The sequence below is a fragment of the Azospira sp. MPR-LB4 genome, from assembly GCF_058809525.1.
Genome location: NZ_CM179521.1, coordinates 2,676,388 through 2,733,346, shown reverse-complemented (window position 1 = coordinate 2,733,346; position 56,959 = coordinate 2,676,388). Strand labels below are relative to the sequence as shown.

Annotated in this window: 54 protein-coding genes (2 of these 54 running past the window's edge); 27 read left to right on the top strand and 27 right to left on the bottom strand. The window is 63.5% G+C overall.

Going from position 1 to position 56,959, the window contains the following annotated elements; genetic code table 11:
- From AC3QLZ_RS12840 to AC3QLZ_RS12810, 7 genes are all read right to left on the bottom strand, one after another.
- A protein-coding gene (locus AC3QLZ_RS12840) for a heme lyase CcmF/NrfE family subunit (RefSeq protein WP_014236275.1) crosses the window boundary here: on the bottom strand, positions 1-129 show its 5' end (the start). Its footprint begins 1,863 nt before the window's first position; the window shows 129 of its 1,992 coding nt (coding positions 1-129); its start codon is at positions 127-129; the stop codon falls past the left edge of the window.
- A gap of 10 nt (positions 130-139) precedes the next feature.
- Complete coding sequence (gene ccmE / locus AC3QLZ_RS12835; RefSeq protein ID WP_014236274.1) at positions 140-658, bottom strand: cytochrome c maturation protein CcmE; 519 nt, start codon at positions 656-658, stop codon at positions 140-142.
- Positions 655-849 carry a heme exporter protein CcmD gene (gene ccmD, locus AC3QLZ_RS12830; RefSeq protein WP_014236273.1) on the bottom strand — a complete coding sequence of 65 codons (195 nt, stop codon included), beginning with the start codon at positions 847-849 and terminating at the stop codon, positions 655-657. The genes ccmE and ccmD overlap by 4 nt, the downstream gene beginning before the upstream one ends.
- Before the next feature lies 1 nt (position 850).
- A complete protein-coding gene (gene ccmC / locus AC3QLZ_RS12825) occupies positions 851-1,603 on the bottom strand; it encodes a heme ABC transporter permease CcmC (RefSeq protein WP_014236272.1) in 753 nt (250 codons plus the stop codon).
- Positions 1,600-2,268, bottom strand: coding sequence for a heme exporter protein CcmB (ccmB, locus tag AC3QLZ_RS12820; RefSeq protein ID WP_014236271.1), 669 nt, complete (start codon positions 2,266-2,268; stop codon positions 1,600-1,602). Before ccmB ends, ccmC begins: the two co-directional genes overlap by 4 nt.
- Positions 2,268-2,885: a cytochrome c biogenesis heme-transporting ATPase CcmA gene (ccmA, locus tag AC3QLZ_RS12815; RefSeq protein WP_014236270.1), complete on the bottom strand. Its 618-nt coding sequence runs from the start codon at positions 2,883-2,885 to the stop codon at positions 2,268-2,270. Before ccmA ends, ccmB begins: the two co-directional genes overlap by 1 nt.
- Before the next feature lie 200 nt (positions 2,886-3,085).
- Positions 3,086-4,096: a cytochrome-c peroxidase gene (locus AC3QLZ_RS12810; RefSeq protein WP_014236269.1), complete on the bottom strand. Its 1,011-nt coding sequence runs from the start codon at positions 4,094-4,096 to the stop codon at positions 3,086-3,088.
- Between the two features lie 369 nt (positions 4,097-4,465).
- Here AC3QLZ_RS12810 and AC3QLZ_RS12805 point away from each other — a divergent pair, with 369 nt between their 5' ends.
- The 8 genes from AC3QLZ_RS12805 to hypE all read left to right on the top strand — a co-directional run bounded on the left by AC3QLZ_RS12805 (position 4,466) and on the right by hypE (position 12,590).
- Complete coding sequence (locus AC3QLZ_RS12805) at positions 4,466-5,455, top strand: nickel-dependent hydrogenase large subunit (RefSeq protein WP_014236268.1); 990 nt, start codon at positions 4,466-4,468, stop codon at positions 5,453-5,455.
- Positions 5,448-5,792 carry a hydrogenase maturation nickel metallochaperone HypA gene (hypA, locus tag AC3QLZ_RS12800; protein WP_014236267.1) on the top strand — a complete coding sequence of 115 codons (345 nt, stop codon included), beginning with the start codon at positions 5,448-5,450 and terminating at the stop codon, positions 5,790-5,792. The genes AC3QLZ_RS12805 and hypA overlap by 8 nt, the downstream gene beginning before the upstream one ends.
- 49 nt (positions 5,793-5,841) lie before the next feature.
- Positions 5,842-7,038, top strand: coding sequence for a hydrogenase nickel incorporation protein HypB (gene hypB / locus AC3QLZ_RS12795; RefSeq protein ID WP_014236266.1), 1,197 nt, complete (start codon positions 5,842-5,844; stop codon positions 7,036-7,038).
- Positions 7,039-7,077: 39 nt separating this feature from the next.
- Positions 7,078-9,417: a carbamoyltransferase HypF gene (gene hypF / locus AC3QLZ_RS12790; protein WP_014236265.1), complete on the top strand. Its 2,340-nt coding sequence runs from the start codon at positions 7,078-7,080 to the stop codon at positions 9,415-9,417.
- Positions 9,418-9,426: 9 nt separating this feature from the next.
- Positions 9,427-10,071 (top strand): transglutaminase-like domain-containing protein, encoded by a 645-nt coding sequence (locus tag AC3QLZ_RS12785; RefSeq protein ID WP_014236264.1) that lies wholly within the window; start codon positions 9,427-9,429, stop codon positions 10,069-10,071.
- 2 nt (positions 10,072-10,073) lie between these two features.
- Positions 10,074-10,319 (top strand): HypC/HybG/HupF family hydrogenase formation chaperone, encoded by a 246-nt coding sequence (locus AC3QLZ_RS12780; protein WP_014236263.1) that lies wholly within the window; start codon positions 10,074-10,076, stop codon positions 10,317-10,319.
- 79 nt (positions 10,320-10,398) lie between these two features.
- Positions 10,399-11,529 (top strand): hydrogenase formation protein HypD, encoded by a 1,131-nt coding sequence (gene hypD / locus AC3QLZ_RS12775; protein WP_492783255.1) that lies wholly within the window; start codon positions 10,399-10,401, stop codon positions 11,527-11,529.
- A 14-nt stretch (positions 11,530-11,543) separates the two neighbouring features.
- Positions 11,544-12,590, top strand: coding sequence for a hydrogenase expression/formation protein HypE (hypE, locus tag AC3QLZ_RS12770; protein WP_014236261.1), 1,047 nt, complete (start codon positions 11,544-11,546; stop codon positions 12,588-12,590).
- Between the two features lie 86 nt (positions 12,591-12,676).
- Here the strand turns inward: hypE and AC3QLZ_RS12765 are convergent, their stop codons facing one another.
- Positions 12,677-12,805 carry a hypothetical protein gene (locus AC3QLZ_RS12765; RefSeq protein WP_268907597.1) on the bottom strand — a complete coding sequence of 43 codons (129 nt, stop codon included), beginning with the start codon at positions 12,803-12,805 and terminating at the stop codon, positions 12,677-12,679.
- A gap of 444 nt (positions 12,806-13,249) precedes the next feature.
- On the opposite strand from AC3QLZ_RS12765, the gene AC3QLZ_RS12760 reads away from it, so the two are divergent.
- From AC3QLZ_RS12760 to AC3QLZ_RS12740, 5 genes are all read left to right on the top strand, one after another.
- Entirely contained in the window at positions 13,250-14,155 is a 906-nt protein-coding gene (locus tag AC3QLZ_RS12760; protein WP_014236259.1) for a ZIP family metal transporter, read from the top strand.
- A 51-nt stretch (positions 14,156-14,206) separates the two neighbouring features.
- Positions 14,207-15,940, top strand: coding sequence for an enoyl-CoA hydratase-related protein (locus tag AC3QLZ_RS12755; RefSeq protein WP_014236258.1), 1,734 nt, complete (start codon positions 14,207-14,209; stop codon positions 15,938-15,940).
- Positions 15,941-15,946: 6 nt separating this feature from the next.
- A complete protein-coding gene (locus AC3QLZ_RS12750; protein ID WP_014236257.1) occupies positions 15,947-17,422 on the top strand; it encodes a sigma-54-dependent transcriptional regulator in 1,476 nt (491 codons plus the stop codon).
- Between the two features lie 139 nt (positions 17,423-17,561).
- Positions 17,562-18,557 carry an NADH-quinone oxidoreductase subunit B family protein gene (locus AC3QLZ_RS12745; protein WP_014236256.1) on the top strand — a complete coding sequence of 332 codons (996 nt, stop codon included), beginning with the start codon at positions 17,562-17,564 and terminating at the stop codon, positions 18,555-18,557.
- Positions 18,554-20,014 carry a nickel-dependent hydrogenase large subunit gene (locus AC3QLZ_RS12740; protein ID WP_014236255.1) on the top strand — a complete coding sequence of 487 codons (1,461 nt, stop codon included), beginning with the start codon at positions 18,554-18,556 and terminating at the stop codon, positions 20,012-20,014. The genes AC3QLZ_RS12745 and AC3QLZ_RS12740 overlap by 4 nt, the downstream gene beginning before the upstream one ends.
- A gap of 79 nt (positions 20,015-20,093) precedes the next feature.
- On the opposite strand, the gene nhaR is transcribed toward AC3QLZ_RS12740, so the two are convergent.
- Positions 20,094-21,014 (bottom strand): transcriptional activator NhaR, encoded by a 921-nt coding sequence (gene nhaR, locus AC3QLZ_RS12735; protein WP_014236254.1) that lies wholly within the window; start codon positions 21,012-21,014, stop codon positions 20,094-20,096.
- A gap of 104 nt (positions 21,015-21,118) precedes the next feature.
- Between nhaR and AC3QLZ_RS12730 the strand changes: the two genes are divergently transcribed.
- From AC3QLZ_RS12730 to AC3QLZ_RS12675, 12 genes are all read left to right on the top strand, one after another.
- The gene (locus AC3QLZ_RS12730; RefSeq protein WP_014236253.1) at positions 21,119-21,502 is read left to right on the top strand and encodes an HPF/RaiA family ribosome-associated protein; all 384 of its coding nucleotides are present in this window, start codon (positions 21,119-21,121) and stop codon (positions 21,500-21,502) included.
- 24 nt (positions 21,503-21,526) lie between these two features.
- The gene (htpX, locus tag AC3QLZ_RS12725; protein WP_014236252.1) at positions 21,527-22,408 is read left to right on the top strand and encodes a protease HtpX; all 882 of its coding nucleotides are present in this window, start codon (positions 21,527-21,529) and stop codon (positions 22,406-22,408) included.
- A 178-nt stretch (positions 22,409-22,586) separates the two neighbouring features.
- A complete protein-coding gene (nikR, locus tag AC3QLZ_RS12720) occupies positions 22,587-23,075 on the top strand; it encodes a nickel-responsive transcriptional regulator NikR (RefSeq protein ID WP_014236251.1) in 489 nt (162 codons plus the stop codon).
- Positions 23,076-23,085: 10 nt separating this feature from the next.
- Complete coding sequence (locus AC3QLZ_RS12715) at positions 23,086-24,459, top strand: sensor histidine kinase (RefSeq protein ID WP_014236250.1); 1,374 nt, start codon at positions 23,086-23,088, stop codon at positions 24,457-24,459.
- Positions 24,460-24,653: 194 nt separating this feature from the next.
- On the top strand, positions 24,654-25,463 hold the full coding sequence (locus AC3QLZ_RS12710; RefSeq protein ID WP_014236249.1) for a HoxN/HupN/NixA family nickel/cobalt transporter: 810 nt from the start codon (positions 24,654-24,656) through the stop codon (positions 25,461-25,463).
- A 312-nt stretch (positions 25,464-25,775) separates the two neighbouring features.
- Positions 25,776-26,900 (top strand): tyrosine-type recombinase/integrase, encoded by a 1,125-nt coding sequence (locus tag AC3QLZ_RS12705; RefSeq protein WP_014236248.1) that lies wholly within the window; start codon positions 25,776-25,778, stop codon positions 26,898-26,900.
- On the top strand, positions 26,900-28,570 hold the full coding sequence (locus AC3QLZ_RS12700) for a site-specific integrase (protein WP_014236247.1): 1,671 nt from the start codon (positions 26,900-26,902) through the stop codon (positions 28,568-28,570). Before AC3QLZ_RS12705 ends, AC3QLZ_RS12700 begins: the two co-directional genes overlap by 1 nt.
- Positions 28,571-28,641: 71 nt before the next feature.
- Positions 28,642-30,477 carry a site-specific integrase gene (locus tag AC3QLZ_RS12695; protein WP_197739017.1) on the top strand — a complete coding sequence of 612 codons (1,836 nt, stop codon included), beginning with the start codon at positions 28,642-28,644 and terminating at the stop codon, positions 30,475-30,477.
- Positions 30,474-30,962: a hypothetical protein gene (locus AC3QLZ_RS12690; RefSeq protein WP_014236245.1), complete on the top strand. Its 489-nt coding sequence runs from the start codon at positions 30,474-30,476 to the stop codon at positions 30,960-30,962. The genes AC3QLZ_RS12695 and AC3QLZ_RS12690 overlap by 4 nt, the downstream gene beginning before the upstream one ends.
- Before the next feature lie 228 nt (positions 30,963-31,190).
- Entirely contained in the window at positions 31,191-31,619 is a 429-nt protein-coding gene (locus AC3QLZ_RS12685; RefSeq protein WP_043797807.1) for a hypothetical protein, read from the top strand.
- 81 nt (positions 31,620-31,700) lie between these two features.
- The gene (locus AC3QLZ_RS12680) at positions 31,701-32,063 is read left to right on the top strand and encodes a hypothetical protein (RefSeq protein ID WP_043797805.1); all 363 of its coding nucleotides are present in this window, start codon (positions 31,701-31,703) and stop codon (positions 32,061-32,063) included.
- A 108-nt stretch (positions 32,064-32,171) separates the two neighbouring features.
- A complete protein-coding gene (locus tag AC3QLZ_RS12675) occupies positions 32,172-32,786 on the top strand; it encodes a hypothetical protein (RefSeq protein WP_014236244.1) in 615 nt (204 codons plus the stop codon).
- 97 nt (positions 32,787-32,883) lie between these two features.
- On the opposite strand, the gene AC3QLZ_RS12670 is transcribed toward AC3QLZ_RS12675, so the two are convergent.
- From AC3QLZ_RS12670 to AC3QLZ_RS12600, 15 genes are all read right to left on the bottom strand, one after another.
- A complete protein-coding gene (locus AC3QLZ_RS12670; protein WP_232058802.1) occupies positions 32,884-34,053 on the bottom strand; it encodes an MFS transporter in 1,170 nt (389 codons plus the stop codon).
- Between the two features lie 38 nt (positions 34,054-34,091).
- Complete coding sequence (locus AC3QLZ_RS12665) at positions 34,092-34,547, bottom strand: chromate resistance protein ChrB domain-containing protein (RefSeq protein ID WP_014236242.1); 456 nt, start codon at positions 34,545-34,547, stop codon at positions 34,092-34,094.
- On the bottom strand, positions 34,544-34,939 hold the full coding sequence (locus AC3QLZ_RS12660) for a hypothetical protein (protein ID WP_014236241.1): 396 nt from the start codon (positions 34,937-34,939) through the stop codon (positions 34,544-34,546). The genes AC3QLZ_RS12665 and AC3QLZ_RS12660 overlap by 4 nt, the downstream gene beginning before the upstream one ends.
- Positions 34,936-36,300 carry a chromate efflux transporter gene (gene chrA / locus AC3QLZ_RS12655; RefSeq protein ID WP_014236240.1) on the bottom strand — a complete coding sequence of 455 codons (1,365 nt, stop codon included), beginning with the start codon at positions 36,298-36,300 and terminating at the stop codon, positions 34,936-34,938. Before chrA ends, AC3QLZ_RS12660 begins: the two co-directional genes overlap by 4 nt.
- Positions 36,297-37,235, bottom strand: a complete 939-nt coding sequence (locus AC3QLZ_RS12650; protein ID WP_014236239.1) for a chromate resistance protein ChrB domain-containing protein — start codon at positions 37,233-37,235, stop codon at positions 36,297-36,299. The genes chrA and AC3QLZ_RS12650 overlap by 4 nt, the downstream gene beginning before the upstream one ends.
- Positions 37,236-37,330: 95 nt before the next feature.
- Complete coding sequence (gene flgB / locus AC3QLZ_RS12645; RefSeq protein ID WP_232058801.1) at positions 37,331-37,888, bottom strand: flagellar basal body rod protein FlgB; 558 nt, start codon at positions 37,886-37,888, stop codon at positions 37,331-37,333.
- A 271-nt stretch (positions 37,889-38,159) separates the two neighbouring features.
- Positions 38,160-39,497 carry an MFS transporter gene (locus AC3QLZ_RS12640; protein WP_014236237.1) on the bottom strand — a complete coding sequence of 446 codons (1,338 nt, stop codon included), beginning with the start codon at positions 39,495-39,497 and terminating at the stop codon, positions 38,160-38,162.
- Positions 39,498-39,544: 47 nt separating this feature from the next.
- Positions 39,545-39,811, bottom strand: coding sequence for a hypothetical protein (locus AC3QLZ_RS12635; protein ID WP_043797801.1), 267 nt, complete (start codon positions 39,809-39,811; stop codon positions 39,545-39,547).
- Between the two features lie 70 nt (positions 39,812-39,881).
- Positions 39,882-40,523 (bottom strand): hypothetical protein, encoded by a 642-nt coding sequence (locus AC3QLZ_RS12630; RefSeq protein ID WP_014236235.1) that lies wholly within the window; start codon positions 40,521-40,523, stop codon positions 39,882-39,884.
- A 13-nt stretch (positions 40,524-40,536) separates the two neighbouring features.
- Positions 40,537-41,280, bottom strand: coding sequence for a HupE/UreJ family protein (locus AC3QLZ_RS12625; RefSeq protein ID WP_014236234.1), 744 nt, complete (start codon positions 41,278-41,280; stop codon positions 40,537-40,539).
- On the bottom strand, positions 41,277-44,435 hold the full coding sequence (locus AC3QLZ_RS12620) for an efflux RND transporter permease subunit (RefSeq protein WP_014236233.1): 3,159 nt from the start codon (positions 44,433-44,435) through the stop codon (positions 41,277-41,279). Before AC3QLZ_RS12620 ends, AC3QLZ_RS12625 begins: the two co-directional genes overlap by 4 nt.
- A 10-nt stretch (positions 44,436-44,445) precedes the next feature.
- Positions 44,446-45,678: an efflux RND transporter periplasmic adaptor subunit gene (locus tag AC3QLZ_RS12615; protein WP_014236232.1), complete on the bottom strand. Its 1,233-nt coding sequence runs from the start codon at positions 45,676-45,678 to the stop codon at positions 44,446-44,448.
- Entirely contained in the window at positions 45,675-46,925 is a 1,251-nt protein-coding gene (locus AC3QLZ_RS12610) for a TolC family protein (protein ID WP_014236231.1), read from the bottom strand. The genes AC3QLZ_RS12615 and AC3QLZ_RS12610 overlap by 4 nt, the downstream gene beginning before the upstream one ends.
- Before the next feature lie 60 nt (positions 46,926-46,985).
- A complete protein-coding gene (locus tag AC3QLZ_RS12605) occupies positions 46,986-47,387 on the bottom strand; it encodes a hypothetical protein (protein WP_133247329.1) in 402 nt (133 codons plus the stop codon).
- A gap of 168 nt (positions 47,388-47,555) precedes the next feature.
- Positions 47,556-48,725 carry a tyrosine-type recombinase/integrase gene (locus tag AC3QLZ_RS12600; RefSeq protein ID WP_014236230.1) on the bottom strand — a complete coding sequence of 390 codons (1,170 nt, stop codon included), beginning with the start codon at positions 48,723-48,725 and terminating at the stop codon, positions 47,556-47,558.
- A 192-nt stretch (positions 48,726-48,917) separates the two neighbouring features.
- Between AC3QLZ_RS12600 and AC3QLZ_RS12595 the strand changes: the two genes are divergently transcribed.
- A complete protein-coding gene (locus tag AC3QLZ_RS12595; RefSeq protein WP_492783254.1) occupies positions 48,918-50,885 on the top strand; it encodes a TonB-dependent receptor in 1,968 nt (655 codons plus the stop codon).
- A gap of 608 nt (positions 50,886-51,493) precedes the next feature.
- Here the strand turns inward: AC3QLZ_RS12595 and AC3QLZ_RS12590 are convergent.
- From AC3QLZ_RS12590 to AC3QLZ_RS12580, 3 genes are all read right to left on the bottom strand, one after another.
- Positions 51,494-52,822, bottom strand: coding sequence for a malonyl-CoA decarboxylase (locus AC3QLZ_RS12590; RefSeq protein WP_014236228.1), 1,329 nt, complete (start codon positions 52,820-52,822; stop codon positions 51,494-51,496).
- A gap of 61 nt (positions 52,823-52,883) precedes the next feature.
- Positions 52,884-53,669 carry a prolipoprotein diacylglyceryl transferase gene (lgt, locus tag AC3QLZ_RS12585; RefSeq protein ID WP_014236227.1) on the bottom strand — a complete coding sequence of 262 codons (786 nt, stop codon included), beginning with the start codon at positions 53,667-53,669 and terminating at the stop codon, positions 52,884-52,886.
- Positions 53,670-53,718: 49 nt separating this feature from the next.
- The gene (locus tag AC3QLZ_RS12580) at positions 53,719-55,332 is read right to left on the bottom strand and encodes a methyl-accepting chemotaxis protein (protein ID WP_014236226.1); all 1,614 of its coding nucleotides are present in this window, start codon (positions 55,330-55,332) and stop codon (positions 53,719-53,721) included.
- Positions 55,333-55,482: 150 nt separating this feature from the next.
- Between AC3QLZ_RS12580 and ilvD the strand changes: the two genes are divergently transcribed.
- On the top strand, positions 55,483-56,959 hold the 5' portion of the coding sequence (gene ilvD, locus AC3QLZ_RS12575; protein ID WP_014236225.1) for a dihydroxy-acid dehydratase. It continues 383 nt past the right edge of the window; 1,477 of the gene's 1,860 nt are visible here — the first part of the coding sequence; it begins with the start codon at positions 55,483-55,485; the stop codon falls past the right edge of the window.

Here is a 56,959-nt window from a genome sequence, read left to right as displayed (position 1 = left end):
GGCCGCCGGGCGGGCGACGAGGACCCAGGGGGTACGGCCCTGATGGGCGCCCACCAGGGGCAGCACGCCCTGCACCAGGGCGACGCAGAAGGCCAGGATGAGGGCGAAGTGCCCGAGTTCGGGGATCATGGGGTCGCTCTCAATACTTCAGGGTTTTGGCCGCAGCCTTTTCGGCTGCCTCAACGGCCGCCTTCTTCTCGCCGGCTTCCGCCGCGGCCTTGTTCTCGCCGGCCTTGGCATGGGCATCGGCAACGGCCTTCTGGGCTTCCGGCGGCATGTAGTTCTCGTCGTGCTTGGCCAGCACCTCGGTGGCGACGAAGAGGCCGGCATCATCCAGCTTGCCCTGGGCCACGACGCCCTTACCTTCCTTGAACAGGTCCGGCAGGATGCCCTTGTACTGCACCGGCAGGGTCTGGTCGGTGTCGGTCACGGCAAAGCGGACGCTGACGCCGTCGGCCAGGCGCTCGACGCTGCCTTCCTTGACCAGGCCACCGATGCGGAAGGTCTTGCCCTTGGGCGCCTCACCGGCCAGGACCTGGGTGGGGGAGAAGAAGAACACCAGGTTGCTGTTGAAGGCGTTCAGCACCAGGGCCGTGCCGATGCCAAGAACCGCCAGACCGGCGACGATGAGGGCGATGCGCTTGTGACGGGCTTTCAACTTTCTTCACTCCTTTGGGCCAGATTCTCGGCAGTGATCTGCCGCTTCAGGCGGGACAACAGGTTCTTACGACGCCGGGCGACGATGATCGGTTCCACCGCCATGATGAGGGCGGTGACGCCGAAGGAACCCCAGACGTAAAAGGCGTAACCGCCCATGGCGAAAAACTCGGAGGCGCTGTTCCAGTGCATCTCAGGACTCCTTGCCGGCCAGCAGCTGGCGCACCCATTCGGTGTGCCGCTCCCGCTCCAGCATGATGTTGCGGGCCCGCCCCAGGGCCACGGCGATGGAATACATCCAGAAGCACAGGGCCACCAGCAGCATGGCCCAGAGCATGGTGGCGGCCATGGAGGGGGACTTGGTGAGGGAGACGGAAGCGCCCTGGTGCAGGGTATTCCACCACTTCACGGAGAAATAGATGATGGGAATGTTCACCACGCCCACCAGGGCCAGCACGGCGCCGGCCTTGTCGGCCCGGCGCGGGTCGTCGATGGCGGACTGCAGGGCGATGAAGCCGATGTAGAGGAAGAGCAGGATCAGCTCGGAGGTCAGCCGCGCATCCCACACCCACCAGGTGCCCCACATGGGCTTGCCCCAGAGGGCGCCGGTCCACAGGGAGAGGAAGGCCATCAGCGCCCCGGTGGGAGCCAGGGCGGTGGCCATCATGCCCGACAGGCGGGTGTTGAAGGCCAGGCCCAGGGCGGCCCAGAAGGCCATCACCAGGTAGATGAACATGCTCATCCAGGAGGCGGGCACGTGGATGAAGATGATGCGGTAGCCCTCGCCCTGCTGGAAGTCCGTGGGGGCCACGAACATGCCCAGGTAGAGGCCGGCCACGCCGAAGACGACGGAGAGGGCGACGAACCAGGGGATCATCTTGCCCGCCAGGGGGTAGAAGGTCGCCGGGGAGGCGAACTTGAACCAGTTGATCAGTCGATTGTTCATTCGAGAGATATCTTCAAGGCCGCCGCGGTCGCCCACGGCGCGAAAAACAGGCTGCCGGCCAGCAAGGCGCCGAGCAGGGACAGATGGGCTTCGAAGCCCAGGCCGGAAACGGCCGCATCGACGGCGCCGGCACCGAAAATCAGCACCGGAATATACAGGGGCAGCACCAGCAGGGAAACCAGCACGCCGCCGCCCCGCAGGCCCAGGGTCAGGGCGGCGCCGATGGCGCCGATGGCCGAGAGGGAGGGGGTGCCCACCAGCAGGGCCAGGGTCAGCACCAGGAGGCCGTCGGCGGACAGGTCGAACTGTAGGCCGAGAACCGGCGCCAGCAAAGTCAGGGGCAGCCCGGAGGTGAGCCAGTGGGCGGCCATCTTGCCGAGCACGGTGACCGGCAGGGGCTGGGGCGCCAGCACCAGCTGTTCCAGGGTGCCGTCCCGGTAGTCGTCGCCGAAGAGGCGCGGCAGGGTCAGCATGGTGGCCAGCAGGGCCGCCACCCACAGCACGCCGGGGGCCATCTTGCGCAGCATGTCCATCTCGGGGCCGACCCCCAGGGGAAAGAGGCTGACGACGATGATGAAGAAAAACAGGGCGGAAACCAGATCGGCCTGGCGGCGCAGGGCCAGCTTCAGGTCCCGGGCGATGACGGCGAAGAGCAGGTCGAGCATCAGGCCCCCAGCCGGTATTCGCGGACGGCGCCGGCGGGAATGGTCACCGCCTGGTGCGTCGTCATCACCGCCAAGCCGCCCCGCTGCAGGTGGGCGCCGATGAGGCCGGCCACCATGTCCACGGCGGCCACGTCGAGGGCCACGAAGGGCTCGTCCAGCACCCACAGGGCGCGGCGCTCGTGGATCAGGCGGGCCAGGGCGACGCGGCGCTTCTGGCCCTGGGACAGGTATTTGGCCTGCAGGTCTTCCCGCCCGGCCAGGCCGACGGCGTAAAGGGCCTCCAGGGCCTGCTCCTCGGAGAGGGGCTCGCCGGACAGACGGGCCGAGGCCAGCAGGTTCTCCAGGGGCGTCAGTTCTTCCTTGATGGCGTTGTGGTGGCCCATGTAGCACAGCTCGGCCCGGTAATCCTCGGCCAGCTTGCGAATCGGTTCGCCGCGCCAGGTGATCTCGCCCGCCACGGGCTGGGCTAGGCCCACCAGCATGCGCAGCAGGCTGGTCTTGCCGGCGCCGTTCTTGCCCTGCAGGTTGAGCAGCTCGCCGCCTTCCAGGCGAAAGCTCACCCCGGCGAACAGGCGACGGTCACCGCGTACGCATTCCAGTTGGGAGGCTTCCAGCATTGATGAGGGCGTCCAGGCAATCTGGGCGGGATTATGGAGGCGAGAGTGTAGCGGCTCTTTGATGGGAAACAAAACCGGTGCAAATTATTCACGGCAGCCCGGATTATGGGCTATCCGGCACCTGTTCCCAATAGCCGGAAGCATTTAGGTGCAGAAAAAAACGGGGGCCACGGCCCCCGTTCCAAGTCGAGAGGCGCTGCTTACTTCTTGCCGAACGGCTGGGGACGCGGGGTGGCGTCGGCAGACGGCGGCAGGATCGGCAGCTTGAAGCTGGGCTGGTCGCCGGTCAGGGTCTTCAGGAAGGCCACGATCTTGGCGTTTTCCTCGTCCGTGAACTTCTTGCCCAGCTGGATGCGGCCCATGGTGTCCACCGCTTCCTTCAGGGTGTTGGCGGCGCCGTCGTGGAAGTAGGGGTAGGTCATTTCCACGTTGCGCAGGGTCGGCACCTTGAAGTTGAAGCGGTCCGCATCTTTGCCGGTCACGGCGACCCGGCCTTCGGCGGCGCTGGAAGCCTTGTACGGTTCCACCACGCCCATCTTCTGGAAGGAGTTGCCGCCCACGGCCGGGCCGTTGTGGCAGGCGACGCAGCCGCTGTCCTTGAACAGCTTGTAGCCTTCCAGTTCGTTCTTGCTCAGGGCCTTCTGGTCGCCCTTCAGCCACTTGTCGAAGCGGGAATTGGGGGTCACCAGGGTTTCCTCGAAGGCAGCGATGGCCTTGGTGATGCCGTCGATATCCACCTTGTCGGAGCCGAAGGCCTTCTTGAACTCGGCCACGTAGCCGGGAATGGACTTCACCACGTCCACCGCCAGGGTGTGGTTGGAGGCCATTTCACCCGGGTTGGCGATGGGGCCGCCGGCCTGGGCCTTGAGGTCGGCCGCACGGCCGTCCCAGAACTGGGCCACGTTGAGGCTGGAATTAAGCACGGTGGGCGCGTTGATGGGACCTTCGTTCCAGTTGTGGCCGATGGAGGTCTTGATGTTGTCCGTGCCGCCCATGGACAGGTTGTGGCAGGAATTGCAGGAAATGAAGCCGGACATGGACAGCCGGGGGTCGAAATACAGCTTCTTGCCCAGTTCCACCAGGGCGGGGTTGGCCACCTTGGCGGGCTTGATCGGCTGGATGGGCTCGTTGCCGGCGGCTTGCGCCAGGCCGGCAAGGCCCAGGGTGGCCGCCAGGACGATGGCGGTCGGCGTGATCTTGAGTTGGAACATGTGTCACTCCCTTCGGGTTATGGAAATATTGTGCCGCCATTGTCCATCCCACGAGTAGGGTCTTGTTGACGTAAGTCAATGTTTTTCAATGGTTTTTGGCTATACATCCTATAGCTTTCGCCTATACACCCTTACGGCGGCAGTCCCCGGACAACATCCGCCGCCGGCCTTCAACGCCTGTATTGGCCGGGGATTCCGGAGCAATCGGCGGCCCCGCCGCCGTCCCCCCGGGAAGCAGGCCCTCATCGCCACACCGGACGGACCGTACGGCCCTCGCCCGCCCCTATCTCCCGCCCCCTTGACGGTAATCAAGGCGACGGCGGCCCCGATCCCCTAGGGTAGCGGCTTTTTTGCGGGAGGCAGGCCGGCATGGGCCAGCACGAGGGAAACGACGGCGCGCTGCAACTGGCCCTGGAATGGGACGGCCAGGGCATTGCCGCGGCCCGCGTCGCCAGCCCCCGCCCCCTGGCCGCCCGCCTGCTGCAGGGCCGTCCCGCCGCCGAGGCCGGCGAACTGGCGCCGCGCCTGTTCACCCTCTGTGCCGCCGCCCAGGGCAGCGCCGCCCGCCGGGCCCTGGCCGCTGCCGCCGGCACCCCGATGGCCGAGCCGGATGGGGCCGAACGGCAGCGCCTGAGCCGGGAGATGATCGGCGAACACCTGTGGCGCCTGGGCCTGGACTGGCCGCCCCTGCTGGGCCTGCCGCCGCGCAAGGAGGCTCTGGTGGCCTGGCGCAAGGGCCTGCCCGCCGCCGATCGGCCCCAATGGCGCAGCTTCGCCGCCCATGCCCTGGAACTGCCGCTGTGCGCGGCTCCCGGCACGGACCTGCTGGAACACCTGGATGCATCCGCCTGGTGGCAATCCCTCCCCGGAGAGCGGGACTGGGACTGCCTCGCCGCCCATGCCCTGGCCCCGACCCTGGCCGGCCGGCCCCGGGAAACCGGCGCCGCCGCCCGCTGCCGCCGTCAGCCCGAGGTGACCGCCCTGTGGCAGGCCGGTCGCCGTGCCGCCGCCCGCCTCCAGGCCCGCTGCCTGGAGCTGGAAGCCCTGCTCGACGGCCACTGGGACCCGGCCTGGGTGGACGCCTGCAGCCCGGCCCCCGGCATCGGCCTGGCGCGGGTGGAAACGGCCCGGGGGCCCTTGCTGCATCTGGTGGCGCTGGCTGCCGGCACGGTGCAGCGCTATGTTATTGTTGCCCCCACGGAATGGAACTTTCACCCGGCCGGCGCCTTCGTCCAAGACACCACCGGCCTGCCCGCCCCGACCCCGGAAGCCGCCCGGCACATGGCCCGCTGCATCGCCCTGTCCCTGGACCCCTGCGTCGCCGTGGGCATCACCCTGGATACGCATCACCATGCATGAGATGTCCCTGGCAGAGGGCGTGCTGCAAATCGTCGAAGACGCCGCCCAAGGCCCCCAGGGCTTTGCCCGGGTAAAGACCGTCTTCCTCGAAATCGGCCAGCTCTCCTCGGTGGAACCGGAGGCCATGGCCTTCTGTTTCGAGGCGGTGAGCAAGGGCACGGTGGCCGACGGCGCCAAGCTGGAAATTGTCAGCGTCCCCGGCGAGGGGCTGTGCCTCTCCTGCCAGAAGACCGTGCCCCTGGCCCAGGTGTACGACCCCTGCCCGGAATGCGGCGGCTACCCGGTACAGCCCACGGCCGGCACGGAAATGCGGGTGCGGGAACTGGAAGTCGATTGAGGGCCAGCCCTCACCACAGAATTCAGGAAATCGAAGGAGCATCGAGCAAATGTGTACCACCTGCGGCTGCGGCGCCGGCGAAACCCGCATCGAGGGCGACGCCCTCCACGATCACGAGCATGGACACGAACACTGGCATGTGCATGAGGACGGCACCGCCCACAGCCATGGCCACGAGCACGGTCACGGCCACAGCCATGCCCACGACGAGCACCAGCACGAACATGTGCACGCCGACGGCACCCGTCACAGCCACCCGCACCATCACGACGGCGAACATCATCACGATCACCAGGGCGTCACGCCCCAGCCAGCCGCCCCGGCCCACGGCCACGTGCATACCCACGCCGACGGCACCAGCCACAGCCATCCCCATACCCACGAGGGCGAGCACCACCACGCCCACGCCGAGGGGGACCAAGGCGACCACGGGCACGGCCATCACCACCATCACGGCGATGGCAGCATCGACTACGGCAGCGGTCCCGCCGGCGCCCACGCCCCGGGCATGAGCCAGAAGCGCATGGTGCAGATCGAGCGGGACATCCTCTCCAAGAACGACGCCTACGCCGCCAAGAACCGCCAGGCCCTGGCCGAGAAGGGCGTGTTCGCCCTCAATCTCGTTTCCAGCCCCGGCTCCGGCAAGACCACCCTGCTCTGCCGCAGCATCGAGGAACTGAAGGCCAAGTATCGGGTGGCCGTGATCGAGGGCGACCAGCAAACCAGCTTCGACGCCGAGCGCATCCGCGCCACCGGCGCCCCCGCCCTGCAGATCAACACCGGCAAGGGCTGCCACCTGGACGCCCACATGGTGGGCCACGCCCTGGAAAAGCTGGAGGTGCAGGACGACTCCCTGCTGCTGATCGAGAACGTCGGGAATCTGGTGTGCCCCGCCGCCTTTGACCTGGGCGAGGCCGGCAAGGTGGTGATCCTCTCCGTCACCGAAGGCGAGGACAAGCCCCTGAAGTACCCGGACATGTTCCGCGCCGCCCGCCTGATGCTGCTCTCCAAGGTGGACCTGCTGCCCCACCTGACTTTCGATGCGGATAAGGCGGTGGAATACGCGCGCCGGGTCAATCCGGCCCTGGAAGTGATCCGGGTTTCCACCACCAGCGGCGAAGGCTTCGCCGAGTGGCTGGCCTGGGTGGAAAAGGGCCTGGCCGCTGCCAAGGCGGCCCGCCAGGAAAACGTCGCCGCCCTGAAAGCCCGCATCGCCGAACTGGAAGGCCTGCTGGCCCGCCGCTGATCCCCTGGGCGGCTCTGCCGCCCCGGTTGCACCACTGCCATGAACGACCTCACCCTTCCCCTGCTCTGCCGCCGGGTCCGCGTCCGCGGCCTGGTGCAGGGCGTCGGCTATCGTCCCTTCGTCTATCGCCTGGCCTTTGAGCTGGGCCTTGGCGGCTGGGTGCGCAACGACGCCGAAGGGGTGGATATCGAAGCCCGGGGCCCGGCCCCGCTGGTGGAGCGCTTCATCGCCCGGCTGCGGGCCGAGGCGCCGGAACTGGCCCGGGTGGAAGCGGTGGAAGTGCGGGAGGCCGAGCCCGAGCGCAGCCTGCCCGGCTTTCTCATCGTCGAGAGCCGGGGCGGCCACGCCAGCACCTCCATCGGCCCCGACAGCGCCCTCTGCCACGACTGCCTGGAAGAACTGTTCGCGCCCCAGGACCGGCGCCACCGCTACGCCTTCACCCACTGCACCCACTGCGGCCCCCGCTATTCCATCACCCGGGAGCTGCCCTACGACCGGGCCCGCACCAGCCTGGCCCCCTTCCCCCAGTGCCCGGCCTGCACCGCGGAATACGCCGATCCCCACAACCGGCGCTTCCACGCCGAGGCCAACTGCTGCCCTGACTGCGGGCCCCGATTGCGCCTGCTCGACGCCGCCGGCCAGCCCATTGCCGGTGACCCGGTGCGGAAGGCGGTGGGCCTGCTGCAGGCAGGCAAGATCGTCGCCCTCAAGGGCTACGGCGGCTTCCACCTGGCCTGCGACGCCCGCAATGGGGCCGCCGTGGCCGAACTGAGAAAACGCAAGCACCGGGAGGAAAAGCCCTTCGCCGTGATGGCCGCCAACGTGGCCTCAGCCAATGCCCTCTGCGCCCTGGGCGGCGACGAGGCGGGCCTGCTGGAACTGCCCGAGCGCAGCATCGTCCTGCTGCGCAAGCAGGACAACACCGACACCCAATTGCCCGGCGTCGCCCCCGGCCTGCAATGGCTGGGCCTGATGCTGCCCTACGCGCCCCTGCACTACCTGCTCTTCCATGCCGCCGCCGGCGAACCGGCGGGCCTGGCCTGGCTGGCCCAAGCCCAGGATCTGGTACTGGTAATGACCAGCGCCAACCCGGGGGGCGAGCCCCTGGTCACCGACAACGCCGAGGCGGTGGGACGCCTGGCCGGCATGGCCGACGCCTTCCTCTGCCACGACCGGGACATCGTCATCCGCAGCGACGACTCGGTGATCCGTTGCGACGAAGGCGGGGTCCAGTTCCTGCGCCGGGGCCGGGGCCAGACGCCGCGCCCCATCAAGCTCAAGGACGAGGGCCCGGCCGTCCTGGCCTTCGGCCCCTACCTGAAGAACACCCTGTGCGTGGTCAAGGGCCGGGAGGCCTATCTCTCCCAGCACATCGGCGACCTGGACAACGTGCCCACGGTGAATTTCCTGGAAGAGACGGCGGCCCACCTGCTGCACATCCTGGACGTGGAACCCCAGGTCATCGCCCACGATCTGCACCCGGATTTCCCCTCCACCCGGCTGGCCGCCGCCTTCGCCGCCGAGCGGGGCATTCCGGCCATCGCCGTGGCCCACCACCACGCCCACATCGCCGCCGTGCTGGCGGAAACCCGCTACCCCAAGCCGGTCATCGGCCTGGCCCTGGACGGCATCGGTCTGGGTGAAGACGGCGGCCTGTGGGGCGGCGAACTGCTGCGGGTGGACGGGGCCGACTGCCAGCGCCTCGGCGGCCTCTTGTCTCTGCAATTGCCCGGCGGCGACAGGGCCGCCCGGGAGCCCTGGCGCCTGGCCGCCGCCGCCCTCCACGCCTTGGGCCGCAACGGCGACATCGAAGCTTTCGTCGCCCATCGCTACCCGGATCAGCAGGGCGCGGCCATGATCGCCGAGATGCTGCGCAAGCAGCTCAACTGCCCGCCCACCTCCAGCCTGGGCCGGCTGTTCGACGCCGCCGCCGGCCTGCTGGGCCTGCGCGCCAGCCAGCGCTTCGAGGCCCAGGCCGCCATGGAATTGGAAGGCCGGGCCCACGCCTGGGAAGAGCGCCACGGCCCCGCCGCGTCCCTGACCGATGGCTGGAACATCAACAATGACGGCCATCTCGACCTGCTGCCCCTGCTCGCCTGGCTGGGCGAATGCGATGACGCCGACCTGGGCGCCGCCCGCTTCCACGCCACCCTGGCCGCCGGCCTGGTGCATTGGGCGGCCGCGGCGGCCGAACGGGCCAACCTGTCCACCGTCGCCCTGGGCGGCGGCTGCCTGCTCAACCACCTGCTTTCCCGGGACCTGCGCATGGGATTGCAGGCCAGAGGGCTGGCCGTGCTGGAAGCCCGCCAGGCCCCGCCCAACGACGGCGGCATCGCCCTGGGCCAGGCCTGGGTGGCGCGGCAGTCCCTGGGCCGTTAGGAGCGCGACGTGACCACCTATCCGCCCGAGTTCGCCCCCTACCTGGCCGCCAGCCCCATCGTCGCTGCCGCCCATCCCGAGATTCGCCGCCTGGCCGCCGAACTGCAGGCCACCGGCGACGGCAGCCCCACCGATACCGCCCGCCTCTGCTTCGAGTACGTGCGGGACCAGATCCGCCATAGCTGGGACTACCGGGCCGACGCCCACAACCCCCTCACCTGTGCCGCCCCCCAGGTGCTGGCCGAACGCACCGGCTACTGCTACGCCAAGAGCCACCTGCTGGCGGCCCTGCTGCGGGCCAACGGCATTCCCGCCGCCCTCTGCTACCAGCGCCTGACCCTGGAACCCGGCGGCGAGCGTTACTGCCTGCACGGCCTCAACGCCGTGTACCTGCCCGGGCACGGCTGGTACCGCCTCGACCCCCGGGGCAACAAGCCCGGTGTGGAGGCCCGCTTCACTCCGCCCAACGAGCAATTGGCCTTCGCCCTGGACTACCCGGGCGAACTGGATTTCCCCGGCCTCTACCCGGAGCCGGTGGCGGCCATTCAGGACCTGCTGCAACGCTGCGCCAGCGTCCAGGAAGCCATGGACCAGCTGCCCGACGCCACCGCCCTGCCTCCCGCCCCCCTGAATCTGCCCTTGAAGGAGCGCTGACCATGTGTCTCGCCATCCCCGCGAAAATCGTTGAACTCCTGCCCGACGACCAGGCCCGCATCGACCTGGGGGGCGTGCGCAAGGAAGTCTCCCTGGCCCTGGTGGAAGACGTGGCCGTGGGCGACTACGTCATCATCCACGTGGGCTACGCCCTGACCAAGCTGGACCCGGAAGAGGCGGCCAAGACCCTGGCCCTCTTTGCCGAGCTGGACGACGAAGCCCGCGCCGCTGCCATGGCCCAGGCATGACCCCCACGCTCCGCCGGATTGGGCCGATGCGCCCCTCTCTCTGTGATCTCTGTGCCCGCTGTGGCAAAAGGTTTTACCCATGAAGTACGTCGACGAATACCGGGACGGCGAACTGGCCCAGGGCCTGGCCGCCGCCATCGCCAAGGAGGCCCGGCCGGAGCGCCGCTATCACTTCATGGAATTCTGCGGCGGCCATACCCACGCCATTTCCCGCTACGGCGTCACCGACCTGCTGCCGGCCAATGTGCGCATGATCCACGGCCCCGGCTGCCCGGTCTGCGTGCTGCCCATCGGCCGGGTGGACCAGGCCATCCGCCTGGCCCTCAAGCACAACGTGATCCTGTGCACCTACGGCGACTGCCTGCGGGTGCCGGCCTCCGACGGGCTCTCCCTGCTCAAGGCCAAGGCCCGGGGGGCGGACATCCGCATGGTCTATTCCAGCGCCGACGCCCTCAAGCTGGCTCAGGAGAACCCCGAAAAGCAGGTGGTGTTCTTCGCCATCGGCTTCGAGACCACCACCCCGCCCACCGCCGTGGCCATCAAGCAGGCCAAGGTGATGGGCCTGAAGAATTTCTCCGTGCTGTGCTGCCACGTGCTGACCCCTTCGGCCATCAGCAACATCCTGGAATCGCCGGAGGTGAGGAAGCTGGGCACCGTGCCCCTGGACGGCTTCATCGGCCCGGCCCACGTCTCCACCATCATCGGCAGCCGGCCCTACGAGTTTTTCGCCGAGGAATACCGCAAGCCCGTGGTCATCGCCGGCTTCGAGCCTCTGGACGTGATGCAGGCCATCCGCATGCTGGTGCGCCAGGTCAATGAAGGCCGGGCCGAGGTGGAAAACGAGTTTTCCCGGGCCGTCAGCCGGGAGGGCAACCTCAAGGCCCAGAATCTGGTGGCCGAGGTCTTCGAGTTGCGCCGGGCCTTCGAGTGGCGCGGCCTGCACACCGTGCCCTATTCCGCCCTGCGCATCCGCGGCGGCTTTGCCGAGTTCGATGCGGAACAGCGCTTCGGCGAGGACTACGTCAGCGTGCCCGACCACAAGGCCTGCGAGTGCGGCGCCATCCTGCGCGGCGCCAAACGTCCCCAGGACTGCAAGCTGTTCGGCACCGTATGCACCCCGGAAAACCCGGTCGGCTCCTGCATGGTCAGTTCCGAAGGCGCCTGCGCCGCCCATTACACCTACGGCCGTTTCCGCGAACTGCCGGCCTGAGCGAAAGTCCCGCCATGAAACAGAACTACATCCGCCCCCTGGACCTCAAGCACGGCCGCGTGGACATGAGCCACGGCAGCGGCGGCCGGGCCATGGCCCAGCTCATCGACGAACTGTTCGCCCCCCTGCTGGGCAACGACTACCTGGCCCAGGGCAACGACGGCTCGGTCATGCCCCTGCCGGACGGCCCGGGCCGGCTGGTGATGGCCACCGACGCCCACGTGGTGTCGCCCCTCTTCTTCCCCGGCGGCGACATCGGCTGTCTCTCGGTGCACGGCACCATCAACGACGTGGCGGTGATGGGCGCCAAGCCCCTCTATCTCTCGGCCAGCTTCATCCTGGAAGAGGGCTTCGCCCTGGCGGACCTCAAGCGCATCGTCGAATCCATGGCGGCGGCGGCCAGGGAGGCCGGCGTGCCGGTGGTCACCGGCGACACCAAGGTGGTGGAGCAGGGCAAGGGCGACGGGGTTTTCATCAGCACCACCGGCGTCGGCTGGCTGCCCGCCGGCATCGAGCTTTCCGGCAACCGGGCAGCGGCGGGCGACGCCATCCTGGTCTCCGGCCCCATCGGCGACCACGGCATGGCCATCATGAGCCAGCGGGAAAGCCTGGCCTTCGAATCCCCCATCGTTTCCGACACCGCCGCCCTGCACGGCCTGGTGGCCGACCTGCTGGCCAGCGGCGTCCAGGTCAAGGTGCTGCGGGACCCCACCCGGGGCGGCCTGGGCACCACCCTCAATGAAATCGCCCGCCAGTCGGGCGTCGGCATGATGCTGCAGGAAGCCCGCATCCCGGTGCAGCCGGCGGTGGCCGCCGCCTGCGAATTCCTCGGCCTCGATCCCCTCTACTGCGCCTGCGAGGGCCGCCTCATCGCCATCGTCGCCGGTGAAGACAAGGACAAGGCCCTGGCCGCCCTGCAGGCCCATCCCCAGGGCACCGGCGCCGCCATCGTCGGCAGCGTGCATGAGGACCCCCACCACTTCGTGCAGATGACCACCGGCTTCGGCGGCAAGCGCATCGTGGACTGGCTCACCGGGGAACAGCTGCCGCGCATCTGCTGACGGCGGAACGACAGTAAGACGGACGCAAAAAAGCCGGCCGAGCCTTGTGGGCCCGGCCGGCTTTTTCTTTACCAGGCGGGAAGGGGTCAGTCCCGCACGACGATCATGGCGGCGGCCACGTTGCTCAATTCCTCGAGAATCATGCGACGGGCGTCGGCCACATCCTTGGCGTTGGAAACCTCGTAAACATTGCGGCTGCCGTCGAGAAAACGCACGGAGGCGAGAAACGGCGCGGCACGGCGCCTGGGGCGACGCGGTGACGCAGGGGCAGCAGGGGCGGCGGGCGAGCCGGATGAAGCAGAACGACTGTGGCGTTGCATACAGCGAACCTCCCAGGTGGCGGTCAATTTTTTGACAGTAACCGCTCGTTCCCGGCCGGGGCGGCGGGAATCTGGAGCCATGCTAACCAAAGCTAACTCATTGAAAAATAATACGAAGGTGATACCGACATGCTTATCGCCTGAATTCCGCCGCTAAGCCCCTAAAAATGCTGGAAATTACTTTTTCGGGAACGACGAAAAAATCCTCATGGACTAAGGGGGGAGGATGACGATTTACCAAATCGTAATTGCCAATGACTATCGCGATCTTTCAATCAATTCATTGGATCAATCTTTCCCGCTTTGCTTAAATGGCAGCAACAACACCGGGAGTCCACCATGTCCGCTTTCATCCATCAGCTTGACGATCATGTCCTGCACAGCCGCCATCCCTGGCGCCGCGGCGCCGGCCTGGCCATCGCCGTGGCCGGCACGGTGATCCTGGCGGCCCACGGTGTCGCCGCCCTGCTCGATGCCCTGGAAAGCAGCGGCATGACCGGCGCCCTCCTGGGGGGCATGGCCGGTGCGGCCGCCACCGCCGCCGGCGCCGTGGCCATGCTTTTCCTCGGCAAGCTCAACGGCCGCCGGGAAGACCAGCTGATGGCCTTCGCCGCCGGGGTGATGCTGGCCGCCGCCATCGTCTCCCTCTTCATTCCCGCCATCGAAGCCGCCGCGCCGGTCTTCGGCAATGCCTCGCCCCTGGCCGTGCTGCTGGCCCTGGGGGCCGGTGTCGGCCTGATGCTGGGCCTGGACAAGGCCCTGCCCCACGCCCACGCCGTCAGCGGTGTCCATGGCCCGGCCACCCATGCCTCCCGGGGCCTGCTGCTGGCCCTGGCCCTGTTCCTGCACAACTTCCCCGAAGGCATGGCGGTGGGCATCGCCGCCAGCGGCGGTGCAGGGGCCGTAGTGCCGGTGGCCCTGGCCATCGCCGTGCAGGATGTGCCCGAGGGCCTGCTGGTAGCCCTGGCCCTGGGCGCTGCCGGCATGAACCTGCAACGGGCCGTGCTGCTGGGCGCCGCCACCGGCCTGGCCGAGCCCGTGGGGGCCTGGATCGCCGCCACGGTCCTGGGCGACAACCCGGCCCTCTACCCGGTGGGCCTGGCCTTCGCCGCCGGCGCCATGGGTTTCGTAGTCTTCCACGAAATGCTGCCGGAACTGAAGAGCCGGGGCGGCCTGCCCCAGGTCTCCGGCGCCCTGGCCGGCGGCATCGCCCTGATGCTGGGGGTGGACCTCTTCCTCGGCTGATTGCGTTACATCAAGTCAAAAAAGCCCCGGGGCCGCTAGAATTGCGGCCCTATGGCTTCCCTGCGCATCCTCCTCCTCACCCACACCTTCAACAGCCTGACCCAGCGCCTCCACGCCGAACTGACGGCCCGGGGCCATGAGGTGTCGGTGGAGTTCGACATTGCCGATTCGGTCACCGCCGAGGCCGTCGCCCTCTTCCGCCCCGACCTGATCCTGGCCCCCTTCCTGAAGCGGGCCATCGCCGAGGAACTGTGGTCCAAGCACCTGTGCCTGATCGTGCATCCGGGCATCGTCGGCGACCGGGGCCCCTCGGCCCTGGACTGGGCCATCCAGAACGGGGAGGAGACCTGGGGCGTCACCGTGCTGCAGGCCGAGGCGGAGATGGATGCCGGCCCGGTCTGGGCCAGCGCCGAATTCCCCCTGGGCGGCGGCAAGAAGGCCAGCGTGTACCGCCAGGAAGTGACCGAGGCTGCCTGCCGCGCCTCCCTGGAAGCCATCGCGCGTTTCCAGGCCGGTGGCTTCACGCCCCGCCGCCCCGACCCGGCCAATCCTGCGGTCCGAGGCCGGGAGCGCCCCCTGATGAGGCAGACGGACCGGGCCATCGACTGGACCCGGGACGACACCGCCACCGTGCTGCGCAAGCTCAACGCGGCCGACGGCTTTCCCGGCGTGCTCGACGAACTCTTCGGCGAGCCCTGCCATCTCTACGACGCCTGGCCGGAAGCCAAGCTGCGGGGCACGCCCGGCGCCATCATCGCCCGTCGCGAAACCGCCCTGTGCCGGGCCACGGCGGACGGCGCCCTGTGGCTGGGCCATGTGAAGCGGGGCGGCACCTACCCCCACGCCTTCAAGCTGCCGGCCACCAAGGCCTTCGCCGAGCGGCTGGCCGAGATCCCGGAAGCGCCCCTGGACGGCTGGTTCGCCGCCGACCACGCCACCTGGCAGGACATCCGCTATGAGGAGGCCGGCGCCGTCGGCTTCCTCCATTTCGACTTCTACAACGGCGCCATGGGCACCGGCCACTGCCAGCGCCTGCTGGCCGCCCTCCACTTCGCCCTGGAACGCCCGACGTCCGTGCTGGTGCTGATGGGCGGGCGGGACTTCTGGTCCAACGGCATCCACCTCAACCTGATCGAGGCCGCCGATTCCCCGGCCGACGAATCCTGGCGCAACATCAACGCCATGGACGACCTGGCCGAGGCCCTCATCCGCGCCACCGGCAAGCTCACCATCGCCGCCCTGGGCGGCAACGCCGGCGCCGGCGGCTGCTTCCTGGCCCGGGCCGCCGATCTGCTGTGGGCCCGCCAGGGCGTCATCCTCAACCCCCACTACAAGAACATGGGCAACCTCTACGGTTCCGAATTCTGGACCTACCTGCTGCCGCCCCGGGTCGGCGCCGATGGGGCCCGGGCCATCATGCAGCACCGCCTGCCCATGACCGCCGACGAGGGCGTGGCCCTGGGCTTCCTCGACGCTGCCCTGGCCGGCACGCCGCAGGCCTTCCGTGTGGACGTGGCCCGCCGCGCCGCCGAGCTGGCCGCAGCGCCGGACCTGGCCCAGCGCCTGGCCGAGAAGGCCGCCCGGCGGGCCTCCGACGAGGCCGAGAAGCCCCTCTCTGCCTGGCGCGCCGAGGAGCTGGCCCACATGCAGCGCAACTTCTACGGCTTCGACCCCAGCTATCATGTGGCCCGTTACCACTTCGTGCACAAGTCGCCCCAGTCCTGGACGCCGCGCCATCTGGCGAAGCACCGGGACCTGGGCTGGAGCGTCCCCGAGACGAACTGAAGCGCCATGAAAAACGTCCCCGCCCTGCCCGCCGTCCTCGTGGTGGACGATGAAGTCCGCTCCCAGGAGGCCCTGCGCCGCACCCTGGAAGAAGACTTCACCGTCTTCACCGCCTCCGGCGCCGACGAAGCCATGGCCATCATGGAGCGGGAGCAGGGCGCCAGCGGCGGCAAGGGCGTGCAGGTGGTGCTGTGCGACCAGCGCATGCCCGGCACCTCCGGCGTCGCCTTCCTCACCGAGGTGCGCCAGCGCTGGCCCGATGTGGTGCGCATCGTCCTCTCCGGCTACACCGAGGCCGGCGACATCATCGCCGGCATCAACGAGGCGGGCATCTACCAGTACCTGCTCAAACCCTGGCAGCCGGAACAGCTGCTGCTGACACTGAAGAGCGCCGCCAACGTGTGGCGCCTGCAGCAGGACAACCAGCGCCTCTCCCTGGAACTACGCGCCGCCGAGCCGGTGCTGGCGAGCAAGGTGGAGATGAAGTACGAGCGGGTGAAGCGGGAGCTGGGCCTGGACGGCCTCACCCGCAGCGCCGGCAGCCCCATGAATCCGGTCTGCGACATGGTGCAGCGCATCGCCCCCTATGACCTCTCGGTGCTGCTCATGGGCGAATCGGGCACCGGCAAGGAAATGCTGGCCCGGGCCATCCACTACCAGAGCCGTCGCGACCGCCAGGCCTTCGTCGTGGAAAACTGCGGCGCCCTGCCGGACCAGCTGCTGGAGGCGGAACTCTTCGGCTACAAGCGGGGCGCCTTCACCGGCGCCTACGAGGACCGCATCGGCCTCTTCCAGCAGGCTGACGGCGGCACCATCTTCCTCGACGAAATCGGCGAGACCTCCCCGGCCTTCCAGGTGAAGCTCTTGCGGGTACTGCAGGAGGGCGAGTTCCGCCCCCTGGGCAGCCCCCGGCCGGTGAGCGTCAATGTGCGGGTCATCGCCGCCACCAACCGGGACCTGGAGGCCGAGGTGCGGGAAGGCCGCTTCCGCGAGGACCTCTACTACCGCCTGGCCACCGTCACCCTGCACGTGCCGCCTTTACGGGAACGGCCCATGGACATTCCCCTCTTGGCCCAGCGCCTGCTGGAAGCCTCCCAGAAAGCCCTGGGCAAGACCGTGCAGGGCTTCACCACCGAGACCCTGGCCTGCATCGCCGCCTACCGCTGGCCCGGCAACGTACGGGAGCTGCAGAACGAGATCCTGCGCATGCTGGCCCTGTGCGAAGGCAAGCAACTGGGCGCCGAGCTGCTTTCGCCCCGGGTGTTGCGGGCCCCGGTGGGGGTCCATGAGGATGCGGAACTGTCCTTTCTCGCCGACCTCTCCGGCGGCCTCAAGGAGCGCATGGAACAGCTGGAGGCCAAGGTGGTGAAGGAGGCCTTGATCCGCCACCGCTGGAACAAGTCCAAGGCCGCCGCCGACCTGGGCCTCTCCCGCGTCGGCCTGCGCAACAAGCTGGTGCGCTACGGGCTGGAGAAGGGATGATGCTTAAGATCGTTGCCACAGAGGGCACAGAGTTTTTCCGGGCTGTGCAACGGTCGGCGCTTGCTTCAAGCGTGAGGAACGGCAAATTCCAGAGGACACCCTCTGTGCTCTCTGTGCCCTCTGTGGCAAAGGTTTTCCCGTGAACCTCCTCTGGCTCCAGGCCGGCGGCTGCGGCGGCTGCACCCTCTCCCTGCTCGGCGCCGACGCCCGGGATTTGCTGCGGCAGCTGGAGGACGTGGGCATCCGCGTGCTCTTCCACCCGGCCCTCTCCGAAGCCTCCGGCCCCGAGGCCCTGGCCATCCTCGAAGACGCCGCCAGCGGCAAGGTGCCGGTGGACATCCTCTGCGTCGAGGGCGCCGTGCTGCGGGGGCCCAACGGTAGCGGACGCTTTCACATCCTCGCCGGCACCGGCATTCCCATGCTGGACTGGGTCCAGCGTCTGGCCGGCCAGGCCCGCCACGTCTTCGCCATCGGCTCCTGTACCGCCTTCGGCGGCGTGCCGGCGGCGGGGGAGAACAGCACCGACGCCTGCGGCCTGCAGTTCGAGGGCGACGAGAAGGGCGGCATCCTCGGCGCCGAGTGGCAGAGCGCCGCCGGCCTGCCGGTGGTGAACGTGGCCGGCTGCCCGACCCACCCGGGCTGGGTGGTGGACAGCCTGATGGCCCTGGCCCTGGGCCAGTTGCAGGCCAGGGACCTGGACGCCCTGCAGCGCCCCCGCTTCTATTCGGACCAGCTGGTGCACCACGGCTGCCCGCGCAACGAGTTCTACGAATTCAAGGCCAGCGCCCACAAGCCCTCGGAGCTGGGCTGCCTCATGGAAAACCTGGGCTGCAAGGGCACCCAGGCCCACGCCGACTGCAACACCCGGGTGTGGAACGGCGTCGGCTCCTGCCTGCGCGGCGGCTACCCCTGCATCTCCTGCACCGAGCCAGGCTTCGAGGAGCCGGGCCACCCCTTCATGGAAACGCCCAAGGTGGCGGGCATTCCCATCGGCCTGCCCTCGGACATGCCCAAGGCCTGGTTCGTCGCCCTCGCCGCCCTGTCGAAATCGGCCACCCCGAAACGGGTGCGGGAAAACGCCGCCGCCGACCATCCGGTGGTGATGCCGGCCATCCGCAAGACGGGGTTGAAATGAGCAAGCTGGTGTTGGGTCCCTTCAACCGGGTCGAAGGCGACCTGGAAGTGAGCCTGGAGGTGAGCGACGGCGCCGTGCACTCGGCCCGGGTGAACGCCCCCCTCTACCGCGGCTTCGAGCCCATGCTGCTGGGCAAGGCACCGCTGGATGCCCTGGCCATCGTGCCACGCATCTGCGGCATCTGCTCCGTCGCCCAGTCGGCCGCTGCCGCCAGCGCCCTGGCCGAGGCCATGGGCCTGACCCCGCCGCCCAACGGCCGCCTCGCCCGCAACCTGATCCAGGCCGGGGAAAACCTGGCGGACCACCTGACCCACTTCTACCTCTTTTTCATGCCGGACTTCGCCCGGGGTTCCTACGCCGCCAAGCCCTGGTTCGCCGAGACCGAAGGCCGCTTCAAGGCCCAGACGGGACGGGCCACGGCGGAGATGCTGCCCGCCCGGGCCGGTTTCATGCGCCTGCAGGGCTACCTGGCCGGCAAATGGCCCCACACCATGGCCCTGCAGCCCGGCGGCACCACCCGGGCGGTGCTGGCGGCGGAGAAGATCCGCCTCTACGCCGTGCTGCGGGAATTCCGCGCCTGGCTGGAAAGCACCCTCTTCGGCGACGCCCTGGAAACCGTGGCCGCCCTGGATTCGGCCGACGCCCTGCGGGCCTGGGCCGCCGGACGCCAGGCCGACTTTCCCCGCTTCCTGGCCCTGGCCGACGACCTGGGCCTGCAGCAGGTGGGCCGGGCCGGCAATCTCTTCCTGAGCGTCGGCGCCTACCCGGGCTCCGTCGGCAGCCTCTTCCCCGCCGGCGTCTGGGACGGCGCCAAGGGCCGCCGCGCCGAGCTGGACACCGCCCGCATCGTCGAGGACCTGAGCCACGCCTGGCTGGCCGGCGACGCCCCCCAGGCTCCCGCCCAGGGCCAGACCCGGCCCCTGCTGGAGAAGGAGGACGCCTACACCTGGTGCAAGGCCCCCCGCTACGGCGGTCAGGTGGCCGAGGTGGGCGCCCTGGCACGGCAGCTGGTGGCCGGCCAGCCCCTGGCCCAGGACCTGGTGCGTAACGGGCAAGGAAAATCCGCCGGCGGCAATGTCACCGCCCGCATCGTCGCCCGCATGCTGGAAATCGCCGCCCTCATCCCGGCCATGGAAAACTGGGTGCAGCAGCTGGCCCCCGGCGAACCTTTCTGCGCCCACGGCGAACTGCCGGATACCGCCGTCGGCGTCGGCCTCACCGAAGCCGCCCGGGGCAGCCTGGGCCACTGGCTGACGGTGAAGCACGGCGCCATCGCCGGCTACCAGATCATCGCCCCCACCACCTGGAACTTCTCTCCCCGGGATGCCGCCGGCACCCCCGGCCCCCTGGAACAGGCCCTGGTGGGCCTGCCCATCCCCAAGGATGAAGCGGCGCCGGTGCTGGTGCAGCACGTGGTGCGCTCCTTCGATCCGTGCATGGTGTGCACGGTGCATTAGGCACCGGCCGGCGATCCAGAAAAGACGGGCATTTCAGGCATGAGCTGGCTAGCAGCCCCGTCCCACCTGCCTTCCAGCCCTATCCCAAAGGCAGCTTCTCCGCCCCCAGGCGAATGGCCTCCACCGCCGGGTGGCGGATCTTGCGCTCGTTGGAAATGGCGTAGAACTGCTCCCGCACGTCCTCCATGCCGCCCACCGGGCGGGCGCGGAACTGCTCCTCCAGGGCGTCGGCCAGCAGGGTCGGGGCCGGGAAGAGGCCCAGGCCGGAGCGGCCGAAGGTCATCATCAGGGCGCTGTCCTCGAATTCCCCCACCACGTCGGGCCGCAGGTTACGGGCCGAGAGCCAGGCGTCGATGCGGCCGCGCAGGGCCGTGTCCCGGGTCGGCAGCAAGAGGGGGGCGCCGTTGAGGGAATCGGGAAAGCCGGGGCCGTAGCGCGCCGCCAGCTCCGCCGTGGCGAAAACCCCCATGCGGCACTCCCCCAGGGGATGGCTGTACACCCGCAGATTGGGGCGGCTGCCGGCGGGACGGTCGGTGAGCACCACGTCCAGCTTGTGCAGGGCCAGGTCGGCCAGCAGTTCGTCGAATTCCCCTTCATGGCAGACCAGGCGCACCGGCTGGGGCAGGTCGATGGCGGCCTGCAGCAGGCGGTAGGCGATGAGCTTGGGCAGGGCGTCGGAAATGCCCACGGTCAGCTTCAGGCTGGCGGCGGCGGACTGGAGCTGCAGGGCCTCCTGCAGCTGCTCGCCGAGGAGAAAAATCTGGTCGGCGTAATGCAGGGCGGTGCGGCCCGCCTCGGTCAGCACCAGGCGCCGCCCTTCCTGGGTGAACAGAGCGGTGCCGAGGGACTGTTCCAGTTCCTTCAGCTGGGCGCTGATGGTCTGCACCGCCACCCCCAGGCGCTCGGCGGCGCGACTGATGCCGCCCTCCTTGGCCACCACCCAGAAATAATGGAGATGGCGGTGGTTGAGGCTGGCCGGGGAGGTGTTGGGGGCGCTCATGTTCAGTATTTTACGAAGTAACGATTCGATTCTCTCTGCTTTTTCCTGACAACGAAAGACCCTAAGCTGCGTTCTCGATTCGCTTTCTGCCACAGGAGGACGCCATGCAACCCACCATCATCGCCCGTCGCATCGACATCGGTGCCGAGATCCGCAGCTACGTCGCCCATCGCCTCGGCTTCGCCCTGGACCGCAGCCGCCATCGCATCCGCGCCGTCACCGTGCGCCTGATGGACCGCAACGGCCACCGCGGCGGCGTGGACAAGCTGTGCCGCATCCAGGTGGAAGTGGACGGCCAGGCCCCGCTGGTGGTCAGCGACGTGGCCGGCGACCTGCGGGCCGCCATCGACGGCGCCGCCCACCGGGCTGCCCAGGCCCTGGCCCGGACCCTGCGGCGTAGCGTCGCCCCCCTGCGCCGCCAGGGCCGTCTGGCCCGCCGCCTGCCCGCCGCGGAAGAGGCGGAGCTCAATCTGCAACCTGCCTTCTGATCCAGTCTTTACCGGAGCAATGCCATGAAACGCGTTCTGATCTTCCTTGCCACCAACCTGGCCATCATGGTGGTCCTGGGCCTGGTCATCAACCTGCTGGGCCTCAACCGTTTCCTCACCGCCAACGGCCTCAACCTGCCCATGCTGCTGGGGTTCGCCGCGGTGATGGGCTTCGGCGGCTCCTTCATTTCCCTGTGGCTGTCCAAGCCCATGGCCAAGTGGAGCACCGGCGCCCAGGTCATCGAGCAGCCGCGTAACCCCACCGAAGCCTGGCTGGTGGACACCGTCGCCCGCCTGGCCAAGAACGCCGGCCTGCCCATGCCGGAAGTGGCCATCTACGAGGGCGAGGCCAACGCCTTCGCCACCGGCCCCAGCCGCAACAACTCCCTGGTGGCCGTGTCCACCGGCCTGCTTCAGTCCATGAGCAGGGAGGAAGTGGAGGCGGTGCTGGCCCACGAGGTGGCCCACGTGGCCAACGGCGACATGGTGACCCTGACCCTGATCCAGGGCGTGGTGAACACCTTCGTCTTCTTCCTGGCCCGGGTGGTCGGCTATCTGGTGGACAGCTTCCTGCGCAAGGACAACGAGGAATCCTCCGGCCCCGGGCTCGGCTACATGGTGACGGTGGTGGTGTGCGACATCGTTTTCGGCATCCTCGCTTCCATGATCGTCATGTACTTCTCCCGCCAGCGGGAATTCCGGGCCGATGCCGGCGCCGCCCGGCTCATGGGCAACAACCCGCGCCCCATGATGGCGGCCCTGCAGCGTCTCGGCGGCTTGTCCCCCGAGCCCCTGCCGGCCAATATGGCGGCCTCCGGCATCGCCGGCGGCAAGGGCTGGATGAGCCTCTTCTCCAGCCACCCGCCCATCGAGGAGCGCATCGCCGCCCTGCAGCAACGCGGCTGAGCATCGAGGCGCTGCCCATGGCGGCGCACCGCATCCCCAGGCCCGCTCCGGCGGGCCTTTTCTTTTGCAGCAAAGACCCCGGCGCCGCCGTGAAGCCCGGTGCCTTTTGGTAGACTGGCGGGCATTGCGCCGGCCTGCCGCATTCCGCGGCCTTCCGCCCGCCGGCGAGGGAGAACGCATGGAACGCATCACCATTTCCCTGGACGAGGACCTGGCCCGGGAATTCGACGCCCTCATCGCCGCCCGGGGCTACAGCAACCGCTCCGAGGCAGTGCGCGACATCCTCCGCTCCCAGCTGGAAACCTGGCGCCAGGCGCGCAAGGAATCGGATCACTGCGTCGCCAACCTCTCCTACGTCTACAACCACCACGAGCGGGAATTGGCTGAGCGCCTCACTTCCATCCAGCACGACCACCACGACCTCACCGTGTCCACCCTGCACGCCCACCTGGACCACGAGCACTGCATCGAGAGCACCATCCTCAAGGGCCCGACGGAGGACGTGCGGGCCTTCGCCCAGGCCCTCATGGCGGAGCGCGGCGTGCGCCACGGCCAGCTCAACCTGGTCACCGTGGAACTGGACGAGAGCCAGAAGCAGCACAGCCACAAGCACAGCCATGCCCACGGCCACGGCTATCGCCACCTGCACCTGAAGCCCAGCCGCTAGTCCCGCCACCATGACCGCCAAGCGTCCCGCCCGCCCCCTGCTCGACGGCAGCCTGCTGCCCGAGCCGGCCCAGCTGCTGGAGGGGGTGAACGAGAAGGTGTGGATCGAGGTGATCCAGAAAATGGACGAGGTCTACAACGACCTGCTGCAGTACGAAGTGGCCCTGGAGCAGAACAACGCCGCCCTGGAGGAGTCCCACCGCTTCATCGCCAGCATCCTCGCCTCCATGTCCGACATCCTGGTGGTGTGCGACCGCCACGGTGCCATCGAGGAGGTGAACCCGGCCTTCCAGCGCTACACCGGACGAGACGAGCCGACCCTCAAGGGCACTTCCATCTTCGACCTCTTCGCCGACGACAAGGCCCGGGACAAGGCCCGCAGCTTCTTCGCCAGCCACAGCCACGACGGCGCCCAGGACGTGGAGCTGCCCCTGCAGGCCGAGGATGGCGGCGCCGTGCCCGTTTCCTTCAACTGGACGCCCCGCCTCTCCGGCACCGGCAAGCTGATCGGCATGGTGGTCACCGGCCGCCCGGTGGGGGAACTGCGCCGGGCCTACCGGGAACTGCGGCAGACCCACGAGGACTTGAAGCGCACCCAGCAGCAGCTGCTGCACTCGGAGAAGATGGCCTCCCTCGGCCGCCTGGTGGCCGGGGTGGCCCACGAGCTGAACAACCCCATCAGCTTCGTGCTGGGCAATGTGCTGGCCCTGAAGCGCTACGCCGGACGCCTGGAAACCTATCTGGAAGCGGTACACAACCGGGGCTGCGACTGCATCCCGGAACTGGAGGAACTGCGCAGCGAACTACGCATCGACCGCATCCTGGAAGACATGTCGCCCCTTATCGACGGCATGATCGAAGGGGCCGAGCGCACCCGGGACATCGTGGACGGCCTGAAGCGCTTCTCCGCCTTGGACCGGGAGGCGGCGGAACGTTTCAACCTGGCCGAGGTGGTGCAGCGGGCGGTGCGCTGGGTGGCCAAGAGTGCCCCGCCCAGCTTTACCGTGCGCACCGAGCTGCCGGCAGAGCTGCCCCTGCGGGGCTCCCCGGGGCAGCTGCAGCAGGTGGTGATGAACCTGGTGCAGAACGCCCTGCAGGCCACCGCCGCCCAGCCCGGGGGAGAGCTGCTGATCAGCGGCGAACTGGGGGACCGGGAACTGCGCCTGATCTTCCACGACAACGGCCCCGGCATTCCCGACGAAGCCCTGGGCCATCTCTTCGACCCCTTCTTCACCACCAAGCCGGTGGGGGAAGGCACGGGCCTGGGTCTCTCCATCTCCTACGGCATCGTCGAACGCCACGGCGGCCGCATCGTCGCCAGCAACCATCCCGAAGGCGGCGCCGTATTCCGCCTGACCCTGCCCCGGGACCTCCCCGCCGCCTGACCCCCCCCGGCGGCGCCCTGCCGCCGGTACACCTGCCCTCGACCTCAGCCCGGCCGGCCATGGAGCGGATTGAGTCCGTCGCCCCGGATTTCCCTGCCGCTTTCTGATCCAGGTCAACCCCAATCGTGTGACGGAAAGTTTATTCTTCACACTTTCTAACCTTCTGCCGCCCGCCGGCGGCCCCCTCACGGCCCGTGGATACCCTGCCCGACAACTGGCTCGCCCTCGCTTCCCTGGTGTTGATCCTGGGCATGAAGCACGGCTTCGACGCCGACCACCTGGCCACCATCGACGGCCTCACCCGCTTCAACAGCCGGCGCAACCCGGGCCTGGCGCGCTACTGCGGCACCCTCTTTTCCCTCGGCCACGGCGCCATCGTGGTCGCCATCGCCCTGGCGGTCGGCACCCTGGCAGACGTGTGGCAGGTGCCCGAATGGTTCGAATGGGTGGGCGGCCTCATCTCCATCGCCTTCCTCACCCTGCTCGGCGCCGTGAACCTGCGGGCCGTGCTGGCCGCCGCTCCGGGCGAGATGGTGCGCCCCGCCGGCATCAAGGGCCGTTTCCTCGGCCGCCTCACCGAAGCCGGCCACCCCCTGCTGGTGGCTGCCGTCGGCGCCCTCTTCGCCCTCTCCTTCGACACCCTGTCCCAGGCCGCCCTCTTCGCCTTCACCGCCACCCGCCACGGCGGCTGGGAACACGCCCTGGGCCTTTCCCTGCTGTTCATGCTGGGCATGCTCATCACCGACGGCATCAACGGCCTGTGGATCTCCCGCCTCATCGCCCGGGCCGACACGGTGGCCCTGGTGGCCTCCCGGGTCATGGGCCTGGTGGTCTCCGCCGTCAGCCTGCTGGTGGCCGCCTTCGGCGCCGCCAAGATGCTCTCCCCCGCGGTGGAAGCCTGGAGCGACGGCAAGGAACTGGCCTTCGGCTTCTCCCTGGTGTGCATCATCGCCGCCAGCTTCCTGCTCGCCCTGCGCCTCGCCCGCCGGCCCCTGCCGGCCTGAACCGCCCGCCCGATCCTGCGCTGTCATCCAACCACCTGCCAATGCTCTCGTCCCCGGATATGAAAAATAATAATATCGTCACACCTGGCAAAAACCATCGCCTCCAGGCGGCAATAAGGACGGCCCTGCTGGCCGGCGCCCTGCCGGGAGCCGCGCTGCTATTGCCCCTCCAGGCAGGGGCCGCAGGCATGCCGACCCTGGACGTGTTAAGAGACCTGCAGAGTGTTGCCTCTGTAGAAAAAAAAGGTCCTTACAGTTACGGTTCTCCAAGTTGCCATTCTGGACAACTGGATTACTACTGCCTGGATCGATATGCACTTATTCCTCACCGACCCAACCTTCACGGTACACGGACAGCCATACCCAGGCATCCCATTTCTCATTGACGACCAAATGGCGCTTGTCACAGCGCCAAATGAATATCTCTTCCACGTCGCCGTAGTTAGGGGAAGAACATCGTCCCCGAAGACTTGGCAGACCTATGGAAATCACCTCTATGAATTCTTCAGCTTCCTGGAAACCATAGAGATTTCCTGGGACAGGATAAGAAGCACTCATCTAGCAGCCTGGCGGGACTCCATGCTTTCACGAGGATGTCGCCGCTCTACGGTCAACCACCGTGTGGGGGCTGTATCCAACTTCTACAAATGGGCCTTGCGCTCACAGAAAATCTCTTCCCTCCCCTTCTATATGGAGGACGTTCGGGTATCCCGGCCGAAGGGATTTCTGGCGCACATTGATGCCAAGGGAAATCAAGTCCAAGCCAATGAACTGAAGTTACGTTCATTTAAGCCACAACCAAAATTTCTAACAGCCGACAAGGCCAGGCTGTTCGTCACCGCGCTAACCCCGCGACGTAACCGCCTAATGGCCTACTTGATGTGGTTTTCGGGACTTCGTAGGGAAGAGGTTGCAACCTTGGAGTTGGAGGACATTCCCAATCCATCTGGCCATCCACCAGGTAAGCCTCTCGCGATGACGCTACGTACAACAAAGGGCAGAAAACCCCGATGGGTATCTGTCCCTTATGACCTAGCTGTCCAGTTATGGAACTACGTAATTTATGAGAGATCTTCGCTGGCTAAGCGCTACCGTAAACGGCACGTTGGTCCTGAGAGCAACCGGGTCTTCCTGACAGCATATGGAGAGCCAATCAGCCTGGGCGGAATAAACAACGCCTTCAAGAAGGCCTCAGAGAAATCAGGAATCAAATGCACACCACACATGCTGCGTCACACGTATGGCACCTACGAATTTATCCGGATGAGTCAATTCAAGAGTAAGGAAAGCGCTCTGTTTTGGGTCATGGAACGCATGGGACACAGCAGTTTGGCAACGACACAAATCTATATACACACAGCCAGTCTGGTAGATCACACAGCCTTGGATGGCTACCAAGCTGACATCTGCAAACTGCTCCAAGAGGATTGTGTCTGATGGCGATCCGGCGTAAGCGGGTTGATCGCAATACCCACATCGATCTGACCCCAGAAAAGCAGATCATCGACCTCCCTCCAGGATGGGCGTTCACCATTCGCTGTGTACACAGTGGCGCGGAGTATCACTTCGACTTCACAAGCCACCGGGCCCGAGGCCGTGAGCCGTTGGCCGAGCAAATGCGAGATGCCATTTGGTCTCTGCGTTTTGTCTCTGCCGGCAAATCACTGATGACCTATTTCAATAGCGGTATTCGTTGCTTCTGGCACTTCCTGGATGACCTGGAGCAATCCGGCCAAGTAGTGACTACTCTGGAACAGGTCGACCGGCTAATCATCATGCAATTTGTAGCATGGTTGGCCCTACAGACCGTTCAACACGGAAAGAACAAGGGGTTACCGTGGTCTGTATCCGCCTGTAATGCGACCTATGCCGGTATCAAATCAATACTCAAAAATCGCCGGCAACATGTGCCAGAGTCCATCAACCCTAACCTGAATTTCCCCAAGAATCCCTATCCCAACTCCAATAAGCGGATACCGCGACGAGAAGGTTACTCTGCAGGGGAGCAAGAGCGGATCATTGCTGCCTGCGCAGAAGATCTGGCCCTATTCAACGCAAATCCGGAAGCCCTCTCATCTCATCAAGTCTTGGCAGTTCATGCCGTCATCACCGTTTTGACCTGCGGCGTGAATATGACCCCCCTCCTGGAAATGCGCCGGGATAGCCTGCGCAGCTTTCTTCCGGATCGAGACTTACTGGTCTTGGAGAAGCGCCGTGGGTATACCACGCGCACCATATCCCTTCCCAAAAATACACCGGAGGAAACTGCAACACCCATTACCAAAATGGTGGGAGATTATCTCCGGCAGCTACAGCAATACACAGAGCGCTTTGTGTCAGACGCTGACGAAGCAGATCGCCCATTCGTTTTTCTCTGCCGTTTGGCCGACGTCACGTACTCACGACGTCGCGGAAATGTTGTTCGTTTCGACGAAGTTCAGGTGCGCAATGCACTCAAAAGCTTTGTCAATCGACATGAGCTATTTGACGACCGAGGCGCCCCCTTGAACCTGAGCATCGCACGCCTCAGACCGACATTTGCGCTGAATTACTACCTACGTCATCGCGACCTACGTAAGCTACAACAAGCCCTTGGCCATAGTTCCATTCTCCTGACCATCCAACGCTACATTCCACCAGTCACTCCCGAGGCTGTTCGCAACCATGCCTTCATTGGCCAGGCCATGGTGGGCTGGGCCACCAGCAGAGATGAAACCTTAGCTATCCGCTTAGCAGCAGATGGAGAGATTCCTCTTCGGAACGCAACTGAGCTGCTCACCGGTGGCTACAACACATCGATTGCCCGCTGTCGGAATCCATTTCGCGAAGCGGACCAGGTCTGCGGAAAATTCCTGGCCTGCTTTCGCTGCCCCAGCATGGTGGTGTTTGAGGACGACCTTTACCGCCTATACAGCTTCTATTTCCGTCTCCTGGCTGAGCGCCCCAAGATTCCTCCCCACCAGTGGATGAAAACATTCGGACCAGTCATAAGAACTATCGACGAACAAATTGCGGTGCAGTTTGATTCTGCCGTAGTGGCGGAAGCCCGCCAGCGAGCCCAATCCACACCGCATCCTGCCTGGCGCAATGACGCCCCCCTGATATGAGCACACTAGCTAATCCTGCGAAGCCCATTCGAGCGCTTTCATCCGCAGAAAAGGCCAGAACTCCGGTCTCTATGGCGAAGACGGATCTGGGTGAGTCCGTCGTGGTGTCCCGGTATGAGGACGAAATCTGGGACTTCTGGCCTTACATCCCGCAAAACAACGCTAGGGATAGTGAAAAGCGGATCAACTGGCGCATTGAGATCGCACCTGGTGAATTTCTCACTGACCACCAGCATGCCCCCCTGCTGGAAAGTACCAAGGACTTTACCTGGTCCTTGTTTATAGACCCTATCGATGGGCGCCAACGACCGCGAATGGCAACCGTGATTGCCCATGTGGTAGCGCTAACGCCCCTATTGCGCTGGATGGCGTCCCGAGGCATGCGACAGTTCAGGGATATAGAGGGAAGAGCCCTGGAATATGTCCCCATTGCCAAGATTAATCAGAGAACAGGCAAACCGACAGCCAAGGGCTGGCATGCAAGGCGGTTGATAGTTTTGGAGGAGCTATATCTTCAACGTGAAAAGCTGGCCGATGCCTTACCTACACATCCATGGCCTGATGAATCCGGTTTCACTCTGTCAGGAGAACGAGCCAAAGGTCGAACCATCAAGACACTACGAATCCCAGAGCGCACGGTTCGCCAGCTAGCCGAAGTCGCAATAAATTACGTCACCAACCTAGCTCCCCATATCTTAAGCACTCGGGATGCCCTGGAGCAGGCGGTGGCTAACAAAGAGGGATTCCAAGCCACCAATATCCGAATACCACTAGCCCGGGAATTGGGTTTTGAGGGCTCTCGTGACCTCAGTGCAGAACTGAGTTATCTCCGGGATTCCTGCTATATCGTGATTGCCATGTTCTCCGGAATCCGGGATTCCGAAACGCTATCCCTAAAAAGGGGGTGCATCGCTCATGACAAAGCGGACGATGGCATTGATCTCATCTGGCTTCACGGCACAATCTTCAAGACTGGAATAAAGCCGCACAAATGGCTCGTCCCGCCAATTGTTGAGACCGCAGTTCGTGTAATGGAGTGGTATCGACAACCGTATGCAATTCAGATCGAGGAGCAGATTTCCCAATTTGAACAGCAACTCGACATGTCCATTCCGGGCTCGACCTTCCACAAACGCCAACTCAAACGCCTGCACACCGCCAGAAAGGACCGGGATGGGCTCTTCCTGGGATGCGCCCCCTGTGTGGGTCATTTAGTAGGAGTGCTCAGCAAAAGCACCATTCATCGACGCCTCCAGAACTTCTGTCCACATTTCAATATTCTGGGAGACGACGGCAAATATTGGCGGCTTTCATCCCATCAATTCCGCAGAACCTATGCCTATTTCGTCGCCTCAGCCGAGCTGGGCGATCTCCACTATCTCCGAGAGCATTTTGGTCACTGGTCCATTGACATGACGCTGCTATATACCAGCGGAGCCTCCGATGCCTACCAGACGGATACAGACCTACTCACGGAAATATTGCGGAGCAAGACAGAAAAGCAGGAGAGCGTTCTACACAATTACCTGATGACAGACGCTCCCCTGGCCAACGGCGACATCATGCTTGCCGATCTACGCCAGACCATCAAAACTGCCAAGAATAAGCAGTCCTTGTTGCAACAGATTTCGTCAAGCATCACCCTAAATGGGACCGGCCACAGTTGGTGCATCGGCAATGCCAAGGGGACAAGTTGTGGTGGCCTGTGTGTTTTTGAGGCAGACATGTGCGTCGATTGCGCCTACGGGATGATCGGCCCTGAGCACCTTCCGGTCTGGAAGGAAATTGCTCTTCAGCAGCAAACGGCTTTAGACATGTCGGATCTGGGGCTGCCTGGTAAAACCCGGTCCCAGCGAATCCTGAATAAGGCCCTTGATGTCATCGCCAAATTGGAAATACCTCAATGAGCAATAATGCTGGGAACCCGCAAGCGCTACAGGCCCATAAGGAAAATTCGATCAAGCTGACGCGACAAGCCCTGAACTTGGCAATACAGCGCATTGTTGGCGGACATCCCGATCAGGTAAGGGTTGGGTCTCGCCTGACCGCCGCCAGCGTTGCTCAAGAGGCTGGAGTGGAGCGTTCCACACTGTATCGGTACCACCGGGAGATATTGTCCGAGATTCAGCGCATCAACGACACTGATGCCCAGTCGAAGTTGAAGATCAAGACATCCGCGCTTGCAAAGGCAGAGGAACGAAAGAAGGAATACCGGGAGCTTCTGGAACTGGAGCAGTCCAATCTGTTGAAGATTGCCCGGGAGAATTACGCGCTCCAGCAACGTATTCAAGAGCTGGAGGATTTGTTGAAAGAGAAGGATTCCTTGATCGCCAACCTCCGGGCAGAAAATAGAAAAGTCTCTTTAATCAGCGAAAGTCCAAGGGAAGGTTAGGTGAGTATTCGCATGAATACTGTGAATTTCACATCGAGCAGACGCTCGCCTTGAGCCAAATGCAAGATGGATAGATACTTGCGACTCCATCTCCTTTTTCGTAAATCATATTTCGGCCACAAGGCGCGAGAATCGTCGCTAGTTCAAGGTTCCCGGCATTTTTCTCATGTCCGTACGATTACGCATAGACGGACCCATGGGTCCGTCTATTAACTGTTAGGCTCCACTATGCCGTCTGAAACTATCGCCGTACTCGGTACCCTCTCGGGGGTGTTGATTGGTGGGTTCATAAACTACTTGGCGAGCCGCAGTGTAAAGAACCACGAATGGAAACTTGCGCTTGCGAAAGAACAAAGCACTATTCGCCACAAACTTTACGCGGAGTTTCTAGTTGAAACGCAACGACTCGTAGTTCAGGCGAGAGAAGAGAAAATTTCATCCCTTGCCGATCTAAACATGCTGAACGGAAAGTTCGCGGAGGTTTCACTTGTCGCATCCGGTATGGTCGTGGAGGCGGCGAAGAAATTGGCCGACTACGTCATTACCAGTCATAGTGCGCAGCCTGCGAAGGAAGTTGCTGACTTCTTCAAACTGAAAGAGGCATTCATCGCTGTCGCACGTCAAGATATCGCAGAGGTGCTGAGTGGTGGAGCCTAACACCACGTTCAAGGCGCAGCCTTCGGCTGCTGGGACGTCCCGCAAGTGGGCCGCCCCTTGCCTTCAACGTTAGGGGCACAAGTGACCATCGCCGTTGAGACCCGCCTTAGACTGGAATTGCTGTTCATCCTGTCGTTGTGTTTTGTCGCGGTTTTGGCGGAGGTGTTGGCGGCTGCCGCGGTGCTAAAGCCGGAATCTGAACCTCTTGCTTCGTGGTTTCAGCGCAGCGGTGCAATCACTTCGGTCTTCTGCGTCTTTGCCCAACTCAGAATCAACAACTTCTTCGAATCCATCCGTGGTGGAACATTCTCCGAGTCGTGGGCACTCTTCCGCCTGTTCAACAAACAGCACGGTACCGTTAGCTGGATCATTACGTTCGTTGCTATCTGGGGTGCATTTGTCTGGGGGTACGGCGATCTCATGCTTCGGCACTTCAGTCGTTGAGGGCGCTTCGTGTCATCAATACCAATACGCCCCCTACCACTACATTCGAGCGGACCTGCGCGAAAAGATGCGCAGGCCGCTCAATTTCGACGCGAGGTTTCATAGGCTATGAGAGCGCTCTCCACTGCAGATGTACCGATTCAACCTCTCAAGGAATTTGGCGAAGACGTTGGTCCAGAATTCGAATTTGAGATCGAAGATGGACGCGTTGCTCTCCTATCTGCTGAGCCACCGTCGTGGATTCACCTGATTGCCGATTCAAGTTGGTGGATTAGCCTTTTCTCGGCTGCCGCGGCTTTGTATATGGCGGAGATCGTGAAGGAAGCGGCAAAGGAATCGTGGAAGAACCGCGCAAAGGCGACGGCGCTCGTGGTAGGCGCGGCAAACAAGGTGAAGTTGTTCGCGGAGAAGGTTGTTCGCCTAAAGAAGAAACTTCCAGAGCGAACCGACATCGTGGTCGCTCTCCCCATTCCGAACGACTATTTCGGTGTTCGACTTACGCTTTCCGTTGACGACGCCGACCTACTTGCTTATCAAATTGCGCTCTTCGTTTCCCATATGCCAAGGTTGATTGAAGCAATCCGGAACGAAAAACTTGATGGTCCGCGTGTCGCAACCGGCCTCTTCTTGGAACTGCAAGACAACGGTGACCTAAAGGTGACATGGTTCAACCGAGAGTCTTTGGAGCTAGAAAGCCTTGTTATTCTGTTGCCCGTCCAATGAAGCCTATTGTTGAAATTCCGATAAGGGCCCTTGCATCTGCCCAATTTTGATTGCCGACTTCGGCTCCTTCTGAGGCCCGAGAGACAAATCCACTTCGTTATGGGTCTCGTTGTCGAAATGCTTTCCAAAGCATTAAGTCATAGCAAATTTTCAACGCTCCACAGGCAACCAGAGGCGCTGCAAGCCATCCCGCTGCAAACATTGCCCCACCAATCGTTGGGCTGATGGCAGAAGCCAAACTGCGTGGGACCGCAGTAAAACTTGCCGCAGCTGCACGCTCGGCCGGTGTCACCACCGCCATTACGAAAGCGCTTCGAACCGGTACGTCCATCTGAGACAGCAACGCCCGGATAAACAACAATGCGAATGCCAGCTCGAGACCCGGGGCAAATGCCGCGGCGATGAGACAGATGCTGGCGGGAATGTGGGTGAATACCATTGTATTCACCAGGCCAATGCGCTCGGCGACCTTCGGTGCGATTAGCTGGGACACAGCGGACAACAGCCCAGCCCAGAAGAAGAAGCTCCCCGCGGCAGCCAGCGACAACTCAAAACGCTGAAAGAACCAAAGGGCCATCAAGGCATTGATGGCCAGCCCTCCCGCAAAGGAGTCCAGGGAGAACAGCAGCGCCAGCCGGACAACAACGCCCTTCGACTCGCCGAGCGCCTGCGGAGCGGCCACCGCGCACTCCCGCCGGGGTGCCGGCATCCGTCGATACAGCAGCCATACCGTGCCACCCACCAGCCCGTAGAGCACGAACATCACCCGGAACCCTGATAGCAGCTCGATCCCCAGCACCGATACCAGTAGCTGGGGAATGCCTGAGGCCAGCGCCCCCAACGCAGCAAACAGGGCTCCAAGCAGGGAGTAGCGGGCGAACAAGGTGGTGCGGGCAGTACCCTGGCCCGATTCGGCCAACCGGGCATGTTCGAGGGGCAGAAACACGCTGACATCCCCAGAACTCGGATTGAGGGTGCCGACGAAAGCGACCAGGAGCAGGGGCAGGAATGCTGACAAAGAGGCAAAGGAGAGCCCGGTCCCCAGCATCAGCAGCGCGGCGCCCAGCAGCAGGTTCCGGTGATGGAAGCGATGGCCCCAGGCCCCCACCGCCAGGGTGGCGAATGCCGAACCCAGCAAGGTCGTTGTACTCAGGATGCCGACATCCAGGGTGCCGAAACCGAGCGCCAGCAGATAGGCTGGAAGGAGAACTGCCACATAGCCATCGGCAAATGCCCGCAGGGCCTTGCCCACCAGGAGCGGCAGCACTACCCGGTCTACACCTTCAGGCAGCAACCAGCGGCCAGTCACTTCAACCCCAGAAACCGGCCTATTTTCTTCAGCGGGGTATCGGCGCACCAGGCGTAGAGCGCATCGTAGATGACCATGCCGTGGGCCAGCATCTCGTGATCGTCGCTGAAATTCAGAGACAGACCCTTTGAAATGGCCAATAGACCAGCCGCTTCCTTGGCCAGTTGTGGCTGACCGCAGTCGGCGCCGCGCACGATGAGGGCCAGCTTGTTGAGTGCGGCATCCTCAAGCTTGTACTTTCCGATGAAGGCATCGAAGCTGCACTGGTCGCCATGGTGGCCCAATTCGGTGTTGGGCACGTCGTAGGGGGTGGCACCGGTCTCGGCCGCAATGCGCATCACTTCACCTGCGGGGACGTAGAGGAATTCCGGACTCTCGTCGACAAACCGGCTTATCAGCCAGGGACAGGCGATACGATCAATCTTGGGTCTTTCTCGCGTGATCCATTTCATTGGGGCATCTCCTTCAGATTGGCGGGTAACGGGGTCAGGTTGCCGGAAAGCACTTCCTGACCATCCAAATAGAGACGGACAGCCTGTCCTCGCTGGCGTACCTGGTAACACTCCTCTGGTTCTTTGGGCCTCGTCCAGTGCCAGCAAAGCTCATTGCCAATGACCCGCCAATTTCCCCTGGCAGGCTTGCCCATATTCATGCCGCGCAACTCCCCACCACTGAGAAATTGGTAGGCAAAGTGGACGCCATCACCGAAATCCTGGTTGGACAGGGCTTGGGCCAGCACCTTGCCCTGGAGCAATACCCAGCCTCTGTCGGCAGCAGCAGCGTTGATAGCCGTCACCAGCACAGCGACCCCTACCCACCGTGCCGTTCCCATGCCGAGGCTCACAGGAACATCTTCACCAGGAAGCCGATGACCGCGCAGCCACCAATGACATGGATGACGTTCGCCTTGAAGCGGAACAAGGCAATGGCTGCCCCTAGGGCAATCAGTGCCGATACCCACTCGAACGCCCCGTCGAAGCCCTTCGGCCACAGCACGTGGTAACCGAAGAACAGGGCCAGGTTCAGGATAACGCCGACCACGGCGGCCGTGATGGCGGTGAGCGGCGCCGTGAACTTCAGGTCATTGTGGGTCGTTTCGATGAAGGGACCGCCCATCAGGATGAAGACGAAGGACGGCAGGAAGGTGAACCAGGTGACCAGCATGGCCGCCACCGCACCGGCCAGGAAGAGGCTATCCGGGCCGAACACGGCCTTCACGTAGCCGCCAACGAAGCCGACGAAGGTCACCACCATGATGAGCGGTCCCGGTGTTGTTTCGCCAAGGGCCAGACCATCAATCATCTGGGGACCGGTGAGCCAGCCATAGCTCCCGACGGCCCCCTGGTAAACATAGGGCAGTACGGCGTAAGCACCACCAAAGGTCAGCAATGCGGCCTTGGTGAAGAACCAGCCCATCTGGGTCAGGGTATGACTCCATCCGTAGCTGGCGGTCAGCAGCCCCATCGGGACCAGCCACAGCAAGCCACCGATAAGCGCGACTTTCGCCAACTGGCCCCAGGAGAACCGGGCATGTACCGGCGTCGGCGTATCGTCGTCGATCAGGGCTCGGCCGAAGGACTTATCCGCTTTGCCGTGGCCGCCACCAGCCTTGAATTTGTCCGGCGCGACACGGCCGCCAAAGTAGCCGATGGCTGCAGCCGCCGCGACGATGGCTGGGAACGGCACGTTGAGTGCAAATATGGCCACAAAGGATGCTGCAGCGATGGCCCAGAGGGCATTGTTCTTCAGGGCCCTGGAGCCGATGCGGTGGGCCGCCTGGACGACAATGGCGGTAACCGCCGGTTTGATGCCGTAGAACAGGCCGGCCACCAGGGGCACATTGCCGAACGCGATATAGATCCACGACAGCCCAATCAGGATGAACAGCGACGGCAGCACGAATAGCCCACCGGCGACGATGCCACCCCAGGTGCGGTGCATCAACCAACCGATATAGGTAGCCAACTGCTGGGCCTCCGGACCGGGGAGCACCATGCAGTAATTGAGGGCGTGCAGAAAGCGGCGTTCAGAAATCCAGCGCCGGCGCTCGACCAGCTCCTGATGCATGATGGCGATCTGCCCGGCAGGCCCGCCAAAACTGATGAAGCCGAGCTTCAGCCAGAACAGGAAGGCCTGCCAGAAGCTGACTTCGGCAGGTTTGGACTCTGGCGAGGTGGAATCGGCGGCTGTCAGGATCGTACTCATGATTTCGATCCTTTCTCAAAGGAGGCCAGTAGTCCGTCAAAGATACTGCCGGCCAATGCCAGGAGTTGGTCATCATCGAGAATGGTGTCGCGTAGGCCGGCCAGGGTGCTTTCGATGCCCACCGCCTCTAGCGGTTGTACGCCACCCACATCCAGGAAATGGACCAAGGTACCGATGCGCTGCAGAGCCGGAGTTTCCAGGCCGAAGCTGGCAAGCAGCACTTCGAAGGTCACCCGGGCGCCGACATGGGTGAACGTCGCCCCATCGAAATCAAAACCAAGAGCCTCGGCCGGACAATCTGCCGGCGTTGCCAGCCAGAGCAGTTCGGCCTGGGGATCGATGTAGCGGCGAATCAGCCAGGCACTGGCCAGCCGGTCCACCCAGGGGCGCCGTCGCGTTGCCCAACGACGTTTTTGATAGTCCTGAATGCTTAAGCGGGAGATAGCGTCGTTGACCGGGTGCGGCTCATCGGGGGAAAGAGCCCAGGCTGCTCGTTGCTCAAGGTCACGTAAGGCCTCATCGGCCTGCTTTTGCGCTTCTCCAGGGAAAAAATCGATGGCTACCAGGTTGGAGAACGCCTTGCGCAGCTTGCGGGCTTGCTTCAGAGCTTCGTTTACCGTGTCCGGACCGAGCGTGTCTCGGGCCGTGGCAATCTCCCCCAGCAGAGTAGCAAAGTCGGCGCTGCGGTCGAAGAAGACCACAAAGTTGCCATCGCTGGGCTCCTCGAGGCGGACGACCAGGGCTGTACCTTCTGCAGCACGAACATCTGCGGCTACGGCATCAAGTGTGTTCCGGCAATCCTCCCGCTCCGGCATCAGATAGACCCCATCCCGGAGGACGGCGGCACCCGATGCCTTGAGGCTACGCCAGGCACGCATGCGGGCCGTGGCATTCTCGGTGGGAAGGCTGGTAATGAGTGCGATCCATGTAGTCATGAGTGTACTCTACAATGCTGTTGATAACTCTACAAATAAAATTTGTTGCTACATTGGATTTGCAGCCTGGCTGGCATGAGGCTAGCTTGAACGAACTATTTTAGGTTTCGAAACAACTCAGTCAGCTCTTTGAAATCGCCACCAACCTGATCCAGGGTGAATTGGTACATCACAGCATTCTCAGCAAAATGCTGGCGCTCAATGTCCATTTCTACGGTATTTGCGTCTGCACTGGCCTGAAATGGTGTGCGGTATTTCAGGTTGAACGGCGGAGAGGACCAATGAGCACTCCCGTTGATATGGCTGGGAGATGATTTTGCTAATGGCAACAGCCCCATTTGGTTCTGCTTGGCAGCATCTTCGACATCGATATCCATAGCCCTATATCCTGGCGTATCGGAATTCGCGATATTTGAAGCAATGAGCTGTTGCCTATAGGCCCGTATTCCCAGCATTTTTTGCTGGAAGTCCCCCGGTTTCTTGTTTCCGTCTCTATGCACGGTTACGCCTACGTCAGCTGGCGTGTTGCTCCTGGAAAGCGCCTGATTGAGGATTTTCGAGAAGTCGGCCGTCTGCATACGGGACTGACCAACTACGGATGTCGGCGTTGTATCTAGTTTTGCCACCTGCTGTGGAAGCTCCATCTTTGGCATGCGAATACCACCCCATTAATGAGCTTTTTTATTTCCGTTTTCGAAATAAAAAATCAAAAATCCTTACAGCACGAATCCACCGCTCCTCTTCCCAGCTCATAAAAATCAGTACCAACAGCAACACCAGTAGCACGCCAATTCCGACGGCAAATAGCCGGAACTCGATGTGGAGCCACATGTGGCTGAGCATGTGAAAGAGTCCCCGACCAACAATCAGGTGGCTATCTGCTACTCGAAGAAAATCACTCAGTACCATCGCGTAGTGGCCGGCTTAGTGGGGCCATCGCTGATGCAGTTCATCGATGACAAAACGGTGCTCATGAGTCCGACCTCCGCCACCAAGCGCGTACTCGTTCCAATGAGGGTGGTCGGTAGAGAGATCGTCATGATGGTGGGCAATCACATCAGGGTCCTGCCTTGGCCAAGTGCGCCAGGCAAGCGCCCCTCCCACTGCTGCCATGGCGCTAAGGGCGGAGAGGGCAACACCGAATCCCAGCCGCGCTCCAAGCCATCCCGCCAGTGGATAAGCCAGAAGCCAACACAGGTGTGAGAGTGAAAACTGGGCGGCAAACAAAAAGGGTAGATCGTCCGATTGGGCCGAGCGCCGCAATAGTCGTCCCCCGGGTGTTACCAGGCCTGCGTAGGACATACCCAGAACCACCCATGCGGGAATGAGACTTGCCCAGCCCAAACCCCCGGTACTCCACCAAACCCCCGTTACCGCCAGTAGCACAACGACCATTGCTGATGCCGCGCTCAGCATGATTCGACGATCCGCCATACGGTCGAGCAATGTTGGCAAGGAAAAGGCCACGGCCATGGACCCGGCACCGAAAGCTGCCAGAGCCCATGCCACCTCCCGTTCACCGCCTCCCAGCACCTCGCGGACAAGGACTACGGTATTCACGAAAACCATGCTGGCCCCACTTGCGGCACATAGGTTCAACGCCAGAAGTCCGCGTAGTCGCGGTGTGTGTAGATAAATCCGCATGCCTCGGAGGGCTCGACTGTAGGGGCCATCTCCCAAACGGGTTTCTGGCACGACGGGAAATGCCGTGCTCATGACCAACAGTGCAGATAGAACAAAGCCGACGGAGGTGCCGGCAAACAGCCCGTGAAAACTGATGACCACCAACAATGCCGCTGCCAGGGCCGGACTAAGCAGGCTTTCCAGGTCATAGGCCAGCCGCGACAGGGAGAGCGCGCGGGTGTAGTCGCTTTCCTCCGGCAGAATCTGGGGAATAAGCGACTGAAAAAGCGGGGTAAAGCAGGCTGAGGCTGATTGCAGCAGCGCAATCAGCACATAGACCTGCCAGATTTCGGTGACGAACGGCAGCAGCAATGCCACCGCCGCTCGAATCAAATCTAGGCCGACCAAGACACGCTTTCGCCATGCCGCAGGGACAACAGCCCCCGCTACAGGCGAAAGCGTGACGTAGACGATCATTTTGATGGCCAGTGCGGTACCCAGTACCGCACCGGCATTGGCGCCTGCCAGATCATAGGCCAGCAATGCCAGGGCCACGGTCAAAAGCCCCGTCCCCACCAATGCAACGACTTGGGCGAGAAACAAATGCCTAAAACTGCGATGTCGGAGGATTTCAAGCATGGCTATTTCCTATGTCTCTACGGGCGACAATGAACTATCAGGAGGGGTTACTTCTTATCCGGTGTTTCGTCCTTCTTCTCGGCCACCGGGGTTACAGGCTTCTTGGTGGCATCGCAACGGGTCTTGAGCGCCCGGGTTGCGGGGTCCTTTAGATCCACCACGTAATGCTCGGTGTCGGTGAGGTGCCGGCAAGCAGTGGGCGTGGCCTTTGGTTCGGCACTGTCTTCGTGGACACCGTGGGCATAGGCAACGCTGGAAAGCGACATGAAGGACCCGACCAGCAAAGAGAGGGACAGGAAGGTTTTGTTTTTCACGGGGTACATCTCCAATGTGAAAGCGGCAAGCCGCGGGGTTAATACAACGGGGCCGTGTAAGAAAGCTTCGTTACGGCCGATACAACTCGGATTGGAAACCGGAGGCTTCGATGGATACCGTCACCGGCTCGGTGCCGCGGTTTTGCCAATACCAACCGTGACTTCCTTCGAAGGGGGCAACAAAAGTGCCGGATGCACTCTTTTGAGCACTTTCGACCGAATAGCTGGTCCAGGCATTTTTGGCATTCGGTGCTTCGCCGTGCATATCCACGGCCACCGCGGCGGTTGCTTGCCAGTGGAAGGTCAGGCCTTCACCAGCCCGGAGGTGCGCTTTGACCTCTGCGCCTTTGCCGGGAGCCAGCGTTACCGTGAATGTGTTGCGACGCATGGGGCCATCACCTGCCAATGAAACGGCGGAGGCATCCAAGGACCTGCCGGCTTGCTTTCCGAAAGCAGCATCTGCTTTGGCGGCAAGCATTGCATTGGGGCCAGCAATAGCATCCGGGGTTGCCAGAACAGATGTTGTTTCAGCACCGGCAGACTGTTTAAGGGCATCGAGGCCGAGGAAACGGCCAATGCCGGTAGGGTCCATCCCATATTCCGCAGGAAGCACCATGGTCACCAGCAAGGTGGCGGCAACACCTGCGGCTACCGCGGTTGCCTTGAACAGACTGGCACTACTGGGCAGGGAGTGGGTTTGAGTATTGGACATAGGAAGACCTCGATCAGGAAACGAAATAGCCGGTAAGTTGGTAGCCGACCAAGACAAAGCCAGCAGCCATGAGTGCGGTATTGGCGGTGAATGCTTGCCGGGAGAAGGCTGTGCTGCGGCGCCAGAACCCCATGACGATCAGAATTCCAGCCAGTGCCAGCAATTGGCCAAGTTCTACGCCAACGTTGAAGGCCAGCATGTTCGGCACCAGACCATCGCGGGACAACGAGAAGTCCTGCAGCTTGGTGGCCAGGCCGAAACCGTGGAAAAAGCCGAAGACCAGTACGGCCGCCTTGGTATTGGGCTGGAATCCCAACCAGTGCTTGAATGCCCCCAGGTTGTCCAGCGCCTTGTAAACCACGGAGACGCCGATGATTGCGTCGACGACATAGGGATTGACGTGGAAACCGCCCAGCACCCCCAGCAGCAGGGTCACGCTGTGTCCGACGGCGAACAGGGTCACGTAAATGCTGACGTCGCGCATGCGGTACAGAAAGAACACCACACCAAACAGGAACAACAGATGGTCATACCCGGTGACCATGTGCTTGGCTCCCAGGTAGGCGAACAACAGCAGGTTGCGGCCGGTGTTCTGCTCGAGAAAGGACTGATCCTCTCCCGTGACCCCGTGGGCGAAAGCCCACAGGGGCAGCAGTGACGCGAGGAGCGCCACGGTCCACCGGCAAATGCCGGTGGCGCTGAACTGGCGAAATGGCAAAGGAAACTCCTTGTTGAATAGAATGGGGGAAGGGGTCACGCGGCTGTCTCCTCGTTCTCATTCCGGTGTATCAGCCGGTACAGCACCGGGAGCACCAAGAGGGTCAGCAGGGTCGAAGAGATGATGCCGCCGATCACCACGGTTGCCAGTGGGCGCTGCACTTCAGCACCTGTACCGACATTGAGGGCCATGGGGACGAAGCCAAGACTGGCAACCAGTGCGGTCATCAGCACGGGGCGCAGACGGGTCAGCGCCCCCTCGGTCACAGCGGTATGTAGCGGTTGCCCAAGCTCACGCAGCTTCCGTATGAAGGTGATCATCACCAAGCCGTTGAGTACCGCAACGCCAGACAACGCAATGAATCCGACCCCGGCTGAGATGGAGAAGGGAATACCGCGCAGCCACAGGGCCAGTACGCCACCGGTCAGCGCCAGGGGTACGCCGCTGAACACGATTGCGGCATCCTTGGCCGATCCGAAGGCCATGAACAGCAAGCCAAAAATCATGACCAGGACCACGGGAACCACGACGCTCAGACGCTGGCCGGCCGAGATCAGCTGTTCGAAGGTGCCGCCGTATTCGACCCAGCTTCCGACAGGCAGCACGACTTCCGCCGCAACTTTCCCCCGGAGTTCCTCCACGAAGGAGCCGAGGTCCCGGCCGCGCACGTTCGACGTGATGACCACGCGCCGCTTACCGTTTTCCCGACTGACCTGGTTGGGCCCTAGCTCTACCGCAATAGTGGCCACGGCACTCAAGGGCACCACGCCGGGCATCCGCGACAACGAAGCTCCATCGGCTCTGCTTGTCGCCGGCAGGGCAATGGGCAGCGCTGCCAGTGCCTTCGGGTCCTGGCGCTGGGCATCGGGGAGACGCACCACGATATCGAAACGGCGATCCCCCTCGAAAAGCTGGCCAGCCGTTGCCCCACCCATCGCCGCGGATACGGTGTCCTGGATGTCGGCCACGGCCAGGCCGTAGCGGGCCAGGGCGGCACGATCCGGCTTGATGACCAGCAGCGGCAGGCCGGTCACCTGCTCAAGTTTCACGTCGGCACTTCCGGAAATGCTGCCTGCGACTTTCTCGATCTGTTTGCCAACCGCGGTCAGCGCTTGCAGGTCATCGCCGAATACCTTGATCGCCACTTCCGCACGTACACCGGCAATCAACTCGTTCATCCGCATCTGTACCGGCTGGGTAAACTCGTAGTTGTTGCCGGGGATGGCACGAACAGCTTCCTCCAGCTCCGCCACCAGGGTAGCCTTGGACTTGCGCGGGTCCGGCCAGTCCTTGCGTTCCTTGAGCAGAATGAAAGTATCGGCCACAGAAGGCGGCATCGGGTCGGTGGCCACTTCTGCCGTGCCGAGCTTGCCCACCACCTTGTCTACTTCCGGGAACTGCTTGATCCGTGCTTCGAGCTGGGCCTGCATACCGATAGCCTGGGTCAGGCTGGTACCCGGGATGCGTAGGGCGTGCAGGGCAATATCCCCCTCATCCAGGTTGGGGATGAACTCCGTACCCAGGCGAGTCGCCAACAATCCACACAGCACCACCAGCACTGCAGCGGCGCCAATCACCGGCTTTTGCAGCGATAGGGACTTCTCCAGCAGAGGAGCGTAAATCCCATGCAGCCGCTGCATCAGGCGGGTTTCTTTTTCCTCGACCTTGCCGGTGACGAACTGTGCGATGGCCGCCGGCACGAAAGTCAGGGATAACACCATTGCGGCAACCAGCGCCATGACCACAGTGATAGCCATGGGATGGAAAGTCTTGCCCTCGACCCCGCTGAGGGCAAAGATCGGCAGATAAACAGCGGCAATGATGAACAGACCGAACAGGCTAGGCTTGATTACCTCGGCACTTGCTTTCGCAGCTAGTTGGAAGCGCTCCTCGATGGACAGTAAGCGGCCCAGGGCGTGCTGCCGCTCACCGAAGCGGCGCAGGCAATTCTCGACGATGATCACGGCGCCATCGACGATCAGGCCGAAGTCCAAGGCCCCAAGGCTCATCAGGTTGGCCGATACCCGGTTCTGCACCATGCCGGTGATGGTCATCAGCATGGCAACCGGGATCACGGCCGCCGTGATCAGTGCCGCACGGATATTGCCCAGCAGCAGGAAAAGAACCACGATTACCAGCAAGGCTCCCTCGAGGAGGTTCTTCTGGACCGTGGCAATACTGCGGTCCACCAGTTGGGTGCGGTCATAAACCGCACGCGCACTGACCCCTTCCGGTAGCGAAGCATCGATTTCCTTGAGGCGGGTCGCTGCACGCATGGCGACTTCCCGGCTGTTCTCACCAATCAGCATGAATACCGTGCCCAGCACCACTTCCCGGCCATCCCTGGTTGCGGCACCGGTGCGCAGTTCCGAGCCGATCTGGACCGTAGCTATGTCGCTAATTCGCAAGGGCAGCCCGTCACGCATTGCCACCACGATCTCTCGCAAACCAGCCTCATCACCCACCTGCCCAGGAATGCGGATCAGGTTCTGCTCACCACCCCGTTCGATGTAACCGGCGCCCGTATTGGCGTTGTTACGTTCAATGGCCTGCAGCAGGTCATCAATGGTTAACTTGTAGGCCACCATCTTGGCCGGGTCGGGGGTGACATGAAACTGCTGCACGTTGCCGCCGATGGTATTGACCTCGGTGACACCTTTCAGGTTACGCAGCTGAGGGCGAATCACCCAATCCTGCAGTGTTCGCAAATCCGTAGGCATCCAGGGTTTGCCATCCGCCTTGGTAGCCCCTGGTGTGGCCTCGACCGTATACATGAAGATTTCACCCAGCCCTGTCGCCACCGGTCCCAAGGTCGGTTTGACGCCAGCCGGCAATTGGGAAGACGCCTGTTGCAGACGTTCGCTCACCTGCTGTCGGGCAAAGTAGATGTCCGTACCGTCCTCGAACACCACGGTGACCTGGGACAGTCCATAGCGCGAAATCGAGCGGGTGTACTTCAGGCGAGCCATACCTGCCAGGGCGGTTTCTACCGGGAAGGTGACACGTTGCTCTGCCTCCAACGGCGAATAGCCGGGGGCCTCGGAATTGACCTGGACCTGGACATTGGTAATGTCGGGGACGGCATCGATCGGCAGGCGACCATAGCTCCAGACACCAAGTGCGGAGGTGCCCAGAACCAGTATCAGGACCAGCCAGCGATGTGCGATTGCCGCACGAATCATTCGTTCTAGCATGGCAAATCCCTTAGTGATCGTGGCTGGCGCCGGACTTCTCTATGTCGGCTTTGATGAGGAAGCTCTGCTCAGCTACATAAGTAGCACCTTGCTTCAGCCCGCCCAGCACTTCGGCGTAGCGGCCATCACGCTCACCCAGCTCGAGCATGCGGACCTCGTAGGTGTCCCCTACCTGGGTAAAGACGACGGTGAAATCACGGAAGCGTTGCAGGCCGGATTCCTTCACCGCCAGCGGGACTTGGCGTGCCGCCACGGTGACATCCGCAGAGACCGCCATACCCGGCCGCCACCGCCCTTCAGGGTTGGCAATGCTGGCACGGGCCACCACGCTTTGCCCGGAGGCCAGGGGCAGCAGCGTCTGGATTTTCCCGGTGACCCGGCTGCCACCGGTGGCCGAGGAAATCTCGACCTCCTGGCCCACGGACAGCTTCTCCGCATCTCCACCGAGAGCCCGTAATTCCACCCAGACGCTGGACAAATCCGCCAGTTCAACCAGGGTGTTGCTGCCGGCAACGTCGCCGACGTTGGTATTGCGCGCCAAGACGATGCCGTCAAACGGTGCGACAACGGAATAGGTCCGCATGCTGTCGTTACCTTCAATCGCCACCAGCGTCTGGCCACGACTGACACGCTGCCCTTCCTGGACATTGACCGCGCGTACGATGCCCGGGAAGCGGGCCTTGATCTCGGCACGCCGATTCGCATCGACCATCACAGCACCCATCAGCCGCACTGTATTGCGGATTGTTGTCGGACCGGCCTTCTCGACCTTAACCCCTGCGTCGTTTGCGGCAGCCGCCGGAATCGTGGTGCGCCCCTCATACGAGGGGAACGCCCAGCTGTAGGATTGGCCGGCATGCTGGGCCTTGACCTCGACATCGAATGAATGGGGCTCAATGACTTCACTGCTGCCGTTCAGGTAGTCTTTTTCCGGCGTGAAGGTGAAATTGTTGAATTCGCCATCCAGGCGCTTGAGCTGGATTGCGGCTTGCACGCTGGCCGGCGGCAAAGGCTTGCCGTTCTGGTAGGCATACAGCCGATACTGCGGCGGCACATTGGTTTCATAGATGGTCACTTCGAGAGCGAAGTCACCCTGGCGCAGCATCCGGCCGCGATGGGGGCCACGCTCGTACTCTTCGGCAGCACTGGCTTTTTCCGCAGCAACCACAGCGGAGGGAGGGGTATCGTTGCCGCAAGCTGTCAGCAGCAGAGGCACGAGAATCAGGGGTAATAGTCGGTTCATGGCGTGGGTTCCGGGGCAATGGCGGTGAGGCGTTCCACCTCGGTCATCAGGATCTGGCAGCGAGCAGCAGCATCGACAGCGCGTTGGCGCAGTTCGAATAGGGTTTTTTGCGCTTGTGCCAGGGCAAGAAAGGAGAAGCGGCCGGCTTCGAAGCCGCGCCGGGTGAAGGCCAGTGCCTCCTCGGCCTTGGGAAGCATGTGCTTTTGCAGCGTTTCAGCTTCAGTACGGGCCTGATTGAGTTCTTGATACTTTCCAAACAGCGACTGGTAGTGCTCGAAACGCTGAGCATCGCGGCGAGCTTCCAGTGCCATCAGTTGCGCATTGGCTTCGGCGACGGACAGTCCCGAGCGAACCTGGTTGCCGAGTGGAATCGATACCGACATCATCAATGCCTGATCGCTGGTTGCCTCAAGGCGACGCACACCCAGATTGACGGTAACGTCCGGCTTGGCGCCGGCCTCGGCTAAGCGCTTGCGAGCAGCGATACTATCCGCCTCGAGCAATGCGGCACGTTGCTCTGGTGTCATCGGCAGACGAGCCACCAAGGTATCCAGCGACTCCGCTTTGGGCAGCACGAGCAGATTGCCTGCAGCCGTCTCAAAATCGGGTGTTAAGACCCCCCAGCTGGAGGCCAGGGTTAACCTGGCAGAGGTCAGCTTGTGCTCGGCCCGGGTGCGCTCCAGCTCGGCGTCAGCAACGGCGATTTCAGCCGCACGCAAATCTGACTCCGGGTTGCGGGCAGCGGCTACCCAATTGGCGACCTCGCGGCGTGTGCGCTCGGCTTGTCCTACCTGCTCTTGAGCGTATTTCAGCCGTTGCTGGTCAGCCAGCACTGAAATGAAGCGGAGTGAGGTGCGGCTGATGACATCCAGGCGGGTTGCCTCGGACAGGTTCTGTTGCTGATTGATTTCAGCGCTACCCAATGCCTGGCGCGCTTCACGTTTACCGCCCAGTTCAATGACGCGGCCAATACGTAGCGTGGTTTCAGCTGATTGCCCCCCCCGAAAGGCTCCAGTACCGCCGACGTTTTCCACATCGGCGCCGATCATAAAGGGCGTTGCCAGGCCTTCACGCTGAGCGCGTGCCTGAACGGCTTTCAATTGCGCGGCCTCGGCCGCAAGTGAGGGGTGGGATGCCAAGGCGCGGGAGACTGCTTCCTCCAGGCGCAAGGATTCAGCGGCATACCCCGACAAGGGGATACCGCAGGTTCCGGCTACAGCCAGAACCAGCAAACAACGCAAGTTCACGGAAAACCTCCAATATCGACAGACGACACAAAGCAAGCCGCTAAAAAGCGGCGCTAGGCGTCAGGCGATTGGAGGGCGATAGGGGGGAAGTGGTGTCGCAGAAGGCCGCGACAAGTAGGCGAGGGTAATCTTGTCCCGGGCGGGAAAGATGAATGGCTCGATTCCCAGTCCATCCACCGGCAAGGGCGGAGGAGTGACAACGGAACCGTGTGCATGCAGCACTTTGGCTCCGGTCGAATCAGAATCGGAGTCCATAGAGTCTGAAGGATCGGAGAGCGATGCCTTCGTCAATTCAGCAGTGACGTAACCGTGATCATGATCGTGATCACCATCCGCATGGGCATGAATCTCACCAAACGGAACACTGGCTGCCACCAAGGCAAACAGCATCAATACCACCGCGCAGCGCCCGATAGGGTGCTGCACATATGCACGAAAACGGTGGCGAAGAGATTGATACATATTCTCAGTATGCACGAACTTAGTTGTTCACTTCAAGCGCAACTTTTTTGTGGATTTGCCACTAGATGACTGTCACCCCAATTCAAGCGGTAGTTAGATAAGGTCCTGCTTTCAACCCGCTCATCCACACCAGTAGGGACTCCTCCTCCCTCGCAAGGTCATCAGAACTCAAACCAGCGCGCCCTCGGCAAGATCCGCGAGGGAATCATAGGTTGCCAACGGGTCCAGGTGAAAGAGCCTGGATTCATCGAGGAGTTCTAGGTAGTTGTTTGGCGGCGGGATCGGCCGACCTTGACGCATCAAGACCAAAATTTCCCGTAATAGGGCATCCTGAGCTTGCTGTACTGCACTGTTTAGACATGGCCCTGCCACATGCAGATCGTCAAAGTCCGGGAAGGTTACTTTTACCTGGCTCTCATAGGGCTCGATGAAGGCTGGATAAGGAACCAGGTAGCTCAAGACCGCAGCCTTCCCCTTGTTTGCGCCAGCGTCGAGCTTACGCACCAAACGCTGAGCACGAAGATGCGTATATCGCTTCAGCATGGACAGGCTCTTGTGTCCGCTGATGGCAGCAACTTCCATCAGGTTGAAGACACCTCGTTCCATCAAGCGAGAGATTGCTTCGTGCCGAAGATCGTGGAAATGCAGATCAGGAATATTCAGCCTCTTGATCATGCTTCGCCAACTGCTCTTCAATCCGTTGTTCGTATAGCTAAAGACTCGCCCCGACAGCTTCACCCTCTGGGCCGCCAGGATATCCCTAGCCTCCATGCTTAACGGGATATCACGTTTGGAACCATTCTTGGTGTCGGGCAGATGAACAATTCTGGATTTCAGATTGATGTGCTCCCAGCACACCCCCAGAATCTCCCCCTGACGCATAGCAGTTTCTAATGCCAATTGGACAATGGCCTTCATCTCATGCGCGCCCCGCTGGGAACAATGCCTCATGATCATCCGTTCTTCACGAGGAGCCAAGCGTCGATCACGGCCAGGCGGAAGTTTTGGCTTACGGACGTTGGCGACAGGGTTATCGTTGCATATACCCCATTCGTTCTTCGCAATGCGAAACAGGTCGGAAAGCAGCGCCAGATCCAGCCGAACCGTAGCAGGGGAAAGTGCCCTACCCGTTCGTGCGTTAATCTCCGCTAATCGCTCATCCCTAAATGTCGCCACATCGACTGACGTTATATTGCGAATCGGAAGATCAGCAATGGAATAACGACAATATAGGTTAATTCGATATTTCTCTTGTGCGTGGCCCTTCTTATGGATACTGATGCGCTCGCAGTACATGAAAAGGGCTTCACGCAACGTAGGATTGGTATCATGTGCCATTGGCTATGCAGGGCCTTATTAGAAGGGCGCCACATAACCACATCATTCCGATAGTGTCAGCTGACAATAGTCAGAATTTTTCGGTTTGTTCGTTTTTCTCTTTAGGCTACTAGAAAACCGTATCCCCTGATGTAATCCCGCTCAGCAGAAGCAACTTGGCTATACGCAACACTGAATTGGATTACATAAGAAATGATCGAAGTAAAGGCCGGCGCCCAGGACCTGATCGGCGTCGCCGACGCCGCCAGCGTCGGCACGGTGACGGCGAAGCAGCTGGAGAACCGCCCCCTGCTGCGCCCGGCGGAAGTGCTGGAAACCGTGCCCGGCCTCATCGTCACCCAGCACGCCGGCGACGGCAAAGCCAACCAGTACTTCCTGCGCGGCTTCAATCTGGACCACGGCACCGACTTCTCCGTCGCCATCGACGGCATGCCCATCAACCTGCCGACCCACGCCCACGGCCACGGCTACCTGGACCTCAACTTCCTCATCCCCGAGCTGGTGGAGCGCATCCAGTACAAGAAGGGCCCCTACGCCGCCGAGGATGGCGACTTCTCCTCCGCCGGCAGCGCCCGCATCGACTACCGCCGCGCCCTGCCGGAGGACTACGTCAGCATCGGCCTCGGCAGCAACGGTTACCGCCGCCTGCTCACCGCCGCCGACAAGGAGACCGCCGGCGGCGGCCGCTGGCTGGGCGCCGTGGAGGTGTTCCACAACGACGGTCCCTGGGAAGTGCCGGAGCACTACAAGCGCCTCAACGGCGTGCTGCGCTATTCGGAAGGCACGCGCAACAACGGCCACTCGGTGGCATTCATGGCCTACGACGGCGACTGGACCTCCACCGACCAGCTGGCGCGACGGGCCGTGGACCAGGGCCTGGTGAACCGCTACGGCAGCCTGGACCCCACCGCCGGCGGCAACACCCGGCGCCTCTCCCTCTCCGGCCAGTGGGCACGGCAGGACGGGGCGGTGCAGACCCGGGCCAACGCCTATCTGGTGGACTACCGGCTCAACCTCTTCTCCAACTTCACCTACGCCATGGACGATCCGGTCAACGGCGACCAGTTCGAACAGGCCGACCGGCGCCGTTACGGCGGCTTCGGCTGGAGTCGCAGCCAGCCGGTGCAGTGGCTGGGCAAGGAAGGGGACTTCACCTGGGGCGTGCAGGGCCGCCAGGACGACATCGACAACGTGGGCCTGTACCGCACCGCCGCCCGCCAGCGCCTGTCCACCGTGCGCAGCGACAGCGTGAACCAGGGCAGCCTGGGCCTCTACGGCCAGTGGGGCGCCCAGTGGAGCGACTGGCTGCGCAGCGTCGCCGGCCTGCGCCACGACCGCTACCGCTTCAAGGTGGATTCCAGCCTGGCCGCCAATTCCGGCAAGGAAAACGACGGCATCACCAGCCCCAAGCTGTCCCTCATTTTCGGCCCCTTCGCCAACCAGGAGTTCTATTACAACTGGGGTCAGGGCTTCCACAGCAACGACGCCCGCGGCACCACCATCCGCGTCGATCCCTCCAACCCGGGCGACCCCATGTCCCGGGTGCCGGCCCTGGTCAAATCCCGGGGCCAGGAAGTGGGCTGGCGCAGCGCCCCGGCCCCCGGCTGGAACACCAGCGTCGCCCTGTGGCGCCTGGACCTGGATTCGGAACTGCTCTTCGTCGGCGACGCCGGCACCACCGAAGCCGGCCGCCCCAGCCACCGCCAGGGCGTCGAATGGTCCAACTACTGGACGCCCCGAGACTGGCTGACCCTGGATGCGGACATCGCCCTCTCCAAGGCCCGCTTCCGCGACGACGATGCCGCCGGCAAGTACATCCCCGGCGCCGTCGAACGCACCGCCTCCGTCGGCGTCGCCGTGCACGACCTGGGCCCCTGGCGCGGCGGCCTGCGCCTGCGCTACCTGGGCCCCCGGGCCCTGATCGAAGACAACTCGGTGCGTTCCGGCAGCTCGGTGATGGTCAATCTCAACGTGGGCTACAAGCTGGCCGCCAAGAGCCAATTGACCCTGGAAGTGCTCAACCTGTTCAACCGCAAGGCCAGCGACATCGACTACTACTACGAGTCCCGACTGCGAGGCGAAGCGGCGACCGTTGCCGACGTGCACAGCCACCCGGCAGAACCCCGCATCTGGCGCCTGACCTATACCCAGGGATTCTGACAGGAAGCAGTAAGGGCCCCGGGGCCTACACAGCCCCAGCCCTCAAACGAGCAGCGTCAGCCTTGAGTGCGGCGTGCAGGAGATGGCCAATAGCGCTGCCCCCGCCATCGGCTCCCAGATGGCCGGCAAATCATCGCGGGGCGCTGGGCTCCATCCTCGGCGGCAGCGGCAGCCGACGGTGGTAAGCCAAGTTACGCTGGTATCACATCAAGAACAGGAAGATCAGGCAGCTCAATTAATTCCTCTGCCTCAATAGATCGCTCAGACAGTGATAGCAACCAATTCCGCTCTGCCAATGAAGCGAAAGAAACTGCAGGAAAAGCCATAGGCAGTCGCTCTAAATGCTTGAGCAAAACTGCAGTGCGGTGTCGCCCGGAAATGAACTGGGTACTACCGTTTACAACATTGAGCACCGGCGGGAGAAAGCACTTCCTGCCCTGAGCATCTGCGGAAAACCAGTTCGACAAATAGCAATCCTGAATGACCTGAGATTCTCTAAATCCCAGGTCATTCAAATCAAACCTCGTCAGTATGGTGTCCCGTCGAATCCATACGAGACTGTCGCCACCTGAACAAACCAAGCACTTCATTGGAAGCGGGTTTCTCACCTACCCCTTCGCCGCATGTCTAACCGCCGCCACCGCCGCCAGACGGCCTTCGCGGACGAAGGCGTCCACGTTGGCTTCCAGGTCGTCCGGTTCGTACAGGTAGTTCACCATCATGCCGTAGGACTGTTTGAAGCCCTTGGCGGCGGTGTCGGCGAGGAAGTTGAGGCGCTCCACCCGGGCGCCGTTGCCCAGGTGGAAGCGGGCCACCGGGTCGAAGGGCTTGTCGCCGGACTTGCCGGTGAGCAGGTAGCGGGCGGCCAGACGCACCAGGCCCGGCTCGATGAGCCTCGCCAGACGGGCATCTGCAGCCCATTCGCCCTTGGGCAGCAGGGCCCGCAGGGCATCGGCGTCGGGTTCGATGCCGGCATGCTTGGCGATCTTGGCCAGATCGGGCGCGAAGCAGGCGGCGAACACTTCCGGGTTGCGGTCGGCCCACAGGCGCAGGGTGGGCAGGGGTGAAAGGGTGGCGAAGGTCTTGAGGCGGGGGAAGTCCCGCTTGAGGTCGTCGATCACCCGCTTCAGCAGGAAGTTGCCGAAGGAGACGCCGCGCAGGCCCACCTGGGTGTTGGAGATGGAATAGAAAATGGCGGTGTCGGCCCGGTGCGGGTCGGCGGTGGGAGCGTCCTCGTCCAGCAGGTGTTGCACCGAGTCGGAGAGCTTATTGACCAGGGCCACTTCGACGAAGATGAGGGGCTCCACCGGCATGCGCGGGTGGAAAAAGGCGTAGCAGCGCCGGTCCGAGTCGAGACGGTTCTTCAGGTCCTTCCAAGAGCGGATCTCGTGCACCGCTTCGTACTGGATCAGCTTTTCCAGCAGGGCCGCCGGGGCCTGCCAGGTGAGGCGGGAAATTTCCAGGAAGCCGACGTCGAACCAGGAGGTGAGGCGGTTCTCCAGCTCCCGGTCCAGGGCCTTCAGTTCCGGGTCCTTGTCGAGGAAGCGCAGCAGGTCGGCCCGCAGGTCCACCAGGAATTTCACGCCCTGGGGAATGGCATTGAACTGGGTCAGGATGCGGATGCGGGAAGAACGCATGGCGGCCCGCAGGGCGGCTTCCGCATCCCACTGGGCGGGGCTGCCGACGGCCTGCTGGTAGGCGCTGTGGGCGGTGGCGACGCGCTTGGGATCGGGGCCGAACTCCAAGGCGATGAGGCGCAGGAATTCATGGCGCCCCCCATCGTCCAGACCGAGGTAGGTTTCCGCCAATTGGGCGGCCCGGGCCCGGGCGGAGACTTCGCCGCCCAGGCTGGCGGCACATTCCTTCAGTTGTTCGCGGATGCGGGCCAGCTGTTTGGCTGGCAGGGCGGCAGCGGTTTTGCTGGGGGTGGTGGCCATGGGGCTTCTCCTTTTTCTTCCGGCGGGGGTGTCCCCGATGGTAGAGAAGCCCCGCGGCAAGTCAAGGCTGGCGCCGGGCCCGCAGCAGGATGAAGACGCCGATGGCGACCATGGGCAGGGACAGCCACTGGCCCATGCTGATGGCGTAGCTGTGGCCGAAGATGCCAGCATCGGGCTCGCGGAAGTATTCGGCGATGAAGCGGAAGGCGCCGTAGCCGATGAGGAAGACGCCGGAGACGGCGCCCGTGGGCCGCGGCCTGGCGGAGTAGAGCCACAACAGGACGAACAGGCACAGCCCTTCCAGCCCGGCCTGGTAGAGCTGGGAGGGATGGCGCGGCTGGCTGTCCACCTGGGGGAAAATCATGGCCCAGGGCAGGCTGGCGTCGGCCACCCGGCCCCACAGTTCGCCGTTGATGAAATTGCCGATGCGCCCGGCAGCAAGACCCAAGGGCACCAGGGGGGCGATGAAGTCGGTGACGGTGAAGAAGGACTTGCCGTGCTTGCGCCCCCACCAGGCCATGGCCACCAGCACGCCGAGGAAGCCGCCGTGGAAGGACATGCCGCCCTTCCACACCGCCAGGATTTCCGCCGGATTGGCGAAGTAGTAGCCCGGCTCGTAGAACAGCACCTGGCCCAGGCGCCCGCCCAGGACCACGCCGAGGACGCCCCAGAAAAGCAGGTCGTCGAGCTGTTCCAGACTCCAGCCGCCGTCGGGCCGGCGCCGGATGCGCTGGCGCCCGAGGAAATAGAAGGCGGCGAAGGCCACCAGGTACATGAGGCCGTACCAGCGCACGGCCAGGGGGCCGAGGGATACGGCAATGGGATCGAACTGGGGATGGATGAGCATGGAAAGACCGGGAGGCGAGGCGTAAGGCCGCAAGCCTAGCAGTATCGGCTCAAACCTTGAAGCGTTCCGCCGTCTGCCGCATCTCCTGGGCCAGGGCTGCCAGATTGCCGGACAGCTGGGCGGTATTCTCCGCGCCCCGGTTGTTTTCCTCGCTCATCTGGGCGATCTGCTCCACGTGGCCGGCGATCTGGTTGCTGGCTTCCCCCTGCTCCCGCAGGGCGCCGGAGATGGCATTCACCTCCTGCTCCACCTCCGCCGCCCCGGCGGTGATGCGGGTCACGGCGCCCCCGGCGGTGTCGGCCAGGGTCACGCCCTGTTCCACCAGGCCCACGGCCTGCTCCATGCCGGAGGAGGCATGGTCCACGCCGGACTGGATGGCGGCGATCTTGGCGGCGATGTCCTGGGTCGCCAGGGCGGTGCGCTCGGCCAGCTTGCGCACTTCGTCGGCCACCACGGCGAAGCCCCGGCCCTGCTCCCCGGCCCGGGCGGCTTCGATGGCGGCGTTGAGGGCCAGCAGATTGGTCTGGTCCGCCACCTCCTTGATCACCTGGACGATGCCGGAAATTTCCTGGGAGGCCACGCCCAGTTCCCGGATGGCAGCAGCCGTCTCCTCGATGCGGCGGGCGATGCCGCCCATGGAGTCCACCGCATTGGCGATGACGCCGCCTCCTTCCCGGGAGGCCTGACCGGAGGCCTGGGCCAGCTCGAAGGCCCGGCTGGCGTTGTCCGCCACCTGGTTGATGCTCACCGTCAGCTGTTCCACCGTGGCCGCCATGGAGGATGCGGCCTCGGACTGGGCGCCGGAGCCGGCGGAAACCTGGCGCGAGGCCTCGGCCAGGCTGTCGGCGGCAGAGGCCACCTGGGCAATGCCGGCCAGCATGGATTGCAGGGCGGCGCGCACGGAGGCGGTAAGGTGGTTCACCGACTGGGCCGTTTCGCCGATTTCATCGTGGCCATGGGCGTCGAGCTGGCGGGTAAAGTCGGCGCTTTGTTCGATGCCCAGCACTTCCTCGCGGATTTTCTGCAGGGGCCGGACGATGGAACCGTAGAGCCAGAAAGCCAGCACCGCACCGAGGGCCAGGGCCACCAGATTGATGCCGATGATCCACATCTGGCCGACCCGGGAAATGGTGCGGGCCTCCTGCTGGGCCTTTTCGGCGCCCTTCACGGTGTAGTCCACGATGGCGTCGATGGTGGGCCGCAGGGCGCGGATGGCCTTGCGCGAATCGCCCTCGAAATAGGCGATGCTCTCGTCCCGCCGCCCTTCCCGGGCCAGGGCCACCATCCGCTCGTGGGTCGCCAGGTAGGCCTCCAGCTTCTCCCGGTAGGCGGCATAGAGGGCTTTTTCTTCGTCGCCATGGATCAGGGACTGGAATGCCTGGTCAAACTTGCGCAAGGCCTCGAGATTCTGGTTGCCGCGCTTTACCGCATCGTCGATTTCCGCGCTGTTGCGGGCGATCAGCAGCTGGGTCTCCCGGTTGCGGAAGTCCAGGGACTCGGCATTGATGCCGGAAGCGGCCCGGATGCTGGGCTGCCAGACATCGGAAATCTCGGCCAGGGACTGCTCCAGCCGGTCAAAACGATTCAGGCCGACCACCCCGACCAGGGTGATCAGGACCTGCATGGCAACCAGGGAAAACACCAGCTTGCGGGAAATGCGCATGGTCTTTAACTCCATCTTTTGCAGCAGAAACCATTGAAATCCGCCTTTTTCGACGAGCGGTCGGCTGATCATAACATGCTAGTATTTAGGCCCTGATTTTCAGCCGCCCGGACCGGTTCCGGGCAGCCTACGTTGTCTGGAGACCCGACTATGCCCGCCTATCGTTCCCGCACCTCCACCCACGGCCGCAACATGGCCGGCGCCCGCGCCCTGTGGCGCGCCACCGGCATGAAGGACGGCGATTTCGGCAAGCCCATCATTGCCGTGGTGAACTCCTTCACCCAGTTCGTGCCCGGCCACGTACACCTGAAGGACCTGGGCCAGCTGGTGGCCCGGGAGATCGAGGCGGCCGGCGGCATCGCCAAGGAATTCAACACCATCGCCATCGACGACGGCATCGCCATGGGCCACGACGGCATGCTCTACAGCCTGCCCTCCCGGGACCTGATCGCCGACTCCGTGGAATACATGGTGAACGCCCACTGTGCCGACGCCATGGTGTGCATCTCCAACTGCGACAAGATCACCCCGGGCATGCTGATGGCCGCTATGCGGGTCAACATCCCCACCATCTTCGTCTCCGGCGGCCCCATGGAAGCGGGCAAGGTGAAGTGGGAAGGCAAGACCATCGCTGTCGATCTGATCGACGCCATGATCAAGGCCGGCGACAGCAACTGCTCCGACGCGGAAGTCGAGGAATTCGAGCGCTCCGCCTGCCCCACCTGCGGCTCCTGTTCCGGCATGTTCACCGCCAACTCCATGAACTGCCTGACCGAAGCCCTGGGTCTGTCCCTGCCCGGCAACGGCACCCTGGTGGCCACCCACGCCGACCGCAAGGGCCTCTTCCTCGAAGCCGGCCGCCGCATCGTGCGTCTGGCCCAGCGCTGGTACGAAGAGAACGACGCCTCCGTGCTGCCCCGCTCCATCGCCAACCAGAAGGCCTTCGAGAATGCCTTCGCCCTGGACGTGGCCATGGGCGGCTCCACCAACACCGTGCTGCACCTGCTGGCCACCGCCCAGGAAGCCGGCGTCACCTTCACCATGGCCGACATCGACGCCATCTCCCGCAAGGTGCCCTGCCTGTGCAAGGTGGCCCCGGCCACCCAGGACTACCACATCGAGGACGTGCACCGGGCCGGCGGCATCATGGCCATTCTGGGCGAACTGTCCCGCGGCGGTCTGATCCACCGCGACACCCCCACCGTGCACTGCCACACCCTGGGCGAAGCCATCGACACCTACGACGTGCAGCGCGCCGGCTCCCAGCGCACCCTGGAATTCTTCCGCGCCGCCCCCGGCGGCATTCCCACCCAGACCGCCTTCAGCCAGGACCGCCGCTACACCGAGCTGGACCAGGACCGCAGCAACGGCTGCATCCGCAACGTGGCCCACGCCTACAGCAAGGAAGGCGGCCTGGCCGTCCTGCATGGCAACATCGCCCTCGACGGCTGCATCGTGAAGACCGCCGGCGTCGATGAATCCATCTGGAAATTCACCGGCAAGGCCAAGGTCTATGAGAGCCAGGATTCCGCCGTCACCGCCATCCTGGGCGGCGAAGTGGTGGCCGGCGACGTGGTGGTGATCCGCTACGAAGGCCCCAAGGGCGGCCCCGGCATGCAGGAAATGC

Bases quoted from the DNA above. Each gene is read 5' to 3' on its own strand.
- ccmC (WP_014236272.1), bottom strand. From the start codon at position 1,603: ATGAACAATCGACTGATCAACTGGTTCAAGTTCGCCTCCCCGGCGACC.
- AC3QLZ_RS12620 (WP_014236233.1), bottom strand. From the start codon at position 44,435: ATGCTAGAACGAATGATTCGTGCGGCAATCGCACATCGCTGGCTGGTC.
- ccmD (WP_014236273.1), bottom strand. From the start codon at position 849: ATGCACTGGAACAGCGCCTCCGAGTTTTTCGCCATGGGCGGTTACGCC.
- AC3QLZ_RS12650 (WP_014236239.1), bottom strand. From the start codon at position 37,235: ATGACTACATGGATCGCACTCATTACCAGCCTTCCCACCGAGAATGCC.
- AC3QLZ_RS12780 (WP_014236263.1), top strand. From the start codon at position 10,074: ATGTGTCTCGCCATCCCCGCGAAAATCGTTGAACTCCTGCCCGACGAC.
- AC3QLZ_RS12605 (WP_133247329.1), bottom strand. From the start codon at position 47,387: ATGTATCAATCTCTTCGCCACCGTTTTCGTGCATATGTGCAGCACCCT.
- AC3QLZ_RS12640 (WP_014236237.1), bottom strand. From the start codon at position 39,497: ATGCTTGAAATCCTCCGACATCGCAGTTTTAGGCATTTGTTTCTCGCC.
- AC3QLZ_RS12590 (WP_014236228.1), bottom strand. From the start codon at position 52,822: ATGGCCACCACCCCCAGCAAAACCGCTGCCGCCCTGCCAGCCAAACAG.
- AC3QLZ_RS12760 (WP_014236259.1), top strand. From the start codon at position 13,250: ATGTCCGCTTTCATCCATCAGCTTGACGATCATGTCCTGCACAGCCGC.
- htpX (WP_014236252.1), top strand. From the start codon at position 21,527: ATGAAACGCGTTCTGATCTTCCTTGCCACCAACCTGGCCATCATGGTG.
- ccmB (WP_014236271.1), bottom strand. From the start codon at position 2,268: ATGCTCGACCTGCTCTTCGCCGTCATCGCCCGGGACCTGAAGCTGGCC.
- AC3QLZ_RS12685 (WP_043797807.1), top strand. From the start codon at position 31,191: ATGCCGTCTGAAACTATCGCCGTACTCGGTACCCTCTCGGGGGTGTTG.
- AC3QLZ_RS12810 (WP_014236269.1), bottom strand. From the start codon at position 4,096: ATGTTCCAACTCAAGATCACGCCGACCGCCATCGTCCTGGCGGCCACC.
- AC3QLZ_RS12705 (WP_014236248.1), top strand. From the start codon at position 25,776: ATGCACTTATTCCTCACCGACCCAACCTTCACGGTACACGGACAGCCA.
- AC3QLZ_RS12695 (WP_197739017.1), top strand. From the start codon at position 28,642: ATGGCGAAGACGGATCTGGGTGAGTCCGTCGTGGTGTCCCGGTATGAG.
- AC3QLZ_RS12750 (WP_014236257.1), top strand. From the start codon at position 15,947: ATGAAAAACGTCCCCGCCCTGCCCGCCGTCCTCGTGGTGGACGATGAA.
- chrA (WP_014236240.1), bottom strand. From the start codon at position 36,300: ATGAGTACGATCCTGACAGCCGCCGATTCCACCTCGCCAGAGTCCAAA.
- AC3QLZ_RS12730 (WP_014236253.1), top strand. From the start codon at position 21,119: ATGCAACCCACCATCATCGCCCGTCGCATCGACATCGGTGCCGAGATC.
- hypB (WP_014236266.1), top strand. From the start codon at position 5,842: ATGTGTACCACCTGCGGCTGCGGCGCCGGCGAAACCCGCATCGAGGGC.
- lgt (WP_014236227.1), bottom strand. From the start codon at position 53,669: ATGCTCATCCATCCCCAGTTCGATCCCATTGCCGTATCCCTCGGCCCC.
- AC3QLZ_RS12600 (WP_014236230.1), bottom strand. From the start codon at position 48,725: ATGGCACATGATACCAATCCTACGTTGCGTGAAGCCCTTTTCATGTAC.
- AC3QLZ_RS12715 (WP_014236250.1), top strand. From the start codon at position 23,086: ATGACCGCCAAGCGTCCCGCCCGCCCCCTGCTCGACGGCAGCCTGCTG.
- AC3QLZ_RS12630 (WP_014236235.1), bottom strand. From the start codon at position 40,523: ATGTCCAATACTCAAACCCACTCCCTGCCCAGTAGTGCCAGTCTGTTC.
- flgB (WP_232058801.1), bottom strand. From the start codon at position 37,888: ATGCCAAAGATGGAGCTTCCACAGCAGGTGGCAAAACTAGATACAACG.
- hypE (WP_014236261.1), top strand. From the start codon at position 11,544: ATGAAACAGAACTACATCCGCCCCCTGGACCTCAAGCACGGCCGCGTG.
- hypF (WP_014236265.1), top strand. From the start codon at position 7,078: ATGAACGACCTCACCCTTCCCCTGCTCTGCCGCCGGGTCCGCGTCCGC.
- AC3QLZ_RS12755 (WP_014236258.1), top strand. From the start codon at position 14,207: ATGGCTTCCCTGCGCATCCTCCTCCTCACCCACACCTTCAACAGCCTG.
- AC3QLZ_RS12580 (WP_014236226.1), bottom strand. From the start codon at position 55,332: ATGCGCATTTCCCGCAAGCTGGTGTTTTCCCTGGTTGCCATGCAGGTC.
- hypD (WP_492783255.1), top strand. From the start codon at position 10,399: ATGAAGTACGTCGACGAATACCGGGACGGCGAACTGGCCCAGGGCCTG.
- AC3QLZ_RS12690 (WP_014236245.1), top strand. From the start codon at position 30,474: ATGAGCAATAATGCTGGGAACCCGCAAGCGCTACAGGCCCATAAGGAA.
- AC3QLZ_RS12615 (WP_014236232.1), bottom strand. From the start codon at position 45,678: ATGAACCGACTATTACCCCTGATTCTCGTGCCTCTGCTGCTGACAGCT.
- hypA (WP_014236267.1), top strand. From the start codon at position 5,448: ATGCATGAGATGTCCCTGGCAGAGGGCGTGCTGCAAATCGTCGAAGAC.
- AC3QLZ_RS12665 (WP_014236242.1), bottom strand. From the start codon at position 34,547: ATGAAATGGATCACGCGAGAAAGACCCAAGATTGATCGTATCGCCTGT.
- AC3QLZ_RS12740 (WP_014236255.1), top strand. From the start codon at position 18,554: ATGAGCAAGCTGGTGTTGGGTCCCTTCAACCGGGTCGAAGGCGACCTG.
- AC3QLZ_RS12805 (WP_014236268.1), top strand. From the start codon at position 4,466: ATGGGCCAGCACGAGGGAAACGACGGCGCGCTGCAACTGGCCCTGGAA.
- nhaR (WP_014236254.1), bottom strand. From the start codon at position 21,014: ATGAGCGCCCCCAACACCTCCCCGGCCAGCCTCAACCACCGCCATCTC.
- AC3QLZ_RS12595 (WP_492783254.1), top strand. From the start codon at position 48,918: ATGATCGAAGTAAAGGCCGGCGCCCAGGACCTGATCGGCGTCGCCGAC.
- AC3QLZ_RS12675 (WP_014236244.1), top strand. From the start codon at position 32,172: ATGAGAGCGCTCTCCACTGCAGATGTACCGATTCAACCTCTCAAGGAA.
- AC3QLZ_RS12700 (WP_014236247.1), top strand. From the start codon at position 26,900: ATGGCGATCCGGCGTAAGCGGGTTGATCGCAATACCCACATCGATCTG.
- nikR (WP_014236251.1), top strand. From the start codon at position 22,587: ATGGAACGCATCACCATTTCCCTGGACGAGGACCTGGCCCGGGAATTC.
- ccmA (WP_014236270.1), bottom strand. From the start codon at position 2,885: ATGCTGGAAGCCTCCCAACTGGAATGCGTACGCGGTGACCGTCGCCTG.